The following is a 48370-nucleotide window of genomic DNA, read 5'->3' on the forward strand; positions in this document are numbered from 1 at the left end:
TGGCTCCGGCGCTTGCGCATCCGCTGGGAGATACGCGATGACATCCACGAAGCCCTCCTCAGCCGCGCGTGCAGCATCCTCTGCCGGCGATGGCTGAAAGAGCTCCGGGCGCGTTAACCGTCGGCGTCCTGGGCGGCCCTGAAGCCGCGATCCTGGATCGCAGGGAAGACCTGCTGCGTGGTGGTGATCCAATCGTCGATGTCGACATGAGACGACCTGATGGCGCAGATCAGCGACTCGATCACGATCAGCTTCGCCTTGCCGACGTTCAGGCTGAGCTCATCCATCGATACCTCTCGGTACGACATCACCAGCTGCCACCAGAACCGCATGAGGAAGCGGCATTCCTGCGGGTCACGGTCGTCTGCGAGACGATCATGAATGACCCTCTGGACGCGCCGTTGCTGCTCATCATCACGAAAGCCGTTGCTGAGGTCAGTCAGGGTCACGTCCGGACAATAGCAACCACGTTCGTTCACGAACCGGGCACGTCCCCAAGCCCGCCCTAGAGCATTCCGTGAGGGGTTCTTCAGTCCGCCGGGCGTCGATCGCCCGGTTGCGGCCGTCGCGGATTGCGGCGGCGGCACCGCTGCATGCTCCCAAACAGCCCGAGCCGGGTGATCAAGTGGACACCGCCCGCGTCCGAACGGGCACTGCCCCCGGCACCAGCTGTGCCGGCGGCCGGGGGCCTCTGCGTCCCGCGCCCTGCCCCGCTCGACCGGGCCCGACACTGCATGAGGATCGCCGCAGCATCCGGAGCCGCGACCGCCGGAAAGGACGGAGAGGATCTGCCACGGGCCGGCGCTGTCTCCCGGACCGGCCCAGTGGTGTCCCCGGCCGGTCCGGGAAGCCGCAGTGACCAGCACCAGCCAGAACCCGGACCTCTGCCCGGCCGGCTCGGGATCCCGCCTCAGAAACGACGGACGTCATGGACATCGACCATCTGGATGACAACCTTGTTCTGGCCACCGATACGGACGTTGTCCCGGATACCGACCACATGGAAGACCGAGTCGCGCGGCAGCAGCCGCTCCCGCTCCTGGTTCTCGAACTCCGAGACCGCCGCGAGCGCGGCCCCCCGGCTGGAGACGACCTCGAAGACCACACCGTGCGACGTCTTCCCGTTCGAGCCGTCCTTGGTCCACCAACTGTTACGGGAGAAGCCCGCAGCCACATCCGGACAGTGGGACACCGACATGTACGACCGGTCCCGGTACACCCCCCCGACCGTGAAGTTGGCATGCGCCCACTCCAGAACACGGTCGGCCTTGCGGACCTCCAGCGGAGGAACGAACCCGCGGTAGGTGACGTGCGGCTGATCCGGACGCGGCGCCCGCTCCAGGGCCGCGTCCAGGTGCGCGGTCACCTCCCGCAACGGCACACCCAGACTCGGAACGGGCTCCTCCGGCGACCGCTGCCGGTACAGAGCCCTGTTGATCTCATCGCAGGGCTCCGAGGCGGTGTACGCGTTGATGTAGTCCTCCTCCTGGCCGCTCAGGGACTGCGACCAGCTGTACGACTCGTCCTCGATCTCCTCAGCCTCGTACTCGTCCATCGGGTCCCGGTTGATTCCGGCCGTCAGCCCGTGGCGCCGCCACGGCGTCCCGGGCCGACGGCCGGCCGCAGCCTCGATGACCTGCGCGGCCTGATCGGCAGGAAGACGCTCGTAGACGACCGCGCCGTCCTCCGTCCGGTAGGGCCACGGAGAGTTGGCCAGGGCTTCGTAACGGTCACGGTCCAGGTCGGTGAAGACCACACGGGCACGGGGGTGATGGCCGTTGCGCTCGTCACCGGGGTAGATGGTCGCCGAGCCGGCGAACCCGTCCTGACTCCACGCCACACTCTGCCCCCCGTCCGCGCGGGCCACCACCGGCACGTCACCGGCGCCCGCGGCACCGGCCAGAGCCTGAGCGGCACGCCCTTCCGCGAGCCCGGACACCGGCTCCCCGGCCGCGGGGTACGGCGCCGCCGCGTCCCGGTTCTCCAGCAGAGCCCGTGTCGCGTCACCGCACTGCCTCGCGTTCTGCGCACACCGCCGGGCATCCTCGTCATCACCCCGCCGGGCCGCCTCCCGCGCCCGGTCGGCCCACGCCTGCGCCTGGGCACAGGCGTCCGCGGCCGGGTGGCCCCCGTCCGCCGCCCCGGCACTGTGAGCAAGCGCCGAGGACGCGGCCCGCAGCGCCGCGCGCACACTCGGATGGGAGGCGGCGCACCGGCGCCCGCCCTGGGGTATGGATCGGCACACGCATGCCCTCGCTCTCCCCGTCACCGGGCATGCCAGCTGACGGGATTCGGACCAAAAGGTCCGACCACCCTGCGACGGGCGCGCTGTGGACAGCGTCCGGCACCGCTGGACGGAGCCCGGGGGAACGTCTGATCCGCCGGCTCTTCTCCGACGGGGCTGTCCCCGGAGCGGACAGTCCCGCTCAGTGCGCCAGGCGCGCGCCAGAGGGTGTGGTTTGGGTCCGGCCACGGCGGCGGCCCGCCGGAACAACCCCCACCACGCAGGAGACCCCGTACTCTCTCGCGGACCGCCGAAGCCGGTTCCCTACCGCCGGGGCATGACCAGAAGCGCACCAAATGGTGCGGACCAGGCTCTCGTCGTCCTCGGCGACCAGTACGGTTGTGCAGCTGACGGTGGAGAGGATCAGGCGATGGCAGAAGGCGGACCTGGTGCCCGTCTTCCCCCGCGCCGGGTCTCGCCGGGGACCTTCCTGCTCAAGGGGCTGCTCGGCCACGAACTCTGCCGCAGTACAGGTGGCCTCCGTCGTACCCGCCTGGGAGACGAACTCGCCGCCCGTCGCCGCCCACCCGACCTCCCACCGTCAGTGCTCCTGGACGGGCGTGGTGAGCACGCCTCACATCACCTCGTGCCAGCGGCCCGGGGGCTGGGGTCGTTCGGGTACGAGGCGTGCTTGCGGTGTGTTCAGCGATCCAGGGATTGCGGTGTACGCGGCACGAGGGGCGTCCGCGGTCTCCCAGTCGAGCGGGTGCGGGTCGTGCTCGGACACCCTGATCAGCCCGTCGCCGAGGCTGGCGAGGCGCTGGAACAGCGCGGCGCGCACCCCCTGGGTCTGCGGCTCACTCCACTCACGCGGGCCGGTTGCGGCGAGGGCGTCGAGCAGCGCGTCCTCGTGCGTGAACCCGTCCGCGCCCCTCGGGCTGTCGACGGAGTCCGGGAGCGTGAGGGCCAGCTCGCCGCGCCGCAGAGCGAACCCGGCGGCCCCCTCGCGTAGTTCGCGGCGCTCCAGGCCCGTCACAAGAGCGGCGAGCCGTCCACAAGGGTCACGGCCTGCCAGGGCATCACGGGCAGGGTCCGGGGGAGGGAGCCGGGCCAGCTTCCGGCGGCGTGCTCCAGGTCGCCGATCATGAAGACGCCCAGCCGTGCCCGGTCGAGGCGGGCGAACGCCTCGACCGGGCGCCGGGCGAGCGGGTTGCGCGGTGGCACCTCGTCGAGGAGAGCGCTCACGGACCCGGGCAGGGCCCCCCGGGGCACAGTCCAGGGTCCGGGCCGCTCGCTCGATGCGGGATAGCACACCATCTCCTCTTCTTATGGCCGACGCTCTGCCGGGGCAGTGTCGCACTCCCGCGCCCACCGGTCGGTGCGTCGTCGGTCGCTGCCCCGATCAGGTGAACCTCCAGCCGGATTGGGTCGATGCGCGTCCGCCAGCCTCTAAAGGCAGTGTCTGCTGGGTGTCCTGGGCCCGGTGCCGCTCCCGAGGGCGGCGACGGCAAGAAGAAGGGGCCCCGGGGCGGTGCGGCCGTGAGGACGGCTGCCGCGGTTGTCCATGCCGGGCCGGGCAGCCGGCCCAGGTGGCGCAGCACGGCGGCCCGCTCACTCGCCCGAGGCGGTCTCCACCGGGGGCGAAGGCTGCGCATCCGTGTGCGGGCGGCGGTGGGCGCCCGTCCCGCGCCCGGATGCGGCACCGGACGGCATCGCCGCACCGGCCCGGCTCCCCGCCCCGGGGCGTGAGGACTTGGCGGCGTCGGCCGGGAGGGGTCTGCGGAGGCCACTGGACAGCCCGGATCCGGCGCCGCGCTCGGATGCGGGTCCGGACAGGGACACCATGACTTCCGCCCGGCACCCGGATGTCCGGCCAGGCCGGCCCTGGAGGGGCCGCGGTGGTCACCGGCGGGTGCGGTACCAGGGCGCGAGCCCTCGGCCGAGCCGGAGCGTGCGGCGGACCGCTGATCGGTGCTCCGAGCGGCGGGCGCAGGGCCGGCGGGGCCGTCGGCCTCGGGGCTGCCGCCGAGACCGCCTGGTCGGCCCGGGGAAACCGTGTGCGCACTTGCCTCGCCGACCGGAAGAATCAACAGCTATGCCGCAGAGTGTTCCCGCAGCCGCTGTTCCCGACAAGCAGTACGTCCGGCGCATCCTGCGCCATTCGCAGAGCTCGCTCGTGGAGCTCATCGCCGCCACCGGCGCCCGGCTCCCGCACCCCCGCGACCTGCGCGGGCACGAAGGTCTCGGCGTGTACGGCCCCTGGGCCCTCGCCGACGCCGCCTGGATCTCCCTCGCCCTCGGCCAGGAGATCAACCGTGCCCCGGCACAACCGCGCGACCTTGCGCAGATCCTCGGCTTCTACCTCGCCCTCGACGACCCCTTCTACCAGGAGTCGCCGGGGGAGGAGGTGACGCGCCTGCTCCTGCGGGTGTTCGGCCAGCAGCTCATTTGGCACGTGGACGAGCACTCCGAGCTGAGCCGCACCGTCGCCCTCCTCACCCAGAGCAGCACCCCGGAGCCCCTCAAGGTGATCGGCCCCGGCTGGGCACAGGACGTGCTCGGATGTTCGGTGGCCGACTACGTCGGCCTCGCCCTCTACGTCTGGGCGACGGCCACCGGCCACCCGTTCCTGGAGTTCAAGGGCCGTTTCATCCCTGACATGATGCTCGCCCCGGTGGGCTACTCGGCCTTCTCCACGCTGCGGTCCGCTGCCGAGGCGACCGCGGTCCTGGAGCGCCACTTCGTGACCGACGTCCCCCGGCTCCGGGCGGCCTACCCCGCATCCCCGGACCCGCTGCTGCGCCGCTACGGCCACAACCCCCTGCGGACGGCACCGCTGGTCGCCGGGTTCGGCGACGGCTACCTGGTCCCGGTGCCGGCCGCCGTCCTGTCCAAGGCGAGCATGCTCGGCCTCTACTACACCGGCGGCGAAGAGAACTCCACGCCGCGCGGCAAGGCGTTCACCAGCGACCTCGGAAAACTCTTCGAGGCGTACGCTGGGCGCCAGCTGGGCCTTCTCGACCACGCGATGGTCCACCCCGAGATCCACTGGCTCGGCGAGAAGAAGGGGCAGAGCGGCAAGTCCGTGGACTGGATCGTCGTCTTCCCCGACCTGGTGCTGCTGGTCGAGGTCAAATCCGCGCGGCCCAGCGCCGGCCTGCGCCTGGGCGCGCACAACTACGCCGAGATGCTGGCCAAGCGGCCCGGCGAGGGATTCGCCCAGATTGAGAGGACCGACCTGCTCATCTCCGAGGGCAACCCCGCGTTCGCGCAGATCCCGCCCCACCTGCCCAGGCGGGGCATGGTGATCACGATGGAGCCGTTCCACCTGCTCAACACCGCCGAGCTGCGCGCCGGGATTCTCCGCACGCCCAACCCGGTGACAGGCGAGACGATCCCCATCACCACAGCCTCGATCCACGAGCTGGAGCACGCCGTCACCCTCACCGACATCAGCCTGTCCCAGCTCCTGCTCACCCACCCGCCGAACGGCTCCCTGCGGCAGCTGCTCGCGGGGCACGAGTTCCTGGAGCGCAACCCGATCCTGGAGAAGGGCGGAAAGGCCATCCCCTTCCCGGGCCCCCCGGAGCCCTGACACTGTGCGGCCCGGGGGTTTGTTACCCGGCCCGACCGGCCCATGCGGGTTCACCGCCGAACTCCGTGCTCGGGACCTGGCGGGGTTCGCCACCGTCCGGCCGACGCGAACCACGGGCGGAGTGGTTCGCGCCGGCCGTCTGGAGCGACCCCGGCTTCCGGGCCATGCAACAGAACCCCGCGGACCGGGTCCAGGCAGCGCTGAACACCCCGGCACGGACGCCTGCCCCGGAGCACCGCCGCTGACGCGCCAGCCCTCCGGAGCGCGCGCCGGTATGGCGGTGCCGTGCACCAACTGCGGCTACAGCGTCCGCACGACAAAGACGACCCGGCCGCGTACCGTGCCCCTGGCGGTGCTGGTGAGGGGCAGCCGTCCGGCGGTCAGGGTGCCGTCCGCCGTCTCGACGAGGACGAGGTCACCGGTGCCTGTTGTGTCCGGGTCACACGCGACGAGGATGTCCCCGGCCCGGATGGCCGCCTCCGGGGCATCCACGGCGGCCCGGACGGCAAAGAGCCCGGGGCTGCTCGCGCCGACGAGGGCCCGGGGCAGGGGCAGGAGGTCCTGCGCCCCGCCGGTGTCCGCCGCACCGGTGGCGGGGCGGGGGAGGAGCGGCACCCAGACGGTGTCCGTTCCGTCGTCGAGGACTTCGGGCCGGTGGCGGGCGAGCCACAGGGGCCGGACCCGGTAGGCGCGTGGCCGGTGCGGGTCCCGGCCCAGGACCCCCAGCCGCTCCAGCGACAGCAGCTGGTGCGCCACGGACGAGGTGCTGGAGAGCCCGACCGCTGCGCCGATCTGGCGCATCGAGGGCGGAAATCCGTATCGCTCGACATGGGACAGGATGGAATCGACCACATCCGCCTGACGTATGGTCAGCCCGTCCGGGCCGGTGTTCCGGTCACCCGGCGGACGGCCGGGCCGGCCTGCCGTACGGGGCATCGGTGTCGTCACGGTCATGCCCGCCCCCTCGCCTCATCATGAGCTGAGCAGGGACGATACCTCTTGTATGGGGCAACGGGAAGATTCCTTCCGCCGCTCCCCGGGACGGCGGGGTGCCGGGGAGCACCCCGGCTCGCTCCGGCCGTCAGAGGCTGGGACCCTCCTCGTCGTGGGTCTCCTGCGATACCAACCCGGTCCGGCACGTGAACCGGGCCAGCAGCTCCTCGGTGATCCGGATGCCGGTGAGGCGCTCGGCCAGGGCGAAGAACGCGGCCGTGCGGTCTAGGCCGGGCGCTTCGTCGCCAGCGGGGTTGAGGCCGACGGCGGTGATCAGGGTGGTCAGGGTCTCGGGGGTGGCGCCGTCCCGGCGGGCGGGGTGCTCGAAGCCCGTACGCAGGGCCCCGTCCTCGTACCAGTGGAAGAGGCTCATGGGCTTGCTGGCGTTGCCGGTGACGGACACGGCGCGCGTTCCGGCGGAGACCGCCTCCATGAACCGGGAGTTCAGGCCCAGGGTGTCCCCGCCCAGCTCCAGGGCGAGGGTCCACTCCCCGCCCTCGCCCGGTACGGCGGCGACTCCGGCGAGGGTGGAATCCGGCCAGCCGTCGTACTCATCCAGGAGGCCGGCGTGCTCCTCGGCCACCGCGTCGAATCCGGTGAGACGGCCGTCCGGTTCGGCGCCCGCGTGCCGCAGCAGCTTCTCGGGGCCGATGCCGCGGACGAGCACCAGGGAGTACCCGGCGCCGAGCGCGTATCCGAAGGGTGCGGAGGGGGAGATCCAGCTGTAGTCGGCCGGGATGGCGGAGATCATGCGCTCATCGTGCCAGCGGCTCCCGATACCACGCCCGCTGGGCGGGCCCGGAGGCGGCGGTCAGGCTCCGGAGGTGAGGCGTGTCCAGTGCTCGGCGACGGTGCCGCCTCCGGCGGCGGGGGCGGTGAGGTCGTCGGCCGGGCGGGGCTGGGCCTCGGCGAGGACGGCGTGCCCGTCGCGGGCGGTGTCCTGCCACGGCACGGTCGGGAAGATGTAGCGGGCGCCGTCCCGCAGGGGGCGGTCGTCGGGCGTGAGGGTGACGACCACCGTGCCGGCCAGGCCCACGCCCTTGAAGACGCGGCCCACCTCCACCTCGTACCGCACGGAGGGGATCCCCGCGATCGTCCGGTCACCGGTGCGGCGCAGGACGGTGCCGTGCCACAGGGCGGTCGCGGCGGCAGCGACCTCTCCGTCGTCGGAGGGGTCGTGCAGCACCATCGCCTCGACGGCCGCCCCTGGCACGGGTCCGGCGGTCAGCTGATGGTGGGTGGCCCAGGCCAGGGCCGCGAGGACGGCGGCGCCCGCGAGGGACACGGCCACGGTACGACGACGAGGCATGTTCATCCCCAGAGTGCTCGGTAGTTGCGGCGGTCCTGCCGGGTCGGCTTGCCGTCCGCGGGCCCGTCGGCCAGGCGGCGCGCCATCAGGGTCGCGTACCGCCGGGGGTCCTTGTGGCAGAAACCGAGGGCGTGTCCCAGCTCATGCCCGGCGATCCGGCGGCGGCCCGAGGTGGTTCCAAGCCGCTTCCCGTCACCCACGTACGCCTCGTTCAAGACAAGGCGGTCGGTCCGTACGCCGAAGATTCTCGAACTGCAGGTCCGCGATCCGGGTGCTGTCGTCGGCGGGGAGCCGGATCCGCATGTCCCGTCCGCTCCACACCTTCAGGGCCCAGCGGCGGGCGTCGTCGAACTTCGTCTCGTCCTCCCAGGCGATCTCATCCGCGTCCACGGACGACCGCCCCTTCGAGTCCCGCTCCCTACCGACACAGGCGGCCGGCCCCGCTGCGGCGGCCGGGGACGGCTGGCCGAGCGCGAGCAGCGTGACCGCCGCCGTCACCAGCGCCTGCCCGGCCCGGTACACACCCCCGCGCCGCGCCGCCGGTTCCCTCTCGCCCGCCACCGCACCCCGATTCAGTCCACCGCGCCCGAAGCGAGCCACCTTGAGCCCGCAACGGTAAGCGCCCCGCACCGGCGCCGGGAGGAGCGCTCGCCGGGCACCGCACCAGCCGGACCGGCTCTCACCAGGCACAACATCGGAGCGGGGTGCCACCGCGGCGCCACCGGCATCACCCGGATGACGGACGCTCCCGGGCGCGACCGAGTGCTGTCAGCCGAGCCGGGCGGGCCGGATGATCCCGGGGCCCCAGCGGGCGCGCGCCCGGTCCGCGACCTCCTCCAGTGCTCGCGCGCCCTCCGCAGCGCGGTCGAACGACCCCTGCACCGGTGCCCGCTCGGCCGGGATTAGCTGCCCGGCACGCAAGTGGACGCCGCGCACCCGGGCGCGCTGGAGGCCGAGGGAGTCGTAGATCCCGTACGCGGCGCGGGCCAGCACGGGGGCGTGCGCTGTCGGCTCCGCCAGGGTCCTGGCACGGGTGGTGGTGCTGCCGTCGGCGTACCGGACAGTCAGCTCCAGACGGCCGGCGACCTGCTGCTCGGTGCGCAGCCTCCAGGCGACCTGTTCCACCACCGTTCTCACGGCCCGTTGGTGGCGGGCGGGATCGAGTTCGTCGCGGGGGAAGCCATGCTCCTCCGCCACGGTCCGGGCCGGGGCCTCTGCGGTCACCGGGCGCGGGTCAAACCCGCGGGACCGATCGTGAACCAGGCGGCCCTGCGCGCGGCCGAGGATCCGCTGCAGGGTGCCCACCGGAGTGTCCGCGAGAGCCCCGACCGTGCGGAGCCCGAGCCGGGACAGCTCCCGTACGGCGACGGGACCCACTCCGGGCAGCGCGGCGACGGGCCGGGGGCGCAGTAAGCCCTCCACGTCCGCGGGGTCGAGGTGGACGATGCCGCCGGGCGGCGCAGCCGCGCACGCCATCGCCGCGAGGCTGCGGTTGGGCGCGGAGCCCACGGTCGCCAGCGCCCCGAACAGAGCGGCGGCGCGCAGCCGCACCAGGTGACCCAGCCCGACCGCGTCCCGCCCGAAGAACTGTCGCGCGCCGGTGACGTCGCAATCGGCGTCGGTGGGCGGCAGAGCCTGCACCCGCGGGGTGATTTGGTGCAGCACCCCGAGCAGCTCCTCGTACCGCTCCGCCCCGGACTCGTCGGCTCCGTGGAAGTGGACGCGCAGGACATGCCGCTGCTCAGCCACCGCTGCCCATCCCGTCCGGGGACGCCCCGCTGGCCCGGGCAAGAGCGCGCACGCGCGAGCGGTGAACACTGACCGCGCCGGCGGGCACCGTCCGCCAGTAGGGGTGCCACCAGATCCTTACAGACAGGCTCAGCAGCCGGCGACGCAGCACGGTGCCGTCCGGCGCACCGGCCGCGAGCCGGGCATAGGTGTCGTACCAGGTGCACTGGAGCAGGACGAGGTCAGGGGGGATCGGCGTGTCCATGAGTCCAGTCAAACATGAAATCGAAAATGTGTGCTAACTCGTGCGGCGTGGCGCCCCCGTTCCGCCCCGGCGGGCCACACCCCCGACCACTCCTTCGGCCCGTACAGCGCCGCCGGTGTCCCCGTCGCCAACGCCCAGTACCGGTCCCCGAAACTCCAGTGCCAGAATTCAGTCCCATAATTCACAAAACCGGCCAAACCGAGCGCACTGCCGAGGATGCCCCGGTGAGCACGCGCCTGCTCGCCGAGCCCCTCGGCGTCCGTGTAGCACAAGCCCTCGCTTTCCTCCGGATTCGCGTTCACCCACGTACCCATGTCCAGCTCGACCCCGTCGGCGTCGGCCAGGGTGACATCGACCGCCGCGCCTGCACTGTGCGGCGCGATCTCCGGCGGTGACACGAACCGGCTCGCCGCCTCCCGCACCCGCTCCGCCGACCACTCCGGCTGCGCCGCCGCCAACGTGCCCGCGTACCGCTCGAAGTACGTCCGCTGCAGCGCGAGCGGCCGGTACCCCTCCACGAACAGCAACTGATACCCCGCAGGGAGTGCGCGCCGTGCGGCGAACAGTCGCTCCGCCACGCCCTCCCGCAGGTGCGCGAAGGCCCCGGCGGGGTCGCTCCGGCGCTGGTCGATCAGCAGCTGGCTGGCTGACCGCACGTCCACGAGGGGCTCGCCACACTCCCGCACCGGCACCGCCGCCACCTGTGGATCGGACATCAACACGATCCCGCCTTCGCTCATCCCCCGATCGTCCCCGGGCCCGCCCCCGCCCGCCCAGACTTCGCACCCCGGGCACGGAAGCACACCACGACCCCACCGTGCGCCCCGCCCCGCGACAACCCCGGCGTGCCGCCCGCACCCGTCGCAGAGTGAAGCCGTGGACATGGGCGGCGATCTCGGGATCGAACAGCACCGTGCGCAGGATCCGCTCGACCTTGTGCCGTACCAGATCAGCGATCGGAGGCCCCGCCTGCCACGCGGCCCGTGGCCCTGGGGCAACTCACCACGGGCGCGCGGCATCGGCCGAGGCAGCGGTCGACGCCCGTTCCATGATCTGGGCGACAACTCCGGCATGGCATTTCACGACCTGCGCGCTCCGCCCGAAAGCCCGCTGGCGGAGCCGACGCCCGGGCGTCACCGGTCTGGGTGAAGACCCTGCCCGCGGCGAACTGCCGGCCCCGGCGGAGCGTGGGAGATCGTATGACCAATCCGATCGATCCCGCACATCTCGCCGAGCCGGGGCTCGTCGTCCTCGATGTCACGGCTCCGGACGAAGGAACACTCCGGGCCGCTGCCACAGTGCTCACCGCAGTGTGGGCAGCATCGGGCGAGGGCTGCGTCCGCCGCGTTCCGGGAGAGCCCGGCGTCCAGCTCCGGCTGGTCGCCGACATCCGCAGGTCCGGCGCCGCGCCGGCCCTTGAGGCTCCTCACGCACCCCGCTATGGCCCGGCTCCCCCGATCGGGTAGGTGGTCAGCCGACCGGACTACCCGGGCGTGCCCCGGCACGCGGTCGCGGGAAGAGCCGGTCAGGCGTGTCGAGCCAGAGCACGTCATCCTCGCCAGGGCCGGCGGTGAGACCGAACCGGTCCCGGTTCGGCTCACCCGCCTCCGTCCACCAGAGCCAGGCAGCCACCGCCTCGTCCCACAAGCTCCGTTGACCGACCTGGCTCACGCCGTCGCCGTCGGCCCACCGGTTCCGGTCCACCTGCACCGCGGCGGCGGAGCCGTCGAGCGCCCACAGCCGCAGCACCCGGTCCCCACCAACCGGGACGGGATCGAAGGTCACGTCGCCGAGCTGAAGACCGGTAGCCCACCGGCCGGACCGGGACTCCAGCACGAAGCGGGGGTCCACCGGGGAAGCGGCAGTACGCGCCGGGCCCCCGGCGGGCTCCGGCCACACCGGCCGCTGCCCCCGCTCCCACATGAAGTTCACCGCCCGGGGGGAGAACCGCCCGGACGCGACCCCGTCGCGGTCGCGGACCAGACGAGTCAGACCGGTCGGGGACCAGAGGGACCCGTACGGGGTGACGATCCGCCCGCCCGGCCGGGTCTGGACGCACCAGGCCGCAGGGATCCGCCGGACAGCGAACCCGGCATGCACCGCAGCGTACGGAGCGTCGTCCGCATGCCCGTTGATTGCATCCCCGCACACCACCGTCACCTCCGGGAACCGCGCCAGACGCTCCGCGGCATCGGCGGCGAGGACGGGGTCGGCCTCCACCGTCGTCACCCGCGCTCCATACGTGGCCAGGAGAGCGGCCACCCAGCCGGTTCCCGTCCCCAGATCCAGCACCCTGTCCCCGGGCTGAAGGTCCAGCGCCTGAAGCATCGCGCCGACCGCGGCCGGCGCCGACGAGGAGGACACCGGGACCGGCCCGCCGTCCACCGTCGACCGCCCCAGCTGCGTCACAACGGCCTCGGGCGAAGTCACCAACCGCGCCCACCGATCCGGCTCAGCGCTGCGGGTGACTTCCTCATACCGGCGTACCGAGCCGGGGACTTCCGCGTAGACCGTGTCCGGAGTGAAGCCCGTCCGGTCCACCTCCTTCAGGACCTGGACCCACCCGGGGCCCACGACCTTGCGCGCGACGAGGTCGTCGACGGTCTTCCCCCAGTGGCTCACGACCCGTCCTCCTCGTCGGCGGGAGGGTCCTCGATCGGCATACCGCCCAGGTCTTCACGTTCTTCGTCCGTGAGAGCGCCGTCTTTCGCCGCGTCTTCCTTCGCCACCAGCTCTTCCCTCCGACCGGCCGGGCCAACAACTGAGCAGCTTCTATCGTGCCTGCGACATCACTCCCTGTCACCACCCCCTTCCCTCGGCTACGTACAGCTGCCCCTGTGGGCGAACCGCTGCTTCAAAGCCCGCAGGGCCGTTCCGTAGAGCCCCATCAGCTCCTCACCGAGGAGGCGCCCGGCGCTCGCCCCCTCATGGTGCCGTCCCGCGCTCGGCCCCGGCGCCGAACGGCATCGCCGCACCGGCCCCGCACCCTGCGAAGGCGCCTCGTGACCGTCCGGGCCAAGGACCCATACCGGCCCGCGCTCACTCACGCACTGCCCCCATGCCGATGGACAGCTGCCCGGGAGGGCGGCCGGGTACGGCGGCTCGTTTCAACTTCCGTCTCCCGGATGGGGAGACGGGCCGGCACCGCGGTCAGCCGGCCCGGGACTTCGGGCGGCAGGTTGGGACGCTCACACTGGCGGGATGGTTCACGGGGCTGGGGCGGGGTGCCGGACCAGGGGGATGCGGCCGTCGCCCAGGAGGCGGTGGTGAACGCGGACGACGGCCGCGAGCGGGGGACCCCAGGGACTCCGGCTGAGGAGTTCCCGGCCGGGCCGCTCGTTCTTCTCATTCCTGATCCGCCGGCAGGCCGCTGGTGCGATCGCTCTGCTCCTGTCAGGGCCGGACCGGTGCGACGGCCGCCCGGACGGCGCCGCGCAGACCCGTGTCGACGTGCCGTTCGTTCTCCAGCTCGTGGAAGTGAAGGGCACTGTGCGGGTGTTCGCGCAGCACGGAGGCGACGACCTCTGCCGCATGCCCGGACAGAATGCGCAGCCAGTGCCTGATGGCGTCCTGCGGACCCCATTGGTCGAACCGGCCGTCCCAGACACACATCCCCTGAGCGGCCGCGTCGAGGAGATCCCACTCGCTGGCCTGCGCCGCCGCCCGGGCCACGCCCAGAAGCCACCGGACAGCGATGTCGGCCTCGTCGGGCGTGGGCCACTGCCCGCGGTCCCCGTCGGCCTGAGCGGCCATCGCGCGTACCAGGGCGATGGACTGGTGGGGGTTGGCGAGCAGAGCGGGGACGGCGGCCTCCACGTCCATGCGGGCCACGGCGTCGAGGCTGAGTTCGTAGTCGCCGGGATGGTCCACGGCGAGAGCGATCAGCTGGGCGGCGGCGTTCTCATCCCCCTCGGCGGTGGCCTCCAGGAGCGCGCGGGCCCGGGTGATGGGCAGTCCGGTGCGGGGGGAGGTCTCGCGTTCGACGAGGTCGAGGAAGGCCGCCATGTCCTGGGGCCGGGCGGCCGGGTCCGGGTAGGTCGCCTGGCGCACGACGCCGCGCCACGGGCCGGGAGGAGGAAGGAGCGGCACGTTCGGCTGAGGCCATGTCCCGGTGAGGATCCATCCGATGACCTGCCCGAGGCCGTAGATGTCGCTCGCGGGCACGGCTCCGTCGTGGGGGTCGGCCGACAGCTCCGGGGCGGCCCACCCCAGTGAGCCGATCGACGTGTTCGTCAGGACGCCGTCCACGCTCGTCTGGCCGCGCGGGCGCCGCGCTATGCCCCAGTCGGCCACCGTCCAGCGGCCGTTCAGGAGGAGGATGTTCTGCGGCTTGACATCCCGGTGGACCCAGCCGCGCGAGTGTGCCTCGGCCAGGGCGGCGGACACCGCGTCCACCAAGGCCCGCAGCGCGCTCCCCTCCCGCAGCTCGGCACGCCGGTCCGCCACGGTGGCCTGGGCCCTCGGCATGACGAACCAGTCGTAGTCCGGACTGAAGTCGAGGACCGGCATCACATGGGGGTGTCCCCCCAGCACCTGGGCGACCGTCACTTCCCGCACCATGCGCCGGCGGGCCCGGGAATCCAGCCTCCGGCGGCGTTTGTAGGCGACGACGGTACCGGACGCCTTGTGCACGCCGTTGAAGACATCGCCCTGGCCCTCACTCGCCATCGGGAGCCGGTCGAGCCGATAGTCCTTCCTCACGCCCCGGGCCGACCGGCTCACCACGTCGTACTCCGTGGCCGGCGGCCCGGCCGTAAGGGTTCCCCCGCCGTCGGCGACCGCCGGACGGTGGCCCTCAACGCGGACCAGCACCGGCCGCACGCGTGCGGGATCGTTGTCCGGCACGGACGCCAGCAGGTACGCCGGACCGGTCCCCGGCTCCTGGGCCAGCCCGAGGATGCGGTCGAGACGGAACTCGGCCACGGGTTCACTCACACGCTCGCCCACCGCGGTGCGGTGCAGCGTGATGCGGTTGCCGGAGCCGTCGGGCGAGGCGCTCAGAACACTGTCCGGGCCGGCTGTCAGCAGGTGGGCCGGGTAGTGGCCGGGGGACGGAATCCAGCTCTCCCGCGGGCCGGTGCCCGTGGTGCGGCCGAGATCGACGACGGCGCTGTGCCCGCCGGCGGCAAGGAAGAACCGACGGCCATCCAGCCACACGGCCGACCGCACGGCGGCCTCGAACACGACCGGATACCGCAGCTGCTCGCCGGCCCGCTCGCCCGCACGCGTCAGCGCGAGCGTCCCATCCCCGGCGCCGAACGTGGCCCCGGAGCCCGACAGCACCCACGGCTCACCGTCCGGCCCGGCCAGCAGCTGACCGCCGTCCTCGAACCCTCCCGCCACCGCGGTCAGCACGCCGTCGTGCCACCGCACCACTACAGGCCCGCACATCACCAGCACCGCACCGTCCGCCCCGACCAGCGGCGCCCCATGGCAGCCGGGCAGCGCCAGGACCCACTGCGAGCGCCCGCTGACCGGATCGAGGTCCAGCACCCCGTCCTCGCACGTGAGGAGCAGCGACGAGGGACCGCGCCAGGCCATCCCCCCTGGCGTGGCCTCTTGCGCTTCCCCGACGAGGAGGACCTCGGACGAGGCGCCCTCCCACGTCCGGGCCGGCACGTCCACGGGGACGCTCAGACGGGCGGCCGCGCACATCCCCGCCGACGGACCCTCCAGCGTGGGCCCGCAAGCCAGCTCGGCGAGCGGCAGGTAGGTCTCCCGGCGGCGGAAGACGTCGCGGACCAGATCGGCGAGCGGCAGCAGGCCGGTGACCGCAGCGTCCAGGTGGGAACGGTCGAGGACCACTCCGAAAGCGCTGACACCCTCGACGAGCTGCCCGACCGGCTCCGGCGTCCGCGTCCAGGACAGCAACGCCCATCGCATCTCACCGGGGCGCCCGGTCAGCCCGGCATCCCTCACGATGCGGGAGAGCGTTCCTCCCCTGGCCGCGTCCCCGCCCGCAGTACAGCTGACGAGGTAGTCGCGGCCCTCATGGTCGAACGACACGGACGGAACCCCGCCGACGACGAGGACCTGCACCGCCCCGGGGGAAAGCGTGCGCCGCAGCAGCCCGGCGACGAAGCCGGCAAGCCGTTCCGCCCGCTCCACGGCCGGCATCGTGTCGTCATCGGCCCACCGGCCGTACTCGGCCAGCAGCTCCCGTACCTCGTCCACGCTCTGCTTCTCCCCTCCCGCGCCCCGGATGACCGGCTCCCGACACTCTCCCACCGCCCCGGGCCACCCGCAGGCGTATCTCCGAACCAGACGTCTCTGGGATACCCGCCACCACGGGCCAGTACGGTGTCCCCCGGGCAGCGACTGCTGCCTCCGGCCACAGGAATTGGCCTGGCCGCAACGGGTGTGACACGGCGGGAAGAGGCGCATCGCCACGTCAGGGCAGCGAGAGCATGTTTTCCTGCACCTGCCGGCGCGCTGGTCCGGGGCGGTGCGCTGCGGATGGACAGTCCATGAAACCCCTTGAAGGCCCGACCACACGCCTTTCGCCCCCGGCGAACCGGTGGCCGCGGCACTCACCTCCTACCGCCAACACGGTCTCCACTTCGGCCCCGTCCCCGACGCCTTTGGCCGCAAACGGCGGCTGCTGAAACCGTCCTGCTGCGCACTCCGGCACGACCGCATCCCGGCCTTTCCGCCGGTGGTCGGGACAGCCGTGGCCGCGTACGGACTGACCGGGGTGAGCCCGGGAGCGGACGCCTCCTGCTCTGGCCCCGGCGATGACCTCGATCGAGGCGGAGGAGGACGTCCGGGAGATCACCATGGCAGTGGCACCGCCGCTGCCCGCCGGCTCATCCACGCGGTGCGAGGTCTGCGCCGACCGCGGGATGCGCGGCCGGTACGGACAGGTCCCGGCTGCCGTGGCGCCGCGGTCCTCCACGACCCTTCGGGCGCCGGGGCCGCCACGGCCGATGCAGGCCCGACCCGCATCCCGCACGAGCGGACAACCGTCCGGCGCCGGGGTTCACGGCCCACAGCGTCCCCGGGCCGACCACGGCCCGGGGACGCCGCGAGCACCGTAGCGGAGCCCCTTGTTACAGGGAGCGCAGCACCGCGACGACCTTGCCCAGGACCGCCCCGCCGTCCTCCAGCCGGATGGGGGAGTGGTCCCGGTTGTACGGCATCAGCCACACTCCGTCGTGCGCGACGTGCAGCTTCCTCACAGTGACCCCGCCCCCTGCGAGGAGGGCGGCCACGATGTCCCCGGGCTCGGCGGCACGATATCGCCGTACGGCGACGACGTCGCCGCCGAGTATGCCCGCGTCGCTCATGCTCTGGTCGGCGACTTTCAGCGCGAACAGCTCTCCGTGGCCGACCACCGCGCGGGACATCGCCAGCACGTCCTGGACGTTCTGCTCGGCCAGGAGGGGCATCCCGGCGGCGATCGGGCCGAGGAGCGGGACCTCGGCCACATCCGCGGTGCGCTCGGCCTGGCCGGCCCGCCCGGTCAGCGCCTGCTGGACGTGCGGGGCGAGGGCGTACGCGCGGGGCCTGTGCCGATCCCGGCACAGGAAGCCCTTGCGTTCCAGCGTCAGGAGATGGTGGGCGACCGAGCTGACACTGGTCAGTTGCAGGCTCTGGCCGATTTCCCGCATCGAGGGCGGGTAGCCGCGGGTGCGTACCGAGTCGGAGATGCAGGCCAGGACGGCCTGCTGGCGTTCGGTCAGGCTGCTGGTGTCCTGGGCCGGTGCCGCAGAGGCGAGAGGTTCGTTTCGCATCTGGTGTGGCCTGCGCTTTCGGTGTGGTTACTGGTGAGCGTCGAGTCCGTCGATCGCGATGGCCGTGAAGGACGAGGGGCCGGGCCGGTACGGCACTCCCGCCGGCTTCGTGTGGCCACGGGCCCGTGCCGCTCTCGATGCGGAGCGGGCGTGGTGCCAGTCGGTCTGGAACGGCAGCGTGGGCCCAGTCGAGGAAGGCCCGCGCTGAGGCGGACAAGTGTGATCCGGCACCCGTGGACAGGTGCCGACCGGAGCCCGTGCCGCAATGTCGTGACTGCGGGAAGAATGGTCGGTTCCACAGCAGCTGGTCCCCCGGGGGCTACGCCGCGCCCGTATCAAGGCGCTCAAGGAGGTCGAGGTCGGCATCCGGTCACCCCGTGCCGGGGCCGGTGGCCCCTGGGGCGGAGACCAGGGGCGAGGCCGCTTCCGGATCTGCGATGGCGTGGACTCGCATGGCTGTGGCGATGCCGGCGGCCTCGGCCGCGTCACGGTGACCGGCGATCAGAGGAGGGCCGCCGGCGAGGTTCAGTTCCACGCTGGCCAGTCCCAGGCGCCGCTGCCAGGGCCCCTGCACGGTGACGACATGCTGGATCCTGCCGGTCGGGCTGAGGTGGACGATGTTCCGCAGGAACATTCCCTCCCAGGTACTGACGTGAGCCGCGCTGTGGGAGAACGACAGCGCACGGCTGAACGGAGTGACCCAGCGGGCCCGTGCCGGCGCCGGCCGGAAGCTGCGCAGCACGGTCACGGCGTCCGGGCCCCAGAGACCAGCGATCAGGGCCTCGGCCTCGCCGCGTGTGGCGACAGGGGCGATCATCTGGGAACCGCGGTATCCGGCCGTGACCAACTGGATACGAACCCAGTCCCTGCGTCTCCATAGCAGAGGCTGCTCCAGGATCACGGCCTGGGTGCGCTGGTGACGGAACGTCTGATGCTGGGTGCCGAACAGTCCGAAGTCGGCCCGGTACCCGCCGGTCCCGGCGGTCAGGGTCCAGCCGTGCCAGCGGGGCCACCGGGACACGGTCATGTGCCACACCGGGCCCAGCACACCGGCCACGGAGACCAGCGCGAGGGCTTCCCCCCACCACAGGAACGGGACGATCCCGGCTCCCAGCAGCACCGCGGCCTCAAGCATCGTGCGCACGTCCAGCAGCAGGGACACGGCGAGCGTGCGCGGCTTGACGGTGAGCAGAGCCTCCTCGCCGTCCCTGGACGGCGGCATCGCCCCGTGGTCCGGGACGCCGGGCGGGAGGTTGGCCGTCATACGGCCGCGCAGAGCGGACAGCAGCACCTCGCACGGCGCCGTTCCGAGGTAGGCGAGGTCACTGGACTCCCCGGAGACCGACAGGCGCAGCGTGCACACCCCGAGGAAGCGGCCGATCAGCGGCCTGCGGATGTCCGCGGCCTGGATATGGGCGAGCTCGAAGCGCTGCTTGCGCTGGAAGAGGAGACCGGAACGGTAGTGCAGCGCGTCGCCGGTGAGCCGGTAGGACGTCGCCCGCCAGGAGGCGTAGCCATAGGCGCCTCCACAGAGCGAGACCGCACCCGCAGCCAGGGCAGAAGCCCACCAGGGCAGGCTCTGCGCGGCGTGGTACCACCCCTCAAGGTCGCGGAAGAAGAGCAGGATCGCTCCGCAGGCCACGGCCCAGGCCCGGCGCCATGGCGTGATCGGGTGCAGGCGTCCTTCGAGCAGTGCAGGACTCGTCACAGCGCCACCTGCCGCTCGCTCGCGAGGGGGGTGAGAACATTGCGGATCCGTTCGGCCTCCGCGGTCTCGATGTCCGCCACCTTCGCGCGGTGGTAGGCGCCGGTCGCCACGGTGACGGTGGCGAGCCCGAAGCGGCGCTGCAAAGGTCCCGAACCGACCTCGATGGTCTGGATCCGCCCGTAGGGGAGCGCCACCTGGCGGCGGAACAAGACGCCTCCCATGACGAGCACTTCGTCCTGGGTGAGGTTGTACCCGCTGTGCAGCCACGCGGTGCGCAGACGCAACCACGTCCCTGCGCCCCACGCCAGAAGGACGCCGGCCCCCGTCCAGCCCGTCCAGCTCGGCACGGCCGTGAACAACTGCGGCACGAGCAGGCCGAAGATGCCGGCGGCCAGGAGCGCGGCGGCGAGGGTGCTCAAGGCGACCGTCAGGCGCCACAGTGACAAGGCGGTGCGTGGAAGGGGGGTGTGTCTCACGGGTCGGGGCGGGCACGGAGGCCCGGTCGCGGCAGAGGTCGTCACGAGGAAACTCCAGACAGGGGAAACGGGCGGAATGGCCGGGGTGAGGGAGGCGGCCGGCGGGGTGTTGCCTGCGGGCGGCCGGGGCCGTCCTGGTGGAATGGGGAGCGGCCCCGGCCAGGAGACCTGCCCCTGGGGTGAGGCTCAGGTGGCGGACCGCAGAGCGTGGTGGATGGACTTGAGCTTCCGCTCGGCCGTGAGAGCACGGCTCTTCCACCGGTCGCGGTCCTTGGTGATCCGGTCGGCGGCCGCCGCCTTCTCCAGCAGCTGCGCTGTGGTGAGGCCCAGCAGCTGGCTCCTGGCGGGAGGCGCGGGATCGGAGGTGTCCTTGTGGGCGGCGAGGTGGGCGCGGACTTCGCCGACGCTGCCGGTGAACGTACAGTCCGTGACCTTGCAGCCGTGGACGGTGCTTCCGTCGTCAAGCAGAAGTTCGGCGATCCGCGTGAAGTACACCGGCTTCTCGGCGGTCCACAGCGGGCTCTTCGTCTTCTGCTCGGCGATGACTTCGTGGCTGTTGACGGTGGTGGCAGTGATGGGAGAAGCCTTTCGGGAACGGGGGAACGATCCTGCGCGGGGCCCGGCACATCGGCCGGGCCCCGCGCAGGGCGTCAGGAGTGGACGGTCAGACCGGCCAGGGGGACACCTTCGATGACGTCGGCCGGTCCGCGGCCCGCACGCCGCGCGCGGGCGTGGCGGGTGGCCGACGGGGCGTCGAGTGCGATGTCCGCCAGGGTTCCGCCCTTCCGGCCCTTGTGGGTACGGGTGACCGTGCCGACGAGGCCGTTGAGGTACTTCGGCTTCATGTTGATGAGCTCGACGGTCCTTCCGGTGCGCACGAGGCTGCCCCGGACGGCCCAGACGATCTCGCGGCGCTTGTTGCACAGGGCCTGGAGGATGTCGAGTTCCTCCTGCGTCGCGTGGTCACGGATGTAGGCGGCGTAGTCGTCGGTGCGGGGGAGTCCGGCGGTGAGGCTCAAGCGGGTTCCTTCGTTCGCGGGGTGTGTCAACGGGGGAAGACGCAGGCCAGCGGTGCCGTGAGCGAGTAGGTGGTGGCACCCTGCGGGACGCGGCTGGCGTACATGCGGTGGCTCTGGAGCATCCAGAGCGACTCGCGGTCGATGAGGACGACGGCGTCCGGGCGCAGCGTCGGCGTGCGGGTGATGCTGTGGATCGTCCCGGTGAGGCCGTTGAGCTGCTTGTCCTGGAACCTGTCGAGGCGGACCTCCTGGCCTTCGGTGAGGGAGTCCATGCGCTCCTGGGCGATCCTCGCCCTGGCCTGCTGGGCGGCGTCGGAGAACCGGTCGAGGTCGTCGAGGCCGGCCTGGTCTGCGGTGTAGCGGACGACATCGAAGAACGTGGCGGTCATACGTGTGTCTCCTGGTCGGGCAGGATGATGTGGGCTTCGAGCAGGTCGAGGGCATCGGCCTCGAAGTGGCCGCGGATGCGGTCGCGGACTTCGCCGGTCGTCTCGCGCTGCGCGTGGCGCAGACGCTGCAACAGGTCCCGGGCCGCGTCTTCCAGCGTCACGCAGTCACCCCGGCTTTGTCGGCCGCCCCGTCGGCGGACCACAGGGAGCGGGCCAGCTGCTCGGCCTCACGCGCCGTAGACGCCTGGACCACGGTTGCCATGCGCGTCCAGCCGTCTTCGGAGCGCAGCTCGTCGCTGCGCCACGCGCCGTCGGGCACGGCGTGCTCCAGGACCGCTGCGATCAGCGTTTCGGCCGCGTCCGCGTCCCTGCGCAGGCCGACGACCGTGAAGAAGGGAATGGCCCACTCCGCGTGCTGGGTCTTCGTGGCCAGGTAGTGGTTGCCCGGGTGCACGCTGGGGGGCGTTGCGCCGGGGCCGAGGAACTGCCGCCACACAGGACCGGGCAGAAAGACGAGTTCGCCGGTCTTGACCATGGCGTCGATCAGCTCTCCGTAAGGCTGGGCCGCCCCGATGGGCAGGTCGTAGACCCGGTCGAGGTTGGTGCTGCCGTGGTGCCGGTACATCTGGACGATCAGGTCCCAGCGCTTGAGGGGCCGTGCGTAATGGGTCAGCGTGTCGATGACGGCTTCCCGGGTGCAGGGCGGCGGGGCGGGTTGGTCGGTCATGAGCCTCCAGAGGTGCGGGGGTGGGTGACAGCTGAACGGGGGCGCGGGGTCAGGAGGTGAGGGGAGGCCCGGCGCGGTGAGCGTCGGCGAGGCCGCAGAGCCAGCCGGGCGCGCGGGAGGAGAGGCCGGCGTCCGTGAAGTGCCGGGTCTCGTATGCGGCCCGGCCCGTGTTGACGCTGCCGTCCCTGCGCACGGGGCGCGCGGTGACGCTGATACTGACCAGGTCGAACCGGGCGCCGTCGGCGCTCACATAGTGGAGGGTGACGGCTTCGGGTCGCATGAGGCGGACACGGGCGGACGTAGTGCAGGGGAAGTCGCCGATTCCGTCGATGGCTGCGGCGCCCAGCGCGAGAGTATGCGTCGCGGCGGGCCGTGCGGGCAGCAGGGGTGTGGTCATGCCGTCCGCGCGCCGTCCGGCTGGTCCACGGCGTCCGGGTCGCGGTGGTTCCAGGTGAAGCCGCGCAGCCAGGGTGGCGCGTGGACGCCGAACTCCGTGGTGACGGTGAACGGGTCGAGGCTCACGTGGAAGCGCTGGGTGGCGCGGGACACGGGGCCGGTGCTCGCATCTGTGCGGGAGCGGTATCCAGTGACGTCGACGCGGTCGAGCACCCACGGGCTGCCGTTGCGACGGGTGTAGACGAGCTGCACGTGCGACAGGAGCATCGGGACGTCGTGGCCGGTGTGCTCGGAGGCCAGGTCACCGGCCCTCGCCGAGTAGCGGAGGATCCGCTCGGCGGAGTCGTCGACGCGGTTCAGTGCGAAGCACAAGGGGGAAGCCTTCCAGCGAGGGGGCCGCACGGGGCGGTGCCGGGGGACACCACCTGCTTCACTGCGCCAGTGCGAGTGGCGGCGGGGTGCAGTGGCCTTCGGCGAAGTCCCGCAGCCACCGGGGCGCGTAGGTGTCGCAGCAGCGGTCGCTGGGAAAGAAGCGCACCGTGCGCGGCCCGGTGTCCGGGCTGACGGTGCTGTCCCGGCGGAGGCCGCCGGGGCGGAAGTGCCCCCGGCGGCCGTGGGCCGGTCAGACCGCCAGCGCGAGCAGGTCGTACGCCTTCTGCTTGTCCTTGGAGGCGTCACTGGAGATGGTCAGGGTGCGCGTCGCGCGGGTCTCGGCCGCCTGGATCGGGTTCTTGCCCGCCGGGGCGTGGTGGTCGAGGTACTCGGTGATGGCGTTGTAACCGGCCCAGCGGGTGCCACGGATCGCGGCCTGGGTGTCGGCGTTCTCGAACAGGTTGCGCAGCGTGCCCATGCGCTGACGGTGGTTGGTGATCTTCCGCTTGCCGGGGTTCGGCTCGTTGATCGGCCAGATCTGCTCGCAGACCTTCTCGAACTCGCCGAGCGTCAGGGACTCGTTGATCAGCTTCTCGGCCTCACGCTCGAAGGACGCGACGTAGGCGAAGACGATGTCCAGGGCCTTGCGGGCCTCGGCGATCTTACCCTTCGCACCCACGGTGTGACGGATCGAGTACGACGCCTGGGCGTCCTTCAGGGCCATGGCCTGGGTGTTCGCGCAGACGACCCGGGTCGGGCTGAGCAGGAGACGGAAGGCGCTCTTGCCGTCGTGGCTGTTGAGACCGGCGAGATAGAGGTCGTGGCGGTCGAAACCGCCGACCTGGACGCCCATCGGCAGCTTCATAGTCACGAAGACGTTCTTGCCGCCGTGGAGGGAACCGGCCGTCTCGAAGTTCGCGCCGGACTCGTCCATGAGGAGGTTGAGCATCTCGGTGTGGGCCTCGTTCTGCACCGGCTCGTAGACGCGGCCGACGGTGCCCAGACGCTCGACCGCGCCGGTCTTGGGGTTGTTGCGGACGGTGAAGTACTCGTCCGGCGAGTCGATGCGGGTGACACCGTGGTCGGTGATCTCGACGGCGTTCACGCCGCCGATCTTGCGCACGTTCCAGCCGGACAGGTAGCTCTTCTCCAGGGCCTCTTCGGCGGTCAGCGCGCCCTGGGTGACAGTGCCCAGACGGTGCCAGGCATCGACTCCGTTCGCGGAGACGAAGGAAGCAGTGCCATCGACGTGAACCTCAAGACCGTGCGACAAGTGCGACTCCTCGGTTTGTCCTGCGGGGCCGTTCCCCTGCTGACACCTAAGATATTACATGAATGGACGCGTAAGGTCAATACTTAAGTGTCGCATTGGTGAAGGGTGGACCGTTACCCAGACCCGGCGGCACTCAGAGCGCTCAGTGCCCGGCCGCTTCGGCCGCAGCCGAGTAAAGGGCGCCTCGGCGCACCTCGGCCTCCGCGCGGGAGGCAGGAGCCCGCCCGAGCAGTTCGTCTTTGCTGAGTGTGTTGCCGCAGGCGCGTTCGCGTTCTCGCCCAGACCTCACACCGGAAAGTAGTCGCTCGCGCCGGCCACGGGCGGCGGGTTCAGGTCCTGGAGTCTCCCCGTCCACGCGCGGGGATCGATGCCCCGCTCCCGCAGGTACTGGGCAGCGGCGCGGAACATGCCTCTGGTGCCGCCGGTGGGTTCGCGAAGAACCTGCGGACGGAGGGTCGCCTCGGGCCGGCACCGCCAGCAGAGTGAGCAGCCTGGCGGCGTCGTTCGGAGTGTGGTGCTCGGCCGGCCACGCCCGGTCGCCGCTGTGGCAACGGCAGGTGAGTGTCCAGGACATGAGGTCGATATGTGAGCGCAGCTCCGGATCGGCGTAGCCGGGGTGGAGCAGTACGCCGTGCTTCAGCATGCTCTCGGCGACCGCCTTGACGGCGTACAAGGTGTCCGCGGAGTGCTCCTCTTGCGTCCACTGCAGGAGAGGGCCGGCGGCGCTGATCAGGTCGGGTCTCCGCCACCAGTACCGGGCGGCGATCTCTCCGACCGCCGGTGGCCACCGGCGGGTTGGCTGGGAGGAGAGGTAGTCGGCAAGCCAGGGGGCGTGCCGGGCGTCGGCGCCCTTGATGGGCCACGGCGCGAGAGCGGCGACCGCGCCGCAAGGCATGCCCATCCGCCCGCGCCCGTAGGGTGCGGTGCCAGGTCTCCGCGACCGCCTCACCGAGGGCGGCACCGCCGGAACGGCAGGCGGGACGAGGCGGGGTGCCCGCCGGACGCCGGTCCGGGCCCTGCGGCCCGTCGGCTGGGGAGGGGACTCAGCGACGCGCGGATGCGATGACAGGGGCGGCCTCCAGGGGCGGGATGGGCTGATGTGGAGAGGCCCGGCCCCGCCGGACGGGCCGGGTGCCGGGCGCGGGGGTCAGGAAGAACGGCGCTTCGCCAGCTTTCCGCCCAGGTAGACCTTGGGCCCCTTGATGGGGTGCAGGACGAACAGGGCGAAGGCCAGTATCGGTACCACGGCGATGCGCCATACCCAGTCCTTGCGGCCGGTTGCGTCCCGGTGGAGGGCCCAGCGGATGAGGGCCGATCCGCGTTCGAGGACCCGGTACAGGAGCTCGAAGTGTCCGGCCAGGTAGCCGACGAGAAAGGTGGCGGCGAGCGCTGAACCGAGAAGCATGAGACCCCCGTGGTTGGTGGAGTGGTACCGCTTGGCAACCAAGACGCTACGCCTGAGCGCGTACAATGTCAAATCTTAGGTGTCGTATGGGATGGGTGGACCCCTCCACCGTTCCGTCTGTTCCTTTCCTCGCCCTGTCCGCGGCTCCTGGTGCGGAGCGATCAGACGGCAGTCTGTTGGCGGGTGCGGAGCTCCGCCAGCGGAAGAGGCCGGCTCGTCCCCCCACGGCGGTCGCGCAGGATTGCGACGTCGCCCAGAAGACCGCGGAGTTCCTCCTCCTTGGTCTCGGCGTGGGCGTACCGCTCGGGCAGCGTGGTGAGCAGGTGCTTCCACTGGCGCTGTCCCGCGCGCACGCACGAGCCGAAGCAGTTGTTGTGCGGGAAACCGAGCTCGTAGAGCCGTGGCGGACGGACCCCCAGCGCGCGGACCTCGTCCAGGAGCTCGCCCTTCGTGGCGTCGGGTCCGTCAGCCAGCGGGAACTCGGTACGCCAGGGATGCCAGTTGCGGGCAATGGCGGGTATGCGGCGCCGGTCACGGTCGTTGGGCTCGATGCCGACATAGGCGATCGTCTCCCCGGGAGGAGCGTGCTCGCTCATCCACCGACGGCACGGCTTCTGCTTGAGGACGAAGGTGCAGGGGGCGAGACGGTCGTTGCCCAGGAACCGCTGATCGGCGAAGACTTCCCAGGGATCACGGCCGTCGCGGACCACGGTCAGCCGGAGGCCGAGCAGACGGGCGATGTCGTCGGAGAAACGCCACAGATCCGGGTCCTCGGCCCGGGTGTCGGCGATCAGCAGAACCATGTTCTGCGTGCCGCGCTGCTCGGCGACGCGGACCGCGGTGAGCGCGGACCCGATGCCGCCGGAGAACTGAATGACGTGATGGGTCAAAGACGGGATTCCCTTCCCTGGAGGTGCGGGTTCGCGCGGACGCACGGTGGTTCACGGCCGGCATGGGCCCAGGGCGTCGGCGGCGGCGCGCAGGGCCTGGGCGACGTTCTCGGCCGTACGGTCCGGCTCGGCGCTCCACCGGTCGATCACCTCGTGGGCGAGGCGCTTGGCTGCGGCGGCGCCGCAGGCGTCGGCCGGGTGTCTGGTGAGGTGCTCTGCGAAGGCGCACAGCGCCTGGTCGCGGGCCGTGTGGATGCGGGCCCAGTCGTAGGTCCGCCTCGTGCTGCCGAGGCTGTGGCCGGCGGCGATCTCGATCGCGCCGCGGGGCCAGCAGGCCAGGGTGACGGTGCGGCCGGGCCCCTTGAAGAGGCAGGCGCCCTGGTGGAGGCCGACGTTCGATGTGGCTGGCGGCCCACCGCAGGATCGCGGCGGGCTCGTCGGCGATCACGACACTCTGAGGGCTGTACGGGTGCATGAGGTGGTGTCCCTTCCCGGGGCCGGGGCTTTGGTCCCGGCGCGGAGGCCAGAACCCAGAGACCGTCCGGGGCCGGGGCTCGCGCCACAGCGCGGGGCGGTCAGGCCGCGACGTCGAAGCGCTCGTGACTCTCGGCGAGGGCGGTAGATCGCGCGCAGGTAGTCGCGCAGCCTGGACTCCCACGGCTCCTTGAGCAGCGTGCCGATGACCACACAGCTCATGGTCGGGGCGACCACGTCGCCGATCTGAGTGCAGGCGCTGGTGCGTGAACCGGTCCAGGGGTAGCCCGGCGCGAAGCCCACCAGGAGGGCCGCCTCGTCCAGCGAGAACTTCCGCTCCCTGTCGTGCGCCCAGTACCAGCCCCGAACCTTGCTCGTGATCGCAATGGAGGGTTTGTCGGCGCTCCACTCATTGCCGCCGGGGGTCCTGCGTTCGCCGCGCGTGTTCACGCGGACGCCGGCGGGCCACTGGAGTGCGGCGGCTGCGGACGTGTACGGGAAGGGTTTCGCGGGTTCCAGGGCCTGGACGTCCAGGTAGCGGTGGCGCGAGGCCATCAGGAAGACCCGCTTGCGCCGGGATGCGAGACCGTAGTCCACGGCGTCCAGGACCCGGTACTGCGCGTCGGCCCAGTCCGCGCAGTGGAGCTCGTCCCTGATCGCGTCGAGCACGTCCTCGGGCAGCGCGCTCGACTGTTCCATCGCCAGCCACTGGATGTTGGCGTACTGCCAGGTCAGGGCGAGCGCCCAGATCAGTACCTCGGCGATGAGACCGATCCGGGGGTCGGTCATCTGCGCGATGGGCGCCCGGACCTCGTCGAACGTCAGCAGCGGTCCCGTGAAGCCGCTGTAGCCGTCCCAGCCGGGGGCGGCGCAGATGCCGCAGTCGCCTTCCCACTCGCAGGGCCCGGCGTCGTGGAAGTGCCCGAACGTCGCCTCGAATGCCGAGGTGAACACGTCCAGCAGCAGGTCCAGGTTGGCGGGGTCGTGGCCGGCTCGCTTGCCGCCCGGCGTCCAGCACTGGCACGGGGCCGAGACGATCAGGCCGCTGACCCAGCGCAGGGCCGGATGGTTCGGGTCGAGCGTCGTGACGTCGGTGACGATCCGGCGGAACCCGGCCGCCTCGGCCGTGGCGGCGGCGTCCTTGTACAGCTCGACGCCGACCATGTCGACAGGACGGCCGAGTACATCGCGGATACCGGCGTCCCAACCCCCAGGACCGCTGAACAGATTCACCACGCGCTCGGGCTCGTCGGCCTTGGGCGGGAAGAGCCATTCGACGGGCCAGGGGGCTGCGAGTTCGCGCAGCTGCCCGGGATTCAGGCCGGTGAGATCGGGCAGCTCGGTCGCGCCGTAGTCCTTCAGTTGCAGCAGGGGCGGCACCTTTCCGGCAGCAGAGCGGTCACGGACGGGGAAGCGGCTCGTGGATCCGGGGCTCGCAGGAGATGACGCGCTCGGGCTCGTCGGCCTCGGGCGGGAAGAGCCATTCGACGGGCCAGGGGGCTGCGAGTTCGCGCAGCTCCCCGGGATTCAGGCCGGTGAGATCGGGCAACCCGGCGTCGCCCTGGCCGTTCACGCCCACGTACGGGAGAGAACGCGGGGTGACCGCGTCCGGGACGCTCAGGACCAGGGAAGAGCGGGCGGCGCTCTCGCGACGGACCATGGTCTCGGCCCGCGTAGCGACGCGGACGGTGAAGACGTCGGCGTACGGTGTCTCCTCGGCGGTGAAGTCGTCACGGTGGAGGACGTCGGCCATGGCGGCGCCGTCGCTGAACCAGGACTCTCCGGTGGCTGTGAGCCGCACCGTGCCCGGCCGACCGTGACGTGCTCCGTCGGACACGGTGAAATGCCCGGGAGAGCTCTCCTCGTCGGGAAGGAATCCGACCCGGGTCAGTACGGCCGAGACCGTCGCCGGATCCGCCACGAGCGGCGCCTGTTCGGCGCGCGCCCATGCCGCCGGGGCGTACCTCGGGAGGAAGAGGGAGGCGCCGTGGCCGATACCGCTGGCGAAGCCGACGACGTACGGCGTCACAGCGACCCGGATACCTCGCGCGGCACTGAAACGCAGGAGGTCGCCGAGCACCGGGCCGGACACCGGACTCCGGCAGGAAGACGACAGGCCGGGCCCGCCACGTACCCAGTGCGTTCCGGCCAGGGCCTCGGCAGCGGTATCGGCCTCGGCCGGGGACATCGTCCGCCAGGTCAGTTCCAGGGGCACGACGCTGTGCAGCGGGGTGGCGCCGTCGGAGTCGCACGTGACCACCGGCCCGGGCGGAGGCGCGGTGATACCCAGAACGGCTATGAGGCTCTTGCCGTCCTCGACGAAGGGGCCGGTAGTGGCGGCGGGCGATGAGCTGTGGAGGGTGACGGCGAAGTACTCTGGTGGGCCGCTCGGTTCCTGATGCACTGGGAGCCTCTCCTGGGTGTCGGGGCCGGACTGCGGGTACAAACCGGAGCGAAGTCGTGGTGTCCCCGGGCTGACCTGGGGCTATGGATAACTGGACGGACTCGAAGCGGGCGGCCGGTGCTGGACACTGCCGGTCCGCGTACCCGGATCGGTCAAGACCTCGCCAGCGACGATCCGTACGGAAGGCAGCACGCGCCGCTCCGGTGCCACGGCCCGCGGCACGATACGGCCCTGCACCGGCGGGTTGGGGTCCAGCAGGGCGAGGATCCGCAGGACGAGCTCGGCGGGGACGCCAGTGAGCTTGATCTCGGCCTCGGACGCGTCGGTACTCAGCCGGACTGTGCCGCGCGCCACTGCGGGAGGGAACTCCCGTCTGTCCGCGCCGGTGTTCCAGAACGACTGCTTCCGGAACGGCGCGGTGTGCTCAGGCTCCCAGACAGCAGGGTGCAGAGCGGGCAGAGCCAGCTTCATCCGGTGATTCATCAGCCGGCGGGCCAGCTCGTCCTGCTCGGCCTTGCGCTGCTCGGCCAGTGCAGTATCCAAGTGTTCGAGGTACGCCGGTATCAGGTGCCTTGCGATGCGCGAGGCCATGTGCGCGGGAGACGTGCCGATGCCCACGGTGATCGGGGCGGCGGTGTGGCCGCCGTATCCGGACGGGTAGACGCCCGTGACGGTCAGCCTGCGGCCCGCGTCGCCCGTGCGTCCGGTGTTGTGGTGCCGGAGGGACAGATGCAGGCCCCGGGGGTGGAAGAGAGCGAGGCTCAGATACGAGACCTCGTCGACGTGGTGGTTCCAGCCTCCGCCTTCGATCCGGTCGGTGTTCAGGACCTCGCACACCGTGCGGCCGATCTGGTCGGCCTGGGCGTGGAGCCCGCTGCGTTCCAGCTCGATGGAGGTGTCCAGGAGCATGCCCCTTTCGTCAGGGTGGGCAGAGAGTCAGACTGCGGCCGGGGCCCGGTGCCTGCCGGTGGTCCGCCTGCTGGGCAGGGGCGCGGGGGAGGAGTCCAGGAACAGTTCGGGCAGACAGAAGGGGCCTTCGCGCTCGCTCCGCAGCCGCTGCAGGTAGAGCGCTGCTTAGTTGAACGCCCGGGTGTAGCTGCTGCGCGCGATCCGGCGCCGGCGCCAGGCGCGTCCCATCGGGGTGACGGCCGCGGCGAGGTGGTGCTCGGCCTGGCGGTCGAAGAGGAAGCGGACGGCCGTCAGCTGAGGCTGGGCCGCGCAGCCGCTCACCGCAGTGGGTAGTTGGGATCCGCTGCCAGTGAGAAGCGCGACGCTGTTGCCGATCGCCGCGGTGATAGCCGCCCAGGCCCGGGCGTCGTCCTTGTGCTCCAGCCGGGCATGACGGCGAGGAGAGGGCTGCGACGGCGATTCGGCTGACCATCAGGATCCCTTCGGGCCGTGGAGTGAGGCGGAACCCCGTCCGATAAGCGAAAGACTACTCACAAAGGCATGAAGAGTCAAATGATAAGTGTCTACTGGGGTCCGCCCCCTGGGCCGCCGGAGACCTCTCCCCCGAGGGCCCCGGCGGTCCTCCTGCCGGTGAGGCGAACGGCGATTCGGGGACGGACCGCACCTCAGTTCCACGAGTCCGCTTATGGACTCCCAGCGGCGGCAACCCGACGGTCCGCCGCCGCTGGGAGTGCGGTGCAGCAACTCTTCGGTAGTGCAACGTCCCAGGTCAGGCCGTTTTGGCGGCCACTGTGGGCAGGGGCCACACTGCACCGTGCTGCACCGTCATCAGCCCTTTGAGGGACCGCGCGTCCGGCGCGCCACCACCACGATCAGGAGTGATGATGAACCGTCCACCCGACCCCCGCGCCCTGGCGGACGCCCGTGAGGACCTGGCCGCGCTCTGGGAGCTGGGTGTGTCCACCAGCCTTTCCCAGGTCCTCAAGGAAGAAGCGGCGGTGAGCCGGTGGCGGGGCGGGCGTCTGCCCGCTCGGTGCCTGGCCCGGCGGATGGGATGGGACGCGGCCCGTGTCCGCCCGGAGTACCGGGACAGCCCGTTCCAGGATCGGGACCGTGGCCTGATGGTCGTGCTCCGCCAGGAGGAGCGGCACGCTGCCTTCGGGGCTGCGCGCGAGCGGACGAGCGGACCCGGGCATGGAGGGCGTGTCATGGGCGGAGATCCCCGCCAACCGGCCGCATCACCGGGAACGGGGCATCCCGTGCGCGCGGTGCGACGTCTACGGGGCCACCCGACTGCGCATGGACATGCACCAGCGCCCCGCCCTGGTATGCGACGGCTGCGCCCAGACGGACACCAGCAGCATCGCTTGGCCCGTCAACATCTGACCCGTCGGCGACAGGGTGCTGGTCGGTGCCGGGCGCGCCGCCGGACGCCGGGCACCACCAGGCGCGACAGCTCCTGACAGAACCCCGACACCGCCGACGGCGTCCGATAGCAGTCCCTCCGGCGGAGCGGAAGGGCGAATGCCGCGGTGCGTATCGCGGCGGCGGCCTCCTCGGCCGTGAGGTCGGCCTGCCCCCCCACGGCCGATCGGTCGCATGCGCGGGTCCGAGTCGGCGGAAGGCGGTGCAGCGACTGCCGGCGGACCGAGTGGATGCGGTCCCAGCCGAGGTGTGCCGGGTGTGCCCGGCGGGCGGCGGAAGTGAGGCAGGGCCGGCGCCTACCGCTGTGAGCCGTCGGGGCCGGTGACCGGCGCGCCCTCGGTGGTCACGCGTGGTCCGTCAGGCGCAGGAGCATAACCTCGGGCCGGTCGGGGAGGGCGGACTCCGTGCCGGTGTACCGTTCCCACTTCTCCGTGAAGTCGGCCTTCTCCTTGTCGGCGACGAACGCCGGTGCGCTGACAAGGAACTCCTCCGTCACCGGAAGGTCCTGCCCACGCTCCAGCTTCCAAGCGCGCACCGACCCGAACTGCTCCTCGCGCTCCAGGCGGGCTCCTATCCGCCCGCCCACCCGCTTGAGGGTACGGGCCAGGTCCGCAGGCTGGCCGGTGCGCAGCCGGCGGACCGAGCGCAGCCACTCGCCAGGCGCGGCGGGGTCCTTGGAGCTCGGCGGGCGAAGCCGGCGCAGGTGGTAGACGGCCCACGGGCACGATGCCAGTTCCTGGTCGAACGCCTCCAGAACCGGACCGTTCTCGCTGTGGACGGGGTCGAACTGGCCCAGCAGGGACCGGCGGCCGAACAGGCGCGCATTGGGGTTCAGCCGCATCGCCGTGTACTCCAGACGGAGCACCCGACCGGCGATCTCGGGAAAGGCCCGCATCCGGTCCAGGTGCGCGGACATCGCGCCGACCGAAACCGGGTAGCAACAGAAGCTGCAGTAGGACTTCTTCCATCGCACACCGAGGCGGTCGAGGAGGAAGTCCTCGCACTTCTGCCGGCCCCAACCCCACTCGATGAGCGGATACACGCCGGTGCGCAGCGCGGTGTTCGACAGGCGGTCGCGCTCGCTCCGGCCGATCTCGTCGGCGTTGAAACCGATCATCTGCCGGAACGGGCGGCCGCCGGTGGCCGATCTCAGCCAACGGTCTCCCACGTCGCCCTTCGCGCGGATGCTGCATTTCCGGCCGGGGCCTCCCGCGTGGGGCGGCGTGCCGTCACGATGGAGGCCCGTCGATGAGGGTCAGGCTGACGTGGCGTCGGGTGCCCCGGGGCCCAATACGGGCCGGATGGTGCGCCAGACATGCAGGTCGAGGGTGCAGTCGTGGCCGTCGAGCCGTAGGAAGAGCCCGGCCCGCAGGTCCTTGTCGAGGCCCCGGACAGCCCGCGCGAAGGCAGCACGGTCGAATGACAGGTGAGCAAGCTCGGCGAAGGCGTCGTCGATCGTCTGCCGGACCTGGCGAGCCTGCTCCTCCAGCGATGAAATGATCGTGCGTACCCAGGAGTCGGACTCGTCGGGGACCAGGGCGAGAAGCGCCTCCAGCGCACTCGCGGTCCCGCCGGACAGGGCAGTCACCTCGGCGACCGGACAGCCCAGCGCCTTCGCAACTTTCTTGACCGGGTGCGTGGCGAACTTCTCCACGCCCATGTACCGCCAGATGTCCACCTCGTTCGTGCCGGTGACGGCCTTGTGGAGCCGGACGTAATCGGCGAGCTTGGCCTTGGTGCGGACACCGGAGGCGAACCGCAGCACGTACCCCTCTGCCGTGAGCCCGGACGCAGGGGCGCCATCGGCGCTCCGGTTCGTCTCGGTACGCGCGAGCAGGTCACCCAGCTCCATCGCGGGCCAGGTCCGGACCACGGACCCGATGTCCTCCCAGTCGGGGGAGGCGTCGGCGAGGTCGATCTCGACGCCGTCGGACGAGAACGCGCCCAGCAGGACGAGGTCCTCGCGGTTCCCGTAGTCGACCACGATGCGGTTGCCGGGGTGGAGGATCTCCGCGAGGTAGGTGGTGCCCACCTGCAGGCCGGACGTGTCCCGGCTGTCGAGCCACCGCTGCGCCCACTGGGCCTGCGGTGAGGTGAAGGAGCCCTTCGTGGCGGCGTGCCAGGCTCCGTCGAAGTGGAAGACGATGCCGAGGCTGCCGTCGATCTTGTCGTAGATCCGGAAGGGCTCGTCGGGAAGGGCCGGTGCGTACGTCCGGCCGAGCGCATGCTCGGCCGCGTTGAAGAACTTCTCGAACGGCCAGGCCACGACCGTGCCGGTGCGCTCGTCGACGACCAGACCACGGCAGCGGGTGGTCACCGGCGTCCACGCTCCGGCGTACTGGCAGGCCCGGGTGTAGCTGAGCATGACCAGGGGCAGGTGCGGGTGCCGGTGGCGCACCACATGTCCTGCGTGGACCGCGCCGGTCAGATCGGCCGGTGAGAACAGGTCGGCGAGATGAGTCACGAAAGCCTCCGGGGCACGCCGAGCTGACCGGCGGTTTGGCAGGTGGAAGGGGAGGGTGTCCCGCCACCCCGCGTCCGTGGGGGGGCGGTCATCGACCGGTACGACCGATCGGACAGGCCGGGCCCCGTGGGGGATCGGGGCGGCGGTGCCGAGCGGTATCCCTACCGACCGACACTTAAAATATTACATTGAAGTGAGTGTTGTGTCAATTCTTAAGTGTCTTATGGGTGGTGCGGCCCGGCGTGAGGTGGTGTCCCCAGCCGGCTCAGGCTGTTCCGGCCCGAGGCAGGCGACCAGCCGCGCGAAGGCTTCACCGAGCGCTCCGAGGGTGAGGCCCGCGGAACACGCGGCGAGCCGTGGGCCCGTGGCAGGCCGGGACTATCGGGGCCCGGCCGTGGCGGGCCGGGCCCCGGATTCAGCCGGCCTTGGGGAAGACGGGCGGTGTCCAGCCGATATAGGTCGCGCCCCACTTCGTCTCGAACAGCTCGGCGTCGACGATGTCGATGTAGCCGGGTCGCAGGATGTCGTTCGAGGCGACCTTGTTGTCACCGAGGTAGACGGCGATGTGACCGGCGCGGCGGCCTGTGTCCCAGTACATCAGCGCGCCCGGCGGGGGGTTGCGGTCCTTGTCGTGCCGCATCTCCTTGGGTACGACCGTGTAGTGGTCGATGGCGTAGTTGACGCCGGAGTACGACCAGCCGTAGACGATCGCGGTGTAGGCGAGGCAGCGCTGGTACCAGTCCCTGGTTGACCTGCTGCCGGCGTTCGCCTCGGCCCAGGCGATGGCCGCCTCCACCGTGCGGGGGTTGTTCAGGGTGTAGGTCTGCTTGCCGTCGCTGAACTTCCCGCCGCCTTTGCCGGGGACGGGCGCCGGAGCGTCGCAGTTGTTCTCGCTCGTCACCTCGGAGTCACCGGCGGCGTCGTCGCCAGCCGGGCCGGTGGTGCCAGCCCGCTCAAGGTTGATGCCGGCGTCCTTCGCGAGCGTGCGCATCGCGTTCTCGTGGCCCGCGTAGAGACCGGGGTGGGCCGACTTTTGCACGGCCTGGGCGGCTTCCCCCAAGGGCTTGAGCTGCCAGCTTCCGATGTCCACCAGTCCCGGGTTGCCGCCACGGCCGAGGAAGAAGGACTCCGAGGCGAAGGCGGGCGTCATGATCTGGGCACGGGTGCCCCAGTTCATCGAGGGCCGCTGCTGGAACAACCCCACAGAGTCACGGTCGCCGTAATCGAGGTTCTGCAGAGTGCTCTCCTGCATCGCGGTCATCAGCGCGACCAAAGTGGCCCTCCCCGGCAGCTTCAGCCGGACGGCGACCGAGTCGATGTCCTTCGCGAAGCCGATCTGCTTCTGTCGCAGCGACCCGCTGGCCTGGCCTCCTCCGGTGTCCGAGACGGGGGTCGAGTCGTCCGTGCCCGGTCCGGTGTCGGAACAGGCCACGGCCGATGCCTTGCCTGCGGGGAAGAGCAGGCCCATGAGCAGCAGGCCGGCGACGAAGAGGGCGACGCCGATGACGGCGAACTTGGCCTGGGCCCCCTTCTTGACGACGCCGGTGGTCTGCATGGCGACGCGGGCGATGTCTCTCTGGTCCATGGCCTATTCCTCGATGCCCAGGACGCGGGTGACCATCCACGGCGCGCCTGTGTCGGCCCGGGAGACCTCGATCGTGAGGTGGCGGGTGTAGGTGTAGGGGTCGGTGCCCTTGACCGCGACGGCGATGGTGGCCTGCCGGTAGACGCGTACCGAGGTGTCGGGCGCCGGCCGCTGTGTCCCGGACGGCTGGCCAATCTTTGTCTTCGTGGGCCTGGCCTCGGTGGCCTGGGTGGCGACGAGGCGGTCGAAGTCCTTGTCGCCGTGGCGTGTGAGGTTGTCGACCAGTGGGCCGGACGCGTACGGGGCCGCTCGCTTGACGGCTGCTTTGTGGGAACCGTCCTGCAGCGGGAGCCGTGTGCTGTAGGCGCTGGCGAACCCTTCCGCGACCTTGTCGGGGTCGGCGAACTGGGCGGGCGGACCGGCCGCAGGCGCCGTCGGCGTTGGCGGGTCCGAACTGACCGCGGCCGTGGGGCTGGGACTGCTCTTCGTCCGGGCCGGGGCGTCGTCGCTGGGCCACATCAGGGCGCCCACGGCCACGGCGGCGGCGGCCAGCAGCGCCAGCGCGGGGACCGCCAGGGTGGTGGGTGGTTTCCCCCGGGCCTTCCTGATGGCCTGTTCGCGTTCCTCGCGCCGGGCCGAGCGCCAGCGTTTGGCCGCCCGGCGGCGCTTGCGGCGCGGCAGGCTGGCGAGTTCATCGGGGAGTTCGTCCCGGCGCAGCAGGTCGCGCCACTCGGCTGCGGTACTCGGCGCGGCTCCGGCGCCCGTGCCCGGGCGGGGGCGGTTCTCGGTGGACGGGGCAGGGGTGGTCGGCTCGTCGTCGTGGTGGTCGTGGGTCACGGCAGGCTCCGGATGGGCACGGCGGGATGACCCCGGGGCGGTCCGGCACCGCAGATGTGGGGCCGGACCGCTGGGGAATCTCGGTGAGGGGGAAGGAGGTAAGAGCCGCTGTGGCGGCCGTGGGTTAGCTGTCGGAACTGCCGGGCGGGGGGAGCTCCGGCAGCGGGGCGCCGGTCACCGCGGTGTCCACCGCAGCACGTCCGGCGGCGGCTCCGGCGCGCCGGGCCGCGGCCCGTGCGGGCGAGGGAGCGGGAGGCGGTGGCGGGTACTGGCGGAACCTCGAACCCACGGGATCGGCCGGACTCTCACCCCTCTTGATGACCGTGCCCTGAATGACCCGGTCCCCGGTCGGCTTCGTCTCCTCGGGGACACCAGTGCGGCGGGGAGCGCCCGGTCGCATCGGGTAGCTGCCGCCACCCGGAGCACCCTGCCTGCCGTCTCCCGCGCTACCCGGGCCTGCGGGAGCCCCGGGGCCGCGACCGTCCCGGGGAGCACCGGGACCACCCGGTCCTCCGGGTCCGCGGCCGCCTTCGGGACCGTCCGGACCGCCGGGGCGGGGACCATCGCCGATCGCGGCTGGACCGGTACCACCGGCCTTGCGCCGCACGATCTCCGCCTTCGCGCGGCGGGCCGCCGCAGGGCCGTCACCGCCGGGCCCGGGCTGGTCGAGCCTCTCGATCGTGCCCGGCTGGGCTGCGTAGTCACCGCCGGCACCGGGCCGGGGCCGGCTGGGCGGAGAGGGGAAGGTACGCGTCTGATGGGTACGGGTACGGGAACCTGCGCCCGCAGTCGGCGAATCGCCGCCGGAGCCGTCCTTGCCGCCCGGAGACGGGTGGCGGTCCATGTCGCCGAGGCCACCGCGGTCGCGCTTGGAACTGAGCAGCTTGCCCATCCTGCGCATCTGGGCCATCCGGCCGATGCCGTTGAGAATGCCGCGCCCGGCCATCTGCGCCCCGCCGGCTCCGACGATGCCGTCGAGGCGGCCCTTGACACGGAAGGCCATGACCGCGGCGGTGATGTTCAGCGCGCTCACCATGAGCCAGCCGTAGGTGGGCAGCAGCGACATCAGCGCGATGGAAACCACCATCACCGTGCCGAGCAGCATCGTCGCGGTGAAGGAGACGACGACGAGACCGATGAGCATCTCGAACCACTGCACACCCCACTGGCGTGGTTTACCGGGAATGCACCACAAGGTCGCGAAGACGACGCCGCACACGAGGAGCATGAGAGCGCCGAGCAGGGAGGCGAGCGTCGTGAACGCGAGGGTGATCACCAGGCCGCAGAAGATGACGGCAGAGACAATGCCGGCGATCAGCACACCGATACGGCCGCCAGGGGTGTGCCCCTGGCGCCACTGCACCGCCGCGTCGCCGACCGCCTCGATGTCGAGATTGTCGGCCAGGTAGTCCTCGCGCTCCTCCATGTCCGTGCCCCGCTTGACGACCTCGGCGCCCCACTTCTGGCAGGCGTTGAGTGACCCGAGGTTGGCGATGCACCAGGGTGTCGCCACATAGGTCCTCCACACGGAATCGGACGCGCGCCGTATGGTGTCGCTCTTCTCGTCACCGGACCAGGCGGGCTCGGGTGTCCTGAATGGCACGGCCGCGTCGTCCTGTCCGGACATTCCCGATCCGATGGTGGTCATGGCGACGGACGCGCCGAGCTGCCGGCCGTCGTCGACGCCGTTGACCCAGGTCTGCGGGGCGACGAGGAAGGTGGTGGCGATCGCCGCGGACGCGAAGACCCAGGCGAGCTGCCCGAGCATCGACTGGTCCGAGCGCCTGGCCCAGGCGATGAACATGCCCACGGCCACGGCGGTGGGCATGAAGACCGTCATCATCGGTTCCGCCGCCGCGCTGATGGCGCGGGAGATCGCGCCTTCGACCTCGGGCAGGCTGACCACGTTGAAGCACCACGACGTGACCACGACCGCGGCCTTGCCGATCACCGTGAGGACGATCATCAGGACGCTGCCGACTCCGTGCAGCCACCCGGGGATGAGGTCTCCACCCGTGAGGTCGTCCGACAGCTGCTTGTCGAGCTGGTAGACGTCCGGGTCGTAGCTCTCGTAGAGGGTGCCCTGGCCCGGCGGCGTGACCGGCGAGGGCATCATGTCGCCGATGCCGCCGGGCTTGAACTCGCCGGAGTCGTCCGCGGCCGCAGCGGGGGCGAGCACCGCGCAGGTCGCCAGCAGCGCGGCCGTCGGGGTGAGCAGGGCCCGCAGCCGCGGCAGCCGCACCCACACCTGCAGCAGCAGTGTGCAGAGACGATTCATCACGGCGTTCATCGCTCCTCCCCTCGGGCGGCCGGGGAGCCGGACACGCGCGAGTGGCCCGGCGCGGGAGAGACGCGCCCGCCCGGACCGCCGGGCGTGACCGGCAGCACACCGGCGGCCACGGCTCGGACGCGGCGGTGAATCGTCATACGGGCCTGCCTCCTTGGAACGGCGCGGCGGCCGGTACGGGCCGGGCCGCAGCAGATGGGGATCACTCGTCCTCCGAGGCTGCGGGTCCGGGCCTGTGGACAGAGTCAGCCGGATCCGACGCCTCTTCCCTGGCTGACGCCGTGCCGTCCCTGTCCAGGCCGGGACCCGTGGTGTCCCCCGCCGCTCCGTGGTCCTGCGCCTGGTCCTTCGGGTTGGTCGACAGTGCACGCAGCAGCTCGGCGCTGGGCGCGTCGACCTGCATGGTGGCGACCCGGTCACGGCGGTCACGCACGATGCAGTGGCCGTGGCGGATCTCCCCGTGAGCGGTCTTGCCGACACCGTGGATTAGTGCCCGGGACGCCTCGCCGACGGGCAGGCGCAGCAGTTCGGCCATGGCGTCCTGCTGCACACGCGTGGACTGCTCGAAAGCGAAGACCGTGGTGATCGCCTCCAGCACGCCGTCCAGACCGAGCAGGCTCTGGGGATCCTGGGTGTCGATGGCGAGGGAGGTGTCCAGCGCGCGGCCGGTACGCGCGATGTAGTCGACGAACCGCCGCCCGTCGTCCGTCCCGGTCAGCACGTGCACCTCAGGAATGCTGATGACCTTGGGCAGATTGCGCAGGTCGGGCCGGGCGGAGGTGTTCAGCGAGTACGCGATCAGACCGCGCATCAGGGCGAGCGAGACGCGCTCGGTCATCGTCATGTCCCGCGGCGCCGTGCCCATCTGGGGCATCGACAGCCCCGGAACCTGCACCAGCCACAGCCCCGGCTCGGGACGCAGCGGTGAGGCGCCCGACCGCGGCACACCGAGCAGCGGGGCACCCAGCGGGGTACGGGAGAGTTCCTCCAGCGCCTCGCCAGCTTCGGCGGCCAGCGCGTCCTCACTGTTCTTGAGATGCTCCACGACGCGCCAGGTGGCGGCGTCCGGGTGGGAGGCGATCTCGTTGCAGGCCCGCAGCAGGCGGGTCTCCACACCGGCCTCCCGCATCCGCTCCGGGAGGATGATGAGCAGCTGGGACACGACCTGGAGCGCGGCGTCGCCCTCGGGGAGCAGCCGGAACAGGTCGGCGACGGCCGGGGTCTCACTTCCGCAGGTGACGTGATGGGAGTCCAGACCGAGGTACTCGCCGGCCCGGATGAGCCCGATCTCGTCCCCCTTGAAACCGAGCATCAAGGCGAACGAACCCTTCAGCCCGGCGATCAGCGTGGCCAGCATCATCGACGTGGTCTTGCCGCGGCCGCTGCGCCCCACGAACGCCGACGTCGTCGCGTCACCCCGCGCGGAGCCGGCGGTGATGTCGATCCGGCACACCCCCGGCGTGGTGCCGGTGAGCAGGCCCATAATCGGCCCCTCGTCGTCACCGGCCTCGGAACCGCCCCAGAACATCGACGCGGCCAGGGCGTCCGTGGTGCGGATGTGCTTGAGGTCGTCGACACGGAGCATGTCCCCGATCTGCGACTCCAGCCACAGCTCCCGCTGTTCCTCCGAGGCGACCGTGACGTCGATCGACAGCCCGGCGTAGTGACCGATAACCGCGTCGGTCCGCGCCCGCAGGTCCTCCAGCGACTGCGTCGAGGAGACGACCAGCCGCGGATGGTCCTCCAGCAGCGTGCGCCCGTCACGGGACATCCCCTTGCGCAGCCCTTCCATGACCAGCTCGGTCTCCTCGGTCTCCGAGAAGGTCTCGCCCGCGCTGGACGCCGCGGCGGAACGCCGCTGCTCCTTGGCGGACTGGCGCACCTTGTCGACCGCCCTGATTGCCTGGCCCCTGCGCCACACCGAGAACCGCACACTGGCCTCCGGGCACACCAGGGCCTCGAAGCCGGTGTCGGGCCGGGTGTAGGTGATCTCGCTCAGACACCTCAGCCACTCCTGCTCCCCAGGCGTGACCAGCACCTCGGGAAACTCGGGCATCGCCAGGACCGACACCCACGCCGCCGTCTCGCCGCGGGCGTCGACGAGCCGCACATGATCGGCGTGCGGTATCGCCTTGGACTGCGTGAGGCGCACCAGCGCGGCACCGGAGACGGTGGGCAGCCGCGGCGGGGCGGGCTGGGGACGGTAGGACTCCCGGCTGATGGCCCAGGCCAGCAGCTCCACCGGCGCGATCCGGGCACGCCACGGAGTGGCCTCCAGCCGGCGTTCCATCCGCCGGGCGAGCGCGTCGAGCTGAGCGAGCTCGGCGTCGTCCAGACCGGTACGGCTGATACCGAGCGCGTCACTGGCGGCGCTCTTCACCGTCGCGCCGGTCGCGGAGTCACGCTCGGCGATCCTGACGCCCAGGAGGATGTGCCGCTGCGGCAGGTCCAGCCCATCCAGACGCTCCGCCCACAGGGCGGCCACCGCCTCGACGTCGCCGGCCGTGAAGATCCGCCGGGCCTCCTCGCGGTAGACCTCGCCGTCCAGACGCGCCCAGATGACTTTGAGGTGGCAGTCGAAGCCCGGCAGCACCTTGGCCAGGGCGAGACCGGCCGCGTCCTGCTCTGCGTCCTGCGCCGACTCGGGCATCAGGTCGGTGTTCGACGCCGACAACGCGAACCAGGCTTCCGCAGCGGTGTCGGTGACGACCAGGCCGTCCGCGATGGCGACGAGCTGCGGCTCCTTCATCATGCGCTCGGCACCGAGCCCGAGCATCCGGCCGAAGCGGGAAACGGACTTCTTGGCCGCCTTCGAGGTGCTGCTCATAGGGGTCAATCTCCTTACGTGGGCGGGATCTGGAAGGTGGAGACGGCCGGAGCCACGGCCGGCAACCGGATGAGGGGGCGATGACGCACACGGGGCGACCGGGCAGCTGGCGCGGGGGCGGCGGCCAGGTACGCGGCCTGCAGATCACTCAGCCGCAGTAGCTGGACGACCTCGTCACCGCCCATGCCGACCAGATGCATCCGGCCGATACGGAACGGCTCCTCCTGCGGGGCCGCGCGCCCGGGGGAGCCCACCAGGTCCCAGGTCCGCGGGGTCGGCGCGGACAGGAGCCGGGTGGTGAACAGATCGCGGGCCACGTGCCCCATCGGGGCCGGCACCGCACGGCATGCCATCACCACCCGGATCCCGTACAGCCGCCCGGCCGCGAGGACCGCGGTCAGGGCATCCAGACCAGTCCCTCCCGGAACCGGGTAGTGACGGAACCGCAGCAGCGCTGTCACGGTCTGGTCGCTCTCCACCACCACTACCCGCGGCGGACCCGACCGCTGCGCACGAACCTGGTCGGCCAGTTGGTACAGCCGGCGGTGTACGGAAGCGGCGTCCTCGTAGAGATGGACACGCCGCTGCGCCCTGGCCCAGGTGTGCTGACCGGCGACGTCGAGGATGTCGACCTGCGTGCCGCGCCGGGCGTACTGGGCCGCCACCGTGCGCAGGACCGTCGTGGTGCCCATACCCGGCCAGGCCACCAGCAGGGTGTGGCCCGAACCGGGACCGAGGTAGACAGGCGCAGCACCGCCAGCGGTGAGCCCTATCAGCGGGCCGGGCCCCTGATCGACAGCGTCCTCCGGCAGATCGGCGAGGTCGACCCGCAGGCGCGGCACCTGCGGCCGGCTCACGCGCACCCCTGCTGCTCCGTGCCGGGAGCCGACGTGCTTGCGAGGGTGGTGGCCTGGGCCTCGGTCAGGTACAGAGCCTGGAACGGTGTCGCGGTGTTGCCGGCGACCAGGTGGAAGCGACCGGTCACGTGCGAGTACGGCGGGGCGTCGTGGCCGGGGGCCAACTGGAGCCACAGCCGTCGGCCGTAGCCGAGGACGCGCGTGGGGAAGTGCCGGTGATGCAGCGGCCCCGGGCCGGGCACCGTGCCGCCGGTGTCCCCGGCGATGACCGTCCAGCCGTAGGCCCGCCCGGAGGCGAGCAGCAGCGCCAGGGCCTCGACGCCCGGCGCCTCCTGGAGCTGGGTCTCGGGGCGGGTCTCGATCCAGTAGCCGCGCAGGGCGTCGGCGAGGCGGCTGAGTTCCTCCACGATCAGGACACGGCGCGCACCCCAACCCGTGGCGGGGGCGACGCGGGGAGCGCTGTTGAGGTCGGCCGCGGCGATCAGGAGGTAGTCGTGGATCGCGGCGGCATCGTGGAGGTGGCGGGCCCCCGGCAGAGCATCGGCCCAGGAGTGTTCGCAGTGGCTGAGGTCGAGGATGTCGGTGCGCGCTCCGCTCACGAGAGCCTGGGCGGCCAGGGAACGCAGCACGGTGGTGGTACCTCCGCCGGATCCGGCGGCGACCAGGACGTGTCCGCCGTCGTGGGGCAGCGTCACCGGGCGGTCGTCAGCCGCCAGGCCGATGAGGAGGCCGGAGTTCGTGAGGAGGGCGGGCGCGGAACGGTCGCCGGGACGGACCGAGTTGCGCAGCGTGGTGGTGGTCATGGCGGGCCTCATCTCTCAGCGCTCTTCGAGCGGCGCTGCTTCTTGCGGTACTTGGCACGGGCGTTGGCGACGGCGTCGGGACCGTAGGCGCGCAGCCGGGGACGGATCTGGGCGGGCTGCCCGTAGAACTCGGCCCGGTCGGCCTGCTGGGTTTCGTCCTGGGCGAACAGGGGGGCGAAGGTGGGGAGCTCGGTGAGCTGGGGAACCTGCTCGCCTAGGCGCCGGGCCCGAAGCCGCAGCCCTGGCTTGGGCGAGGGGATGCGGCCGCGACCGTGAACGGGGCGGACCCCGGTGTGCAGGTAGTTGAGGCGGATCGCCCAGACGAGGAGATTGGTACGGCGCCAGTAGGCGGCGGAACGTTTCGCCCCGTAGTAGGTCAGCGCCAGCGGGGGCAGCAGGAACAGGGGCGCCAAGGGCTGCGGGGGGAACCCGAACAGCAGCAGCCAGGTGCCCCAGTAGAGGGGGAAAACGACGGCGCCGTAGCGCAGGGTGGTGCGCGGCAGCCCTTCGCCGAGATCCAATCCGAGCAGCTCATGCTGCCGGGTCTCCACGTCCCAGTGACGGGAGTAGGTGTACGAGGTTCGCATCGGCCGGCCCGCCGCTCAGCCGGCGAAGACGCTGGCGATCTTCGCGCCCACCGACTTCAGGATGTTGACGGCCTGGGCGGAGGAGAACACGAAGAAGGCGACGACGGCTCCGCCGACGATGTGCGTGATCAGGGCGCCGTGCTCCTTCTTGGCCCAGTGGCCGAAGGCCCGCACGGCGAGGACGGCGACGAAGAGGCTCCCGACGATGGCGAGGATCCATGAGACGAGGGCGTTGTTTTCCACGGTGGAGGGCTCCCTTGCGTGAAGGAGGAGATGGCGGAGGGGGTGAGGGGGGCGGGGGGACACCACGGGCCGCCCCGCACCCGGGAGGGGGCAGGCCAGAGGGATGGCCGGGGTCAGGACGTGGCGGTCACCTGCGAGACCTGCCATCGGGACCCGGTGTTGGCCGAGACCTGGGTGAGGGTGAAGAGGTAGGTCTGCTGGAGCTGAGCGCCGGCGAGCTTCCAGCGCACGGTCGCCGTGCCCGTGCGCTTGTCGCCGCTCCCGACGTCGACCGCCCAGCTGTCGAGGGAGTCCAACTGCACACCGCCGCCGAGCGGGGCGATGCGTGAGCCGGGCGCGGCGGCCTGGTCCTCGCCGCCCACGGCCCACGCCGTCAGGAAGTCCTTGACCGTCTGCCGGGTGCTGTTGGACATCGCCGCGTCCGTATCCGCGATGTCGGGAATCTTGTAGTCCGTCGCTGTGGGCATGCCGACCAGAGCGGGCTGCCCGGTCACGAGAATCCGGCCGCCGGACTCGGCCACCGGCACTTCCAGCCCGAGCCACTGCGAGACGCTGGCGTCCTTGCCATCCGACTGCACGGTGTAGCTGACGCGGACATCGACCAGAACCCGCGCGCGCTTGCCCTCGGCCTGCGTCACCTTGCCCGCGATGGTCTGAGAGACCAGCTGCAAGCCCTCCCCATTCCAGCCCATCTTCGGATCGGCGCCCTTCGGCAGGTCCCTCGCGAGGTCCCTGGCCCGGAGCTGCGGGGCCTCGGAGGACCAGGACAGGTAGGAGCGGGCGAAGCGCGCGGCGACCTGCTGGGCCTCGTCGACCGGGACGTCGTTCCTGAGCGCCTCGGCCTGGACGTCGACCTGGGGAGCGACAGCTGGCGGCTTCGCGGGGAAGACCCAGGTCCTCACCCCGGTGAAAGCCGCCAGTCCGATGACCGACCAGATGACGACACGACCGGCCCGGCGCGCGAAGGAACGCCCGGTGGACTCGCTCTCCTCAGCCCACCCCACCGCGTTCCAGCCCGGGTCCGACGGCCCCTTCCCGCCGTCGGCCGGCGGCTCTGACGCGGCGTAATCCTGTGGCGAGGCGGCCTTATTCTCACCGCCCGTGCGTTCCTTCTCGGGAAGATTCAGCATCTTCCGCAAAGCGCTCATGAATGACTCCTCGGCCCATCCCGTTATCCGGTTCCAGCCCGGCGGCCGCGACGACATTCATCACGTCCGCACCCTGTGGCGGGAAGCTCACGGATGAAACCTAAAAGCCAGGGCCTGTGGATAAAGTCCAGCGTTCCAGCGCCCTCCGGGAGCGGACATGGAAGTGGCCGCGAAGGGTGATACCTTCGCGGCCACTTCCTGCGGTTACCGCTATCCCTGGCTGGCTTCCCCGGACAGTTCTGAGCTGCCGTCTGCTGCTTCTTCCGTGTCGTAGGCCATGGATTCCTCCGTACTGTCCTCCTCGGTGCTCTCCTGCCATTCGAGGTTGTAGTACGAGGCCATAGCGGCCATGGTGAAACGTTCTTTCCCATCGTCATGCATCACACCTACGGGAAAGTCCTTACGCCGCTGCTTGTGGGTACGGAGCGTGTTGGGATTCAGCTCGATCCCTCGCTCGGCGAACCGCCGTGAGATCTCCGCCAGACCCAGCAGCTCGGGCCGTTCCCCGGCCGCCGACGCCTTCTCCTCCAGCGGCGCCGGCCCGCTCCCTGCCCCTGCACCGTCCGCTTCGCCGGTGAAACGCTCACTGCAACGCTCACCCTCCTCAGAAGTGAAACGCTCCCCCGCGTTGCGCCCCTGACCTGCGGAAACATGCTCCAAAGCGAGTTCCCCGCGCCCTGCAACGCTGATGGCCGGCGTCTCCTTGGCGAACAGAGGGCGGGAGACCTGAAGCAGGGAAGGAAGACGCTGCGGACTGCGTGCGGGCGGCGACCCGTACAGGTCCGCGGTGGAGTAGCCGCGCTCGGCCCGCAGCTTCAGACAGTGGTCGCGGAAGGCTTCGGGCTCCGCGTACGGGACCTGGATCCACACACGCCGGTTTCCCTCGATGACGAGCATCCGGCCAGCCTTATCGACCGATTCCGGCACCGGCGAGGTGTTCACAATCATTTTCCACTGATTTGCGTTGAAGTTCCCCAGCATCAGCAGGCGGAACATGTTCCGCAGTCCACGGTTTCCGACCGCTGATTCCCGCAGGTCCTGGAATACGCCAATGATTGTGACATTGACGTGGCGGCCCATGCGCATGATGGAAGCGATATCGCCCCAGATCGGGTCACTTGCCGGATCGCCCTTCTCTTTATTCTCGTTCCACCACTCCTTCGACGCGTCGCCGAACTCGTTTCCTTCTTCGAGGATCAGAGTCAGCCGGTCGAAATCCTTGCTGGGATTCTGCTGCTTGACATAGTTCCGGGCCTCGACTTCCCGGGCCGCCCACGAGATGGCGGCGCGCATATCTCCAATATTGCCGGGGTCGGTGTAAAGATGAACTCCCGGGACATCGCTGAAACAGTTGATCGACGCCATTTTCACGTCGATTCCGATGACCGTGGCACGCTGGGCGACGAGCTGCGTGATGATCATCTGGAGGAAGCTCGACTTACCGCCGCCGGACCCCACCGACAGCCCCCACATAGCGCTCTCGCCCGTCATCTCCTTCGTCAGCGCCTCAGCGCGGTCGTCCAGGCCGAGCACCAGCTGGCCGGGTCGGCACTGGGCGATCGCCTCCTGGACCTCCGGCGCGAAAAAGTCGACCCGCTCGGGGACCTCGTGGACGACCTTGTCCTTCTGCGGCTGGAAGAGCACGTAGAAGGGATAGCGCTTGAGGTTCCACTCGCCTGACCACCGGCCCCCGAGCCGGGCGTGTACCAGCTCGCGCACCAACTCCTTATGGCCATCCTGGCCGTGCCATCCATCCGGCAGCGCGATCTTCACGAACGACTTGTTGAGCGGGATGGTCACCGCAGCCAGGCGCTGGGCATCGTCCCAGGCCGGCATTGCGTCCTTGAGTGCCAGAGACAGCGGAACGACGAGGGTCCGCATGTGGCGGCGCCGCGCCCCTCCACGGACGTGCAGCACGATCATGACCGGGATGAGTAGACCAACCACAGCGGCGGACCACCAGATCACCCGCTCGTGGTTCTCCAGCCACCACCACGTCCATGCGGCCCAGCCCGCCCAGCCGAGCAGCACCAGGCGCAGCAGCACATGCTGCCATCGCGCCATTCCGCCCGGCGTCTGTGGCTGGTCCGACAGCGGTGCCCCGCTCAGAAACCGCCCCACAAATACTGCGGCGGTCTCCACTCCCTCCTCAAGCTGCCGGTCAAACTCACTGCGCGCCATGCATCCCGCTCCTTTGCTGCTCGTCCCAAACCGCCCCCGACCAGCAGGAGAGATCACCGCACGCTACGAGCCCCGGCCTGTGGACAAAGTCCAGCGACGGCAGGCGCCGCGGGCAGCAGAAGTCCGGGACGCGGGCAAAGGGGAGAGCAGCAGCACACGCGGCACGCGACGCCCCGCTGCGCGTCGGAGATTTCCTGCTACACCGGTGGTACAGCGCTTGCTGCCCGCCCAGCGGCAGCAGCCGCTACCTTGGCCGCCGGGCAGCACCATGCCTCCTGCTGCTTCACGAAGCAGCAGGCAGAAGGGGTAGCAGCAGGGCTGTTGACCCGGGCAGCAGGGGCAGCGCGGCCTGGCCGGCGTCGCTTACGCGATTCGGCTGCGCTTCTTCAACGCCTGCTGCCTGACCTTGTAGACCTGGCCGCGATTGACCTCGCGGCCGAAATCGGCGAGCCAGGTGACGACAGCGCTATCGTCAGCTGCAGAGTTCACGGCGAGGGCATAGCGGATGGCGTCGGCATTCGTACGGGCCCCAGCCACGGCTCCGCGGTGAGCCTCCGGATCTGCAATGGCGTCATCACCAACGTCACCCTGCCCGGCCGAATGCTCGATCTCCCCCTCCCGACGCCTCCCGCCGCTGATGGCAGGCTTCAACGCCGCACGTGGTGTCCCCGTGACGCCTACCGAAGCACCATCCCGCTCCGGGTCGTGCTGCTCCGGGTCGTGCTGCTCCGGGTCGTGCTGCTCCGGGTCGTGCTGCTCCGGGTCGTGCTGCTCCGGGTCGTGCTGCTCCGGGTCGTGCTGCTCCGGGTCGTGCTGCTCCGGGTCGTGCTGCTCCGG

At 71.2% G+C, this 48370-nt stretch carries 47 protein-coding genes and 1 pseudogene; 3 read left to right on the forward strand and 45 right to left on the reverse strand.

The features are described from left to right. Positions 1 to 113: 113 nt before the first annotated feature. The 4 genes from SYYSPA8_RS28430 to SYYSPA8_RS28445 form a co-directional block, all read right to left on the reverse strand. Positions 114 to 449 (reverse strand): hypothetical protein, encoded by a 336-nt coding sequence (locus SYYSPA8_RS28430; protein WP_323450224.1) that lies wholly within the window; start codon positions 447 to 449, stop codon positions 114 to 116. 461 nt (positions 450 to 910) lie between these two features. Continuing rightward, positions 911 to 2191, reverse strand: coding sequence for an ADP-ribosyltransferase (locus SYYSPA8_RS28435; protein ID WP_323450225.1), 1281 nt, complete (start codon positions 2189 to 2191; stop codon positions 911 to 913). A 667-nt stretch (positions 2192 to 2858) separates the two neighbouring features. Then, complete coding sequence (locus SYYSPA8_RS28440) at positions 2859 to 3260, reverse strand: hypothetical protein (protein WP_323450226.1); 402 nt, start codon at positions 3258 to 3260, stop codon at positions 2859 to 2861. Then, a complete protein-coding gene (locus tag SYYSPA8_RS28445) occupies positions 3257 to 3469 on the reverse strand; it encodes a hypothetical protein (RefSeq protein ID WP_323450227.1) in 213 nt (70 codons plus the stop codon). The genes SYYSPA8_RS28440 and SYYSPA8_RS28445 overlap by 4 nt, the downstream gene beginning before the upstream one ends. 850 nt (positions 3470 to 4319) lie before the next feature. Here SYYSPA8_RS28445 and SYYSPA8_RS28450 point away from each other — a divergent pair. Beyond that, positions 4320 to 5819 (forward strand): hypothetical protein, encoded by a 1500-nt coding sequence (locus SYYSPA8_RS28450; RefSeq protein WP_323450228.1) that lies wholly within the window; start codon positions 4320 to 4322, stop codon positions 5817 to 5819. A gap of 300 nt (positions 5820 to 6119) precedes the next feature. Here the strand turns inward: SYYSPA8_RS28450 and SYYSPA8_RS28455 are convergent, their stop codons facing one another. The 8 genes from SYYSPA8_RS28455 to SYYSPA8_RS28490 all read right to left on the reverse strand — a co-directional run bounded on the left by SYYSPA8_RS28455 (position 6120) and on the right by SYYSPA8_RS28490 (position 10854). After that, entirely contained in the window at positions 6120 to 6773 is a 654-nt protein-coding gene (locus SYYSPA8_RS28455) for a LexA family protein (RefSeq protein WP_323450229.1), read from the reverse strand. A gap of 127 nt (positions 6774 to 6900) precedes the next feature. Next, positions 6901 to 7563, reverse strand: coding sequence for a DUF6461 domain-containing protein (locus tag SYYSPA8_RS28460; RefSeq protein ID WP_323450230.1), 663 nt, complete (start codon positions 7561 to 7563; stop codon positions 6901 to 6903). A 60-nt stretch (positions 7564 to 7623) separates the two neighbouring features. After that, entirely contained in the window at positions 7624 to 8121 is a 498-nt protein-coding gene (locus tag SYYSPA8_RS28465) for a hypothetical protein (protein WP_323450231.1), read from the reverse strand. Between the two features lie 2 nt (positions 8122 to 8123). Further along, positions 8124 to 8321 carry a hypothetical protein gene (locus tag SYYSPA8_RS28470; protein ID WP_323450232.1) on the reverse strand — a complete coding sequence of 66 codons (198 nt, stop codon included), beginning with the start codon at positions 8319 to 8321 and terminating at the stop codon, positions 8124 to 8126. Then, complete coding sequence (locus SYYSPA8_RS28475; protein ID WP_323450233.1) at positions 8314 to 8682, reverse strand: hypothetical protein; 369 nt, start codon at positions 8680 to 8682, stop codon at positions 8314 to 8316. The genes SYYSPA8_RS28470 and SYYSPA8_RS28475 overlap by 8 nt, the downstream gene beginning before the upstream one ends. 207 nt (positions 8683 to 8889) lie before the next feature. Next, on the reverse strand, positions 8890 to 9870 hold the full coding sequence (locus SYYSPA8_RS28480) for a DNA polymerase Y family protein (RefSeq protein ID WP_323450234.1): 981 nt from the start codon (positions 9868 to 9870) through the stop codon (positions 8890 to 8892). Next, positions 9863 to 10114 (reverse strand): hypothetical protein, encoded by a 252-nt coding sequence (locus tag SYYSPA8_RS28485; protein ID WP_323450235.1) that lies wholly within the window; start codon positions 10112 to 10114, stop codon positions 9863 to 9865. Before SYYSPA8_RS28485 ends, SYYSPA8_RS28480 begins: the two co-directional genes overlap by 8 nt. A gap of 8 nt (positions 10115 to 10122) precedes the next feature. Then, positions 10123 to 10854 (reverse strand): M15 family metallopeptidase, encoded by a 732-nt coding sequence (locus tag SYYSPA8_RS28490; RefSeq protein ID WP_323450236.1) that lies wholly within the window; start codon positions 10852 to 10854, stop codon positions 10123 to 10125. A 459-nt stretch (positions 10855 to 11313) separates the two neighbouring features. Between SYYSPA8_RS28490 and SYYSPA8_RS28495 the strand changes: the two genes are divergently transcribed. Next, entirely contained in the window at positions 11314 to 11580 is a 267-nt protein-coding gene (locus SYYSPA8_RS28495) for a DUF6207 family protein (protein WP_323450237.1), read from the forward strand. A gap of 4 nt (positions 11581 to 11584) precedes the next feature. Here SYYSPA8_RS28495 and SYYSPA8_RS28500 read toward each other — a convergent pair whose 3' ends face one another. The 20 genes from SYYSPA8_RS28500 to SYYSPA8_RS28595 form a co-directional block, all read right to left on the reverse strand. Continuing rightward, positions 11585 to 12736 (reverse strand): methyltransferase domain-containing protein, encoded by a 1152-nt coding sequence (locus SYYSPA8_RS28500; protein WP_323450238.1) that lies wholly within the window; start codon positions 12734 to 12736, stop codon positions 11585 to 11587. A gap of 771 nt (positions 12737 to 13507) precedes the next feature. After that, positions 13508 to 16288 (reverse strand): protein kinase domain-containing protein, encoded by a 2781-nt coding sequence (locus SYYSPA8_RS28505; protein WP_323450239.1) that lies wholly within the window; start codon positions 16286 to 16288, stop codon positions 13508 to 13510. A gap of 875 nt (positions 16289 to 17163) precedes the next feature. Beyond that, positions 17164 to 17847: a transcriptional repressor LexA gene (lexA, locus tag SYYSPA8_RS28510; protein ID WP_323450240.1), complete on the reverse strand. Its 684-nt coding sequence runs from the start codon at positions 17845 to 17847 to the stop codon at positions 17164 to 17166. Between the two features lie 370 nt (positions 17848 to 18217). Continuing rightward, a complete protein-coding gene (locus tag SYYSPA8_RS28515) occupies positions 18218 to 19555 on the reverse strand; it encodes a PH domain-containing protein (protein WP_323450241.1) in 1338 nt (445 codons plus the stop codon). Then, a complete protein-coding gene (locus SYYSPA8_RS28520) occupies positions 19552 to 20001 on the reverse strand; it encodes a PH domain-containing protein (RefSeq protein WP_323450242.1) in 450 nt (149 codons plus the stop codon). Before SYYSPA8_RS28520 ends, SYYSPA8_RS28515 begins: the two co-directional genes overlap by 4 nt. 216 nt (positions 20002 to 20217) lie before the next feature. Next, positions 20218 to 20526 carry a hypothetical protein gene (locus tag SYYSPA8_RS28525; protein WP_323450243.1) on the reverse strand — a complete coding sequence of 103 codons (309 nt, stop codon included), beginning with the start codon at positions 20524 to 20526 and terminating at the stop codon, positions 20218 to 20220. Between the two features lie 155 nt (positions 20527 to 20681). Then, a complete protein-coding gene (locus SYYSPA8_RS28530; protein WP_323450244.1) occupies positions 20682 to 21050 on the reverse strand; it encodes a hypothetical protein in 369 nt (122 codons plus the stop codon). A gap of 26 nt (positions 21051 to 21076) precedes the next feature. Beyond that, entirely contained in the window at positions 21077 to 21439 is a 363-nt protein-coding gene (locus SYYSPA8_RS28535) for a hypothetical protein (RefSeq protein ID WP_323450245.1), read from the reverse strand. Continuing rightward, positions 21436 to 21600: a hypothetical protein gene (locus SYYSPA8_RS28540; RefSeq protein ID WP_323450246.1), complete on the reverse strand. Its 165-nt coding sequence runs from the start codon at positions 21598 to 21600 to the stop codon at positions 21436 to 21438. Before SYYSPA8_RS28540 ends, SYYSPA8_RS28535 begins: the two co-directional genes overlap by 4 nt. Then, positions 21597 to 22166: a hypothetical protein gene (locus SYYSPA8_RS28545; protein WP_323450247.1), complete on the reverse strand. Its 570-nt coding sequence runs from the start codon at positions 22164 to 22166 to the stop codon at positions 21597 to 21599. The genes SYYSPA8_RS28540 and SYYSPA8_RS28545 overlap by 4 nt, the downstream gene beginning before the upstream one ends. A 49-nt stretch (positions 22167 to 22215) precedes the next feature. Next, complete coding sequence (locus SYYSPA8_RS28550; RefSeq protein WP_323450248.1) at positions 22216 to 22563, reverse strand: hypothetical protein; 348 nt, start codon at positions 22561 to 22563, stop codon at positions 22216 to 22218. Continuing rightward, a complete protein-coding gene (locus SYYSPA8_RS28555) occupies positions 22560 to 22934 on the reverse strand; it encodes a hypothetical protein (RefSeq protein ID WP_323450249.1) in 375 nt (124 codons plus the stop codon). Before SYYSPA8_RS28555 ends, SYYSPA8_RS28550 begins: the two co-directional genes overlap by 4 nt. 250 nt (positions 22935 to 23184) lie before the next feature. Next, on the reverse strand, positions 23185 to 24207 hold the full coding sequence (locus SYYSPA8_RS28560) for a DUF932 domain-containing protein (RefSeq protein ID WP_323450250.1): 1023 nt from the start codon (positions 24205 to 24207) through the stop codon (positions 23185 to 23187). A gap of 1147 nt (positions 24208 to 25354) precedes the next feature. Beyond that, the gene (locus SYYSPA8_RS28565; protein ID WP_323450251.1) at positions 25355 to 25612 is read right to left on the reverse strand and encodes a hypothetical protein; all 258 of its coding nucleotides are present in this window, start codon (positions 25610 to 25612) and stop codon (positions 25355 to 25357) included. A 161-nt stretch (positions 25613 to 25773) separates the two neighbouring features. Further along, entirely contained in the window at positions 25774 to 26502 is a 729-nt protein-coding gene (locus SYYSPA8_RS28570) for a phosphoadenosine phosphosulfate reductase domain-containing protein (RefSeq protein WP_323450252.1), read from the reverse strand. A 51-nt stretch (positions 26503 to 26553) separates the two neighbouring features. Further along, entirely contained in the window at positions 26554 to 26841 is a 288-nt protein-coding gene (locus tag SYYSPA8_RS28575) for a DUF6197 family protein (RefSeq protein ID WP_323450275.1), read from the reverse strand. Positions 26842 to 26946: 105 nt separating this feature from the next. Beyond that, complete coding sequence (locus SYYSPA8_RS28580) at positions 26947 to 28356, reverse strand: DNA cytosine methyltransferase (protein WP_323450253.1); 1410 nt, start codon at positions 28354 to 28356, stop codon at positions 26947 to 26949. A gap of 19 nt (positions 28357 to 28375) precedes the next feature. Then, positions 28376 to 29380: a hypothetical protein gene (locus tag SYYSPA8_RS28585; RefSeq protein WP_323450254.1), complete on the reverse strand. Its 1005-nt coding sequence runs from the start codon at positions 29378 to 29380 to the stop codon at positions 28376 to 28378. A gap of 81 nt (positions 29381 to 29461) precedes the next feature. Next, on the reverse strand, positions 29462 to 30289 hold the full coding sequence (locus SYYSPA8_RS28590) for a hypothetical protein (protein WP_323450255.1): 828 nt from the start codon (positions 30287 to 30289) through the stop codon (positions 29462 to 29464). Positions 30290 to 30454: 165 nt separating this feature from the next. Next, positions 30455 to 30610 carry a hypothetical protein gene (locus tag SYYSPA8_RS28595; protein WP_323450256.1) on the reverse strand — a complete coding sequence of 52 codons (156 nt, stop codon included), beginning with the start codon at positions 30608 to 30610 and terminating at the stop codon, positions 30455 to 30457. Between the two features lie 873 nt (positions 30611 to 31483). Between SYYSPA8_RS28595 and SYYSPA8_RS28600 the strand changes: the two genes are divergently transcribed. Further along, positions 31484 to 31675 (forward strand): hypothetical protein, encoded by a 192-nt coding sequence (locus SYYSPA8_RS28600; protein WP_323450257.1) that lies wholly within the window; start codon positions 31484 to 31486, stop codon positions 31673 to 31675. A gap of 382 nt (positions 31676 to 32057) precedes the next feature. Here SYYSPA8_RS28600 and SYYSPA8_RS28605 read toward each other — a convergent pair whose 3' ends face one another. From SYYSPA8_RS28605 to SYYSPA8_RS28665, 13 genes and pseudogenes are all read right to left on the reverse strand, one after another. Next, complete coding sequence (locus SYYSPA8_RS28605; protein ID WP_323450258.1) at positions 32058 to 32882, reverse strand: hypothetical protein; 825 nt, start codon at positions 32880 to 32882, stop codon at positions 32058 to 32060. Between the two features lie 87 nt (positions 32883 to 32969). Beyond that, the gene (locus SYYSPA8_RS28610) at positions 32970 to 34178 is read right to left on the reverse strand and encodes an RNA ligase (protein ID WP_323450259.1); all 1209 of its coding nucleotides are present in this window, start codon (positions 34176 to 34178) and stop codon (positions 32970 to 32972) included. A gap of 415 nt (positions 34179 to 34593) precedes the next feature. After that, on the reverse strand, positions 34594 to 35763 hold the full coding sequence (locus SYYSPA8_RS28615) for a C40 family peptidase (RefSeq protein WP_323450260.1): 1170 nt from the start codon (positions 35761 to 35763) through the stop codon (positions 34594 to 34596). Between the two features lie 3 nt (positions 35764 to 35766). Continuing rightward, positions 35767 to 36600, reverse strand: a complete 834-nt coding sequence (locus SYYSPA8_RS28620; RefSeq protein WP_323450261.1) for a hypothetical protein — start codon at positions 36598 to 36600, stop codon at positions 35767 to 35769. A 124-nt stretch (positions 36601 to 36724) separates the two neighbouring features. Beyond that, on the reverse strand, positions 36725 to 38890 hold the full coding sequence (locus SYYSPA8_RS28625) for a hypothetical protein (RefSeq protein WP_323450262.1): 2166 nt from the start codon (positions 38888 to 38890) through the stop codon (positions 36725 to 36727). Positions 38891 to 39089: 199 nt separating this feature from the next. After that, the gene (locus SYYSPA8_RS28630; RefSeq protein WP_323450263.1) at positions 39090 to 41714 is read right to left on the reverse strand and encodes an ATP-binding protein; all 2625 of its coding nucleotides are present in this window, start codon (positions 41712 to 41714) and stop codon (positions 39090 to 39092) included. Between the two features lie 14 nt (positions 41715 to 41728). Beyond that, positions 41729 to 42571, reverse strand: a complete 843-nt coding sequence (locus SYYSPA8_RS28635; protein WP_323450264.1) for an ATP-binding protein — start codon at positions 42569 to 42571, stop codon at positions 41729 to 41731. Continuing rightward, complete coding sequence (locus SYYSPA8_RS28640) at positions 42568 to 43374, reverse strand: cell division protein FtsK (protein WP_323450265.1); 807 nt, start codon at positions 43372 to 43374, stop codon at positions 42568 to 42570. Before SYYSPA8_RS28640 ends, SYYSPA8_RS28635 begins: the two co-directional genes overlap by 4 nt. An 8-nt stretch (positions 43375 to 43382) precedes the next feature. Further along, a complete protein-coding gene (locus SYYSPA8_RS28645) occupies positions 43383 to 43961 on the reverse strand; it encodes a hypothetical protein (protein ID WP_323450266.1) in 579 nt (192 codons plus the stop codon). A 15-nt stretch (positions 43962 to 43976) separates the two neighbouring features. After that, entirely contained in the window at positions 43977 to 44204 is a 228-nt protein-coding gene (locus SYYSPA8_RS28650; RefSeq protein WP_323450267.1) for a hypothetical protein, read from the reverse strand. A gap of 113 nt (positions 44205 to 44317) precedes the next feature. Then, positions 44318 to 45352: a conjugal transfer protein gene (locus SYYSPA8_RS28655; RefSeq protein ID WP_323450268.1), complete on the reverse strand. Its 1035-nt coding sequence runs from the start codon at positions 45350 to 45352 to the stop codon at positions 44318 to 44320. A 210-nt stretch (positions 45353 to 45562) separates the two neighbouring features. Further along, a complete protein-coding gene (locus tag SYYSPA8_RS28660) occupies positions 45563 to 47533 on the reverse strand; it encodes a hypothetical protein (RefSeq protein ID WP_323450269.1) in 1971 nt (656 codons plus the stop codon). A gap of 363 nt (positions 47534 to 47896) precedes the next feature. Beyond that, positions 47897 to 48370, reverse strand: a pseudogene (locus SYYSPA8_RS28665) (hypothetical protein); the annotation flags it as partial.

The organism is Streptomyces yaizuensis, from assembly GCF_034961445.1.
Taxonomy (GTDB): Bacteria; Actinomycetota; Actinomycetes; order Streptomycetales; family Streptomycetaceae; genus Streptomyces; species Streptomyces yaizuensis.

What these genes read in the sequence shown, in the direction of transcription:
- SYYSPA8_RS28450 (WP_323450228.1), top strand. Translation starts at nt 4,320, where the DNA reads ATGCCGCAGAGTGTTCCCGCAGCCGCTGTTCCCGACAAGCAGTACGTC.
- SYYSPA8_RS28455 (WP_323450229.1), bottom strand. Translation starts at nt 6,773, where the DNA reads ATGACCGTGACGACACCGATGCCCCGTACGGCAGGCCGGCCCGGCCGT.
- SYYSPA8_RS28460 (WP_323450230.1), bottom strand. Translation starts at nt 7,563, where the DNA reads ATGATCTCCGCCATCCCGGCCGACTACAGCTGGATCTCCCCCTCCGCA.
- SYYSPA8_RS28465 (WP_323450231.1), bottom strand. Translation starts at nt 8,121, where the DNA reads ATGCCTCGTCGTCGTACCGTGGCCGTGTCCCTCGCGGGCGCCGCCGTC.
- SYYSPA8_RS28485 (WP_323450235.1), bottom strand. Translation starts at nt 10,114, where the DNA reads ATGGACACGCCGATCCCCCCTGACCTCGTCCTGCTCCAGTGCACCTGG.
- SYYSPA8_RS28490 (WP_323450236.1), bottom strand. Translation starts at nt 10,854, where the DNA reads ATGAGCGAAGGCGGGATCGTGTTGATGTCCGATCCACAGGTGGCGGCG.
- SYYSPA8_RS28495 (WP_323450237.1), top strand. Translation starts at nt 11,314, where the DNA reads ATGACCAATCCGATCGATCCCGCACATCTCGCCGAGCCGGGGCTCGTC.
- lexA (WP_323450240.1), bottom strand. Translation starts at nt 17,847, where the DNA reads ATGCGAAACGAACCTCTCGCCTCTGCGGCACCGGCCCAGGACACCAGC.
- SYYSPA8_RS28535 (WP_323450245.1), bottom strand. Translation starts at nt 21,439, where the DNA reads ATGACCGCCACGTTCTTCGATGTCGTCCGCTACACCGCAGACCAGGCC.
- SYYSPA8_RS28545 (WP_323450247.1), bottom strand. Translation starts at nt 22,166, where the DNA reads ATGACCGACCAACCCGCCCCGCCGCCCTGCACCCGGGAAGCCGTCATC.
- SYYSPA8_RS28550 (WP_323450248.1), bottom strand. Translation starts at nt 22,563, where the DNA reads ATGACCACACCCCTGCTGCCCGCACGGCCCGCCGCGACGCATACTCTC.
- SYYSPA8_RS28565 (WP_323450251.1), bottom strand. Translation starts at nt 25,612, where the DNA reads ATGCTTCTCGGTTCAGCGCTCGCCGCCACCTTTCTCGTCGGCTACCTG.
- SYYSPA8_RS28590 (WP_323450255.1), bottom strand. Translation starts at nt 30,289, where the DNA reads ATGCTCCTGGACACCTCCATCGAGCTGGAACGCAGCGGGCTCCACGCC.
- SYYSPA8_RS28600 (WP_323450257.1), top strand. Translation starts at nt 31,484, where the DNA reads ATGGAGGGCGTGTCATGGGCGGAGATCCCCGCCAACCGGCCGCATCAC.
- SYYSPA8_RS28615 (WP_323450260.1), bottom strand. Translation starts at nt 35,763, where the DNA reads ATGGACCAGAGAGACATCGCCCGCGTCGCCATGCAGACCACCGGCGTC.
- SYYSPA8_RS28625 (WP_323450262.1), bottom strand. Translation starts at nt 38,890, where the DNA reads ATGAACGCCGTGATGAATCGTCTCTGCACACTGCTGCTGCAGGTGTGG.
- SYYSPA8_RS28630 (WP_323450263.1), bottom strand. Translation starts at nt 41,714, where the DNA reads ATGAGCAGCACCTCGAAGGCGGCCAAGAAGTCCGTTTCCCGCTTCGGC.
- SYYSPA8_RS28640 (WP_323450265.1), bottom strand. Translation starts at nt 43,374, where the DNA reads ATGACCACCACCACGCTGCGCAACTCGGTCCGTCCCGGCGACCGTTCC.
- SYYSPA8_RS28645 (WP_323450266.1), bottom strand. Translation starts at nt 43,961, where the DNA reads ATGCGAACCTCGTACACCTACTCCCGTCACTGGGACGTGGAGACCCGG.
- SYYSPA8_RS28655 (WP_323450268.1), bottom strand. Translation starts at nt 45,352, where the DNA reads ATGAGCGCTTTGCGGAAGATGCTGAATCTTCCCGAGAAGGAACGCACG.
- SYYSPA8_RS28660 (WP_323450269.1), bottom strand. Translation starts at nt 47,533, where the DNA reads ATGGCGCGCAGTGAGTTTGACCGGCAGCTTGAGGAGGGAGTGGAGACC.